Source organism: Shewanella oncorhynchi, assembly GCF_030848765.1.
In the GTDB taxonomy this organism is placed as follows: domain Bacteria; phylum Pseudomonadota; class Gammaproteobacteria; order Enterobacterales; family Shewanellaceae; genus Shewanella; species Shewanella oncorhynchi.
Genome location: NZ_CP132914.1, coordinates 1,038,085 through 1,095,755, shown reverse-complemented (window position 1 = coordinate 1,095,755; position 57,671 = coordinate 1,038,085). Strand labels below are relative to the sequence as shown.

52 protein-coding genes and 1 riboswitch (1 of these 53 running past the window's edge) are annotated in these 57,671 nt (G+C 46.0%); of the genes, 14 read left to right on the top strand and 38 right to left on the bottom strand.

The genetic code is table 11. The annotated features are described in order from the left end of the window. From RA178_RS04930 to RA178_RS04910, 5 genes are all read right to left on the bottom strand, one after another. Positions 1 to 341, bottom strand: partial view of a glutamate-5-semialdehyde dehydrogenase gene (locus RA178_RS04930; protein WP_306684797.1) — the 5' end (the start) only. 937 nt of this gene lie to the left of the window's left edge; the window shows 341 of its 1,278 coding nt (coding positions 1-341); the start codon lies at positions 339 to 341; its stop codon lies beyond the left edge, outside the window. 12 nt (positions 342 to 353) lie between these two features. Continuing rightward, entirely contained in the window at positions 354 to 1,472 is a 1,119-nt protein-coding gene (gene proB, locus RA178_RS04925) for a glutamate 5-kinase (protein ID WP_105251651.1), read from the bottom strand. A 202-nt stretch (positions 1,473 to 1,674) separates the two neighbouring features. Next, on the bottom strand, positions 1,675 to 2,964 hold the full coding sequence (locus RA178_RS04920; RefSeq protein ID WP_131523194.1) for an NCS2 family permease: 1,290 nt from the start codon (positions 2,962 to 2,964) through the stop codon (positions 1,675 to 1,677). Positions 2,965 to 3,223: 259 nt separating this feature from the next. Next, the gene (locus RA178_RS04915) at positions 3,224 to 3,544 is read right to left on the bottom strand and encodes a carbon starvation protein CstA (RefSeq protein WP_168822716.1); all 321 of its coding nucleotides are present in this window, start codon (positions 3,542 to 3,544) and stop codon (positions 3,224 to 3,226) included. Between the two features lie 25 nt (positions 3,545 to 3,569). Further along, a complete protein-coding gene (locus tag RA178_RS04910) occupies positions 3,570 to 3,896 on the bottom strand; it encodes a winged helix-turn-helix domain-containing protein (RefSeq protein WP_028761704.1) in 327 nt (108 codons plus the stop codon). Between the two features lie 207 nt (positions 3,897 to 4,103). On the opposite strand from RA178_RS04910, the gene RA178_RS04905 reads away from it, so the two are divergent. Together RA178_RS04905 and RA178_RS04900 are read left to right on the top strand one after the other, a co-directional pair. Next, entirely contained in the window at positions 4,104 to 4,655 is a 552-nt protein-coding gene (locus RA178_RS04905; protein ID WP_306684793.1) for a DUF924 family protein, read from the top strand. A 151-nt stretch (positions 4,656 to 4,806) separates the two neighbouring features. Continuing rightward, complete coding sequence (locus tag RA178_RS04900; protein WP_173243155.1) at positions 4,807 to 5,664, top strand: substrate-binding periplasmic protein; 858 nt, start codon at positions 4,807 to 4,809, stop codon at positions 5,662 to 5,664. Positions 5,665 to 5,679: 15 nt separating this feature from the next. On the opposite strand, the gene RA178_RS04895 is transcribed toward RA178_RS04900, so the two are convergent. The 3 genes from RA178_RS04895 to RA178_RS04885 form a co-directional block, all read right to left on the bottom strand. After that, a complete protein-coding gene (locus tag RA178_RS04895) occupies positions 5,680 to 6,117 on the bottom strand; it encodes a universal stress protein (RefSeq protein ID WP_105251647.1) in 438 nt (145 codons plus the stop codon). Between the two features lie 171 nt (positions 6,118 to 6,288). After that, on the bottom strand, positions 6,289 to 6,720 hold the full coding sequence (locus RA178_RS04890) for a universal stress protein (protein ID WP_306684791.1): 432 nt from the start codon (positions 6,718 to 6,720) through the stop codon (positions 6,289 to 6,291). Between the two features lie 108 nt (positions 6,721 to 6,828). Further along, a complete protein-coding gene (locus RA178_RS04885) occupies positions 6,829 to 7,212 on the bottom strand; it encodes a SpoIIAA family protein (protein ID WP_028761699.1) in 384 nt (127 codons plus the stop codon). A gap of 226 nt (positions 7,213 to 7,438) precedes the next feature. Here RA178_RS04885 and RA178_RS04880 point away from each other — a divergent pair, with 226 nt between their 5' ends. Continuing rightward, on the top strand, positions 7,439 to 8,863 hold the full coding sequence (locus RA178_RS04880) for a coniferyl aldehyde dehydrogenase (protein WP_306684790.1): 1,425 nt from the start codon (positions 7,439 to 7,441) through the stop codon (positions 8,861 to 8,863). A gap of 17 nt (positions 8,864 to 8,880) precedes the next feature. Beyond that, positions 8,881 to 9,486: a TetR/AcrR family transcriptional regulator gene (locus RA178_RS04875; RefSeq protein WP_168822708.1), complete on the top strand. Its 606-nt coding sequence runs from the start codon at positions 8,881 to 8,883 to the stop codon at positions 9,484 to 9,486. A 147-nt stretch (positions 9,487 to 9,633) separates the two neighbouring features. Here the strand turns inward: RA178_RS04875 and RA178_RS04870 are convergent, their stop codons facing one another. The 10 genes from RA178_RS04870 to RA178_RS04825 form a co-directional block, all read right to left on the bottom strand. Then, complete coding sequence (locus tag RA178_RS04870; protein WP_105251644.1) at positions 9,634 to 10,440, bottom strand: CsgG/HfaB family protein; 807 nt, start codon at positions 10,438 to 10,440, stop codon at positions 9,634 to 9,636. Continuing rightward, a complete protein-coding gene (locus RA178_RS04865; RefSeq protein WP_105251643.1) occupies positions 10,440 to 10,835 on the bottom strand; it encodes a curli assembly protein CsgF in 396 nt (131 codons plus the stop codon). Before RA178_RS04865 ends, RA178_RS04870 begins: the two co-directional genes overlap by 1 nt. A 10-nt stretch (positions 10,836 to 10,845) precedes the next feature. Beyond that, positions 10,846 to 11,256: a curli production assembly/transport protein CsgE gene (locus RA178_RS04860; protein ID WP_306684787.1), complete on the bottom strand. Its 411-nt coding sequence runs from the start codon at positions 11,254 to 11,256 to the stop codon at positions 10,846 to 10,848. 298 nt (positions 11,257 to 11,554) lie between these two features. After that, positions 11,555 to 13,243 carry a sensor histidine kinase gene (locus tag RA178_RS04855; RefSeq protein WP_306684786.1) on the bottom strand — a complete coding sequence of 563 codons (1,689 nt, stop codon included), beginning with the start codon at positions 13,241 to 13,243 and terminating at the stop codon, positions 11,555 to 11,557. A 46-nt stretch (positions 13,244 to 13,289) separates the two neighbouring features. Further along, positions 13,290 to 14,768 (bottom strand): sigma-54-dependent transcriptional regulator, encoded by a 1,479-nt coding sequence (locus RA178_RS04850; RefSeq protein WP_306684785.1) that lies wholly within the window; start codon positions 14,766 to 14,768, stop codon positions 13,290 to 13,292. A gap of 123 nt (positions 14,769 to 14,891) precedes the next feature. Continuing rightward, positions 14,892 to 16,091 (bottom strand): FtsX-like permease family protein, encoded by a 1,200-nt coding sequence (locus tag RA178_RS04845; protein ID WP_306684783.1) that lies wholly within the window; start codon positions 16,089 to 16,091, stop codon positions 14,892 to 14,894. Between the two features lie 10 nt (positions 16,092 to 16,101). Next, on the bottom strand, positions 16,102 to 17,412 hold the full coding sequence (locus RA178_RS04840; protein WP_306684782.1) for an ABC transporter permease: 1,311 nt from the start codon (positions 17,410 to 17,412) through the stop codon (positions 16,102 to 16,104). An 11-nt stretch (positions 17,413 to 17,423) separates the two neighbouring features. Next, positions 17,424 to 18,173 (bottom strand): ABC transporter ATP-binding protein, encoded by a 750-nt coding sequence (locus tag RA178_RS04835; protein ID WP_028761691.1) that lies wholly within the window; start codon positions 18,171 to 18,173, stop codon positions 17,424 to 17,426. Positions 18,174 to 18,272: 99 nt separating this feature from the next. Continuing rightward, positions 18,273 to 18,536: a hypothetical protein gene (locus RA178_RS04830; RefSeq protein WP_028761690.1), complete on the bottom strand. Its 264-nt coding sequence runs from the start codon at positions 18,534 to 18,536 to the stop codon at positions 18,273 to 18,275. 109 nt (positions 18,537 to 18,645) lie between these two features. Beyond that, the gene (locus RA178_RS04825; protein ID WP_263191158.1) at positions 18,646 to 19,908 is read right to left on the bottom strand and encodes an efflux RND transporter periplasmic adaptor subunit; all 1,263 of its coding nucleotides are present in this window, start codon (positions 19,906 to 19,908) and stop codon (positions 18,646 to 18,648) included. 354 nt (positions 19,909 to 20,262) lie between these two features. Here RA178_RS04825 and pyrC point away from each other — a divergent pair, with 354 nt between their 5' ends. The 5 genes from pyrC to RA178_RS04800 all read left to right on the top strand — a co-directional run bounded on the left by pyrC (position 20,263) and on the right by RA178_RS04800 (position 27,327). After that, positions 20,263 to 21,294, top strand: a complete 1,032-nt coding sequence (pyrC, locus tag RA178_RS04820) for a dihydroorotase (RefSeq protein ID WP_306684780.1) — start codon at positions 20,263 to 20,265, stop codon at positions 21,292 to 21,294. Positions 21,295 to 21,425: 131 nt separating this feature from the next. After that, a complete protein-coding gene (locus RA178_RS04815) occupies positions 21,426 to 22,472 on the top strand; it encodes a hypothetical protein (RefSeq protein ID WP_306684779.1) in 1,047 nt (348 codons plus the stop codon). 301 nt (positions 22,473 to 22,773) lie between these two features. Beyond that, positions 22,774 to 23,307, top strand: a complete 534-nt coding sequence (locus RA178_RS04810) for a toxin-antitoxin system YwqK family antitoxin (protein ID WP_306684778.1) — start codon at positions 22,774 to 22,776, stop codon at positions 23,305 to 23,307. 911 nt (positions 23,308 to 24,218) lie between these two features. Beyond that, positions 24,219 to 25,031: a glutamate racemase gene (gene murI, locus RA178_RS04805; protein WP_306684776.1), complete on the top strand. Its 813-nt coding sequence runs from the start codon at positions 24,219 to 24,221 to the stop codon at positions 25,029 to 25,031. A 241-nt stretch (positions 25,032 to 25,272) separates the two neighbouring features. Next, positions 25,273 to 27,327, top strand: a complete 2,055-nt coding sequence (locus RA178_RS04800) for a toxin-antitoxin system YwqK family antitoxin (protein WP_306684775.1) — start codon at positions 25,273 to 25,275, stop codon at positions 27,325 to 27,327. Positions 27,328 to 27,530: 203 nt separating this feature from the next. Here RA178_RS04800 and RA178_RS04795 read toward each other — a convergent pair whose 3' ends face one another. Both RA178_RS04795 and RA178_RS04790 read right to left on the bottom strand, forming a co-directional pair. Beyond that, positions 27,531 to 28,673, bottom strand: a complete 1,143-nt coding sequence (locus RA178_RS04795; protein ID WP_306684773.1) for a glucosaminidase domain-containing protein — start codon at positions 28,671 to 28,673, stop codon at positions 27,531 to 27,533. Positions 28,674 to 28,937: 264 nt separating this feature from the next. Beyond that, positions 28,938 to 29,852 (bottom strand): LysR family transcriptional regulator, encoded by a 915-nt coding sequence (locus RA178_RS04790; protein ID WP_306684771.1) that lies wholly within the window; start codon positions 29,850 to 29,852, stop codon positions 28,938 to 28,940. A 96-nt stretch (positions 29,853 to 29,948) separates the two neighbouring features. Here RA178_RS04790 and RA178_RS04785 point away from each other — a divergent pair, with 96 nt between their 5' ends. After that, the gene (locus RA178_RS04785) at positions 29,949 to 31,016 is read left to right on the top strand and encodes a tartrate dehydrogenase (RefSeq protein ID WP_306684770.1); all 1,068 of its coding nucleotides are present in this window, start codon (positions 29,949 to 29,951) and stop codon (positions 31,014 to 31,016) included. Between the two features lie 125 nt (positions 31,017 to 31,141). On the opposite strand, the gene RA178_RS04780 is transcribed toward RA178_RS04785, so the two are convergent. Continuing rightward, on the bottom strand, positions 31,142 to 31,600 hold the full coding sequence (locus RA178_RS04780) for a GNAT family N-acetyltransferase (RefSeq protein ID WP_306684768.1): 459 nt from the start codon (positions 31,598 to 31,600) through the stop codon (positions 31,142 to 31,144). A 117-nt stretch (positions 31,601 to 31,717) separates the two neighbouring features. Between RA178_RS04780 and pdxR the strand changes: the two genes are divergently transcribed. After that, complete coding sequence (gene pdxR / locus RA178_RS04775; RefSeq protein WP_306684766.1) at positions 31,718 to 33,181, top strand: MocR-like pyridoxine biosynthesis transcription factor PdxR; 1,464 nt, start codon at positions 31,718 to 31,720, stop codon at positions 33,179 to 33,181. Between the two features lie 9 nt (positions 33,182 to 33,190). Here the strand turns inward: pdxR and RA178_RS04770 are convergent, their stop codons facing one another. The 3 genes from RA178_RS04770 to RA178_RS04760 form a co-directional block, all read right to left on the bottom strand. Continuing rightward, positions 33,191 to 33,574, bottom strand: coding sequence for an MAPEG family protein (locus tag RA178_RS04770; protein ID WP_113941155.1), 384 nt, complete (start codon positions 33,572 to 33,574; stop codon positions 33,191 to 33,193). A gap of 92 nt (positions 33,575 to 33,666) precedes the next feature. Further along, on the bottom strand, positions 33,667 to 34,062 hold the full coding sequence (locus RA178_RS04765; RefSeq protein WP_306684763.1) for a GNAT family N-acetyltransferase: 396 nt from the start codon (positions 34,060 to 34,062) through the stop codon (positions 33,667 to 33,669). Positions 34,063 to 34,091: 29 nt separating this feature from the next. After that, on the bottom strand, positions 34,092 to 34,607 hold the full coding sequence (locus tag RA178_RS04760; RefSeq protein ID WP_263266184.1) for a P-loop nucleotide/nucleoside kinase family protein: 516 nt from the start codon (positions 34,605 to 34,607) through the stop codon (positions 34,092 to 34,094). Positions 34,608 to 35,078: 471 nt separating this feature from the next. On the opposite strand from RA178_RS04760, the gene RA178_RS04755 reads away from it, so the two are divergent. Then, entirely contained in the window at positions 35,079 to 36,197 is a 1,119-nt protein-coding gene (locus tag RA178_RS04755) for a glycerol dehydrogenase (RefSeq protein WP_168822682.1), read from the top strand. Between the two features lie 225 nt (positions 36,198 to 36,422). Next, entirely contained in the window at positions 36,423 to 37,814 is a 1,392-nt protein-coding gene (locus tag RA178_RS04750; RefSeq protein ID WP_011788372.1) for an NAD-dependent succinate-semialdehyde dehydrogenase, read from the top strand. Positions 37,815 to 37,876: 62 nt separating this feature from the next. On the opposite strand, the gene RA178_RS04745 is transcribed toward RA178_RS04750, so the two are convergent. From RA178_RS04745 to RA178_RS04700, 10 genes are all read right to left on the bottom strand, one after another. Further along, positions 37,877 to 38,704 carry a cobalamin-binding protein gene (locus RA178_RS04745; RefSeq protein ID WP_113941151.1) on the bottom strand — a complete coding sequence of 276 codons (828 nt, stop codon included), beginning with the start codon at positions 38,702 to 38,704 and terminating at the stop codon, positions 37,877 to 37,879. 76 nt (positions 38,705 to 38,780) lie between these two features. After that, entirely contained in the window at positions 38,781 to 39,815 is a 1,035-nt protein-coding gene (locus RA178_RS04740) for a T6SS phospholipase effector Tle1-like catalytic domain-containing protein (RefSeq protein WP_306684760.1), read from the bottom strand. A 214-nt stretch (positions 39,816 to 40,029) separates the two neighbouring features. Beyond that, positions 40,030 to 40,653, bottom strand: a complete 624-nt coding sequence (gene cobO / locus RA178_RS04735; RefSeq protein WP_263180021.1) for a cob(I)yrinic acid a,c-diamide adenosyltransferase — start codon at positions 40,651 to 40,653, stop codon at positions 40,030 to 40,032. A 59-nt stretch (positions 40,654 to 40,712) separates the two neighbouring features. Then, positions 40,713 to 42,347: a cobyric acid synthase gene (locus tag RA178_RS04730; RefSeq protein WP_306684759.1), complete on the bottom strand. Its 1,635-nt coding sequence runs from the start codon at positions 42,345 to 42,347 to the stop codon at positions 40,713 to 40,715. A 73-nt stretch (positions 42,348 to 42,420) separates the two neighbouring features. Further along, entirely contained in the window at positions 42,421 to 43,062 is a 642-nt protein-coding gene (gene cobU / locus RA178_RS04725; protein WP_306684758.1) for a bifunctional adenosylcobinamide kinase/adenosylcobinamide-phosphate guanylyltransferase, read from the bottom strand. Next, on the bottom strand, positions 43,059 to 43,847 hold the full coding sequence (locus tag RA178_RS04720; protein ID WP_028759425.1) for an adenosylcobinamide-GDP ribazoletransferase: 789 nt from the start codon (positions 43,845 to 43,847) through the stop codon (positions 43,059 to 43,061). The genes cobU and RA178_RS04720 overlap by 4 nt, the downstream gene beginning before the upstream one ends. 105 nt (positions 43,848 to 43,952) lie before the next feature. Then, entirely contained in the window at positions 43,953 to 45,035 is a 1,083-nt protein-coding gene (gene cobT, locus RA178_RS04715; protein ID WP_219233788.1) for a nicotinate-nucleotide--dimethylbenzimidazole phosphoribosyltransferase, read from the bottom strand. Positions 45,036 to 45,243: 208 nt separating this feature from the next. Further along, positions 45,244 to 46,374 (bottom strand): FecCD family ABC transporter permease, encoded by a 1,131-nt coding sequence (locus tag RA178_RS04710; protein ID WP_306684755.1) that lies wholly within the window; start codon positions 46,372 to 46,374, stop codon positions 45,244 to 45,246. Beyond that, the gene (locus RA178_RS04705; RefSeq protein WP_198571820.1) at positions 46,371 to 47,252 is read right to left on the bottom strand and encodes an ABC transporter ATP-binding protein; all 882 of its coding nucleotides are present in this window, start codon (positions 47,250 to 47,252) and stop codon (positions 46,371 to 46,373) included. The genes RA178_RS04710 and RA178_RS04705 overlap by 4 nt, the downstream gene beginning before the upstream one ends. Before the next feature lie 100 nt (positions 47,253 to 47,352). Continuing rightward, positions 47,353 to 47,527: riboswitch (cobalamin riboswitch) on the bottom strand. Positions 47,528 to 47,748: 221 nt separating this feature from the next. Further along, positions 47,749 to 48,474: a histidine phosphatase family protein gene (locus tag RA178_RS04700; protein WP_306684753.1), complete on the bottom strand. Its 726-nt coding sequence runs from the start codon at positions 48,472 to 48,474 to the stop codon at positions 47,749 to 47,751. Positions 48,475 to 48,744: 270 nt separating this feature from the next. Between RA178_RS04700 and metH the strand changes: the two genes are divergently transcribed. Next, complete coding sequence (metH, locus tag RA178_RS04695; protein ID WP_306684751.1) at positions 48,745 to 52,479, top strand: methionine synthase; 3,735 nt, start codon at positions 48,745 to 48,747, stop codon at positions 52,477 to 52,479. A gap of 466 nt (positions 52,480 to 52,945) precedes the next feature. Here the strand turns inward: metH and RA178_RS04690 are convergent, their stop codons facing one another. The 4 genes from RA178_RS04690 to RA178_RS04675 all read right to left on the bottom strand — a co-directional run bounded on the left by RA178_RS04690 (position 52,946) and on the right by RA178_RS04675 (position 57,659). Beyond that, positions 52,946 to 53,356 carry a hypothetical protein gene (locus RA178_RS04690; RefSeq protein ID WP_306684750.1) on the bottom strand — a complete coding sequence of 137 codons (411 nt, stop codon included), beginning with the start codon at positions 53,354 to 53,356 and terminating at the stop codon, positions 52,946 to 52,948. Between the two features lie 67 nt (positions 53,357 to 53,423). Beyond that, positions 53,424 to 53,855: a hypothetical protein gene (locus RA178_RS04685; protein WP_306684748.1), complete on the bottom strand. Its 432-nt coding sequence runs from the start codon at positions 53,853 to 53,855 to the stop codon at positions 53,424 to 53,426. Positions 53,856 to 54,367: 512 nt separating this feature from the next. After that, entirely contained in the window at positions 54,368 to 55,345 is a 978-nt protein-coding gene (locus RA178_RS04680; RefSeq protein ID WP_306684747.1) for a transposase, read from the bottom strand. A gap of 478 nt (positions 55,346 to 55,823) precedes the next feature. Further along, positions 55,824 to 57,659 (bottom strand): hypothetical protein, encoded by a 1,836-nt coding sequence (locus tag RA178_RS04675; RefSeq protein ID WP_306684746.1) that lies wholly within the window; start codon positions 57,657 to 57,659, stop codon positions 55,824 to 55,826. Positions 57,660 to 57,671 lie beyond the last annotated feature (12 nt).

The window sequence follows — 57,671 nt, the reverse complement described above, 5'->3', positions numbered from 1 at the left end:
GTCAACCTTAAACCGTTATCTAATAACTTGCTGCCAAACTCTTCGCCCACGGGATCAGCAAGGCGGATCACATCGCTGATATCACCGATAATGCCCGCTAAACGCGCATCATCGAGCAACAGTCTGTCGATCATCGCCTCAGTTAATCCATCGTTCTTAGCGGCGGCAACGTCTTTAGCATTAGCCGCTAAAATGGCGGCGGAGTTTGCAGTCAGCGCATCGGCAATAGCTTCGAGTAAGTCAGCCTTTTGGCTCGCCGTTAAGTTGGCTAAAGCATAACTGGCCTGTTTGGCATTTTGGCCAAGTTGCTGTAAATACTGATCTTGATTCATTTGACTCAAAATAGACCTCGCTTATAAGACAACCATGTCGTTGCGGTGCACTATTGCGTCACCATAATCGTAACCGAGTACAGACTCGATCTCGTCGGAATGCTTACCTGCAATCAAACTCAGGGCTTGGCCACAGTATCGTGTCATCCCTTTAGCAATCACTTTACCTTGTTGATCAACTAATTGTAGCGTCGCACCACGTTCAAACTGACCTTTAACGCCTACGATACCTTTAGACAATAAACTGCGGCCCTTGTCAGTCACGGCTTTGACCGCGCCCGCATCAAGCACTAAAGAACCTTGAGTCGCAGGTCCCGCTAGAATCCACTGTTTGCGGCTTTCGAGCGGGTTTTCGATGGCACTAAAGTGAGTACCGACAGACTCTTTGGCGACCACTTTTTTGATCACATCAGGGTGATGGCCAGAGGCGATAACCACTTCGATACCAGCACGGCGAGCAATATCCGCCGCTTCCAATTTAGTCGACATACCACCTGTGCCTAAACCCGATACAGAACCGCCCGCCAGCATACGCAGACTATCGTCAATCTTCACCACTTGTGAAATTAACTTAGCGTTCGGGTTAGTGCGCGGATCGGCATCGAATAAGCCCTTTTGATCCGTCAATAAAATCAATAAGTCAGCATCGCATAAGAGTGCTGCGCGCGCCGATAAATTGTCGTTATCGCCCACTTTAATCTCATTGGTAGCAACAGCATCGTTTTCATTGATGATCGGCACAATATTATTGGCCAACAAGGCATTGAGCGTGTCGCGGGCGTTAAGGTAACGCTCCCTATCCTGCAAGTCGGCACGGGTCAGCAGCAATTGGCCCACATGCAGCCCATAAATACTAAAGAGTTGTGCCCAAGCGAGGATCAACTGACTTTGCCCGACAGCGGCTAACAATTGCTTATTGGCCATAGTGTCGGGCAGTGTCGGGTATTGGAGATGTTCACGCCCAGCGGCAATTGCTCCTGAGGTACATAATACGACTTCGACCCCTGACTTCATCAGTGCGGCCATTTGACGAGCAAGCTCAACCATGTGGGCTTTATCTAGCTGTTTACTGCCAGAGGTCAGCACACTCGTCCCTAACTTCACTACCACGCGGCGATACGCAATCTCACTTAAGTTCATTATTCATTTGTAACAAAATAACCGAACAATCCTTATACCTAATCCGCTGAGTAATTGGTAGCAAGGAGTTATTAACTCGAGATAAATTTTCGTTTTTGCTTAGAATCGCGCATTAAAAAGGGCCATCGATTAGATGGCCCTCAAAAAATGTAAACAATCTACGTTGCGAGTTTTTACTGTGCAGGTGAATTAATCGACAGCATCAACCATAGACAAACTTAGCTACAAACAATGCGGCTAATACTAAAATGCCCACATTAAGATCGCTAAAGCGACCTGTGAGTAATTTGATTGCTGCATATGAGATGATCCCAAAGGCAATGCCCGTCGCGATAGAAAACGTTAGCGGCATTAATATACACACCACCACCACAGGCGCGGCTTCAGTCAAATCTTCCCATTCGACATGCACCAGTCCCGACATCATCAAAATCGCTACATAAAACAGTGTGCCCGCAGTCGCATAAGCCGGGATCATCCCCGCCAATGGCGATAAAAATAACGCAGCAATAAAGAGTAATCCCACCACAACGGCCGTCAAACCAGTACGACCACCTGCGCTCACACCCGCGGTGCTTTCGATATAACTTGTCGTGGTGGAAGTGCCAAAAGCCGCCCCTGCAATCGTTGCTAAACTATCAGCGGTTAAGGCACGATTCAGACGTGGTAAACGGCCTTTATCATCGAGAAAACCACCACGCTGTGCAACCGCCACTAAGGTGCCAGAGGTATCGAAGAGATCCACAAATAAGAAGGCAAAAACGACTGATAGCATAGTTACTTCAAATACTTGGGATAAATCCATCTTCATAAATGTAGGTGCGATTGAAGGTGGCATTGATACAATGCCCTGGTACTGCACATCACCAAACACTAGTCCTAGGCCAGTGATAATCAGAATGCTAGCAATCACCGCCGACTTCATTCCCCGCTGCACCATAGCAATAATGAGGAAAAAGCCCAGCACAGCCATAACCGCCGGAAATGCCGTGATATCGCCCAGTGTCACTAGCGTAGCAGGACTTGCCACCACAATACCGGCGCTCTTAAGGCCAATCAGTGCAAGGAACAAACCAATACCTGCAGCAATACCGATACGTAACGACATGGGAATACTATTTACAATCCATTCTCGAATACGCACTAAGGACAAGATTAAAAAGCAAATTCCCGACAGGAATACCGCGCCTAACGCAGTCTCCCAGCTGTAACCCATTTCACCCACGACTGTGTAGGTAAAAAAGGCATTAAGTCCCATACCTGGAGCAAGCGCAATGGGATAATTCGCCATCAGCCCCATAACCAAACAGCCGACAGCCGCAGCCAAACAGGTCGCTACAAATACAGCTCCATGGTCCATGCCCGCATCGGCTAACATCATTGGGTTCACAAAAATGATGTAGGCCATCGTCATAAATGTTGTCAAACCTGCGACCGCTTCCTGCTTGAGGCTCGTTTGATTTTGTTTCAGTTTGAACAGTTTTTCTAACATGGAACAAGGTTCCTTTTTATTTTAAGTATGTAGAGTATTTAGATGTGAACACTATGTAACGTGATGACATTTGCAGCCGATTATAGGGAGTTTAGGCTGGTCAGGCCAGAAAATTGGCAAAGGAGTAACGAAGAGAAAATGCTCAAATATCTATGCAAACGAATGCAATATCCTCGGGTGAGACTCGCGTTGAAGGTTAAGCCTAAAAAATGAACATATTATGAACAAGATGATTCACTCGTTAGCGACCAATGCTGATTTATAGCCATAAATAGCCTACATAAAGAGTAACAAGAATATATACAGCAGAAATAACTAAATTCAATTTCCACAGACTCAACCAAAAACTCCCTTTAAAATAGGTACGTAGCCTTACTTCTGATTTGCATAATGTTAAAGAAGAAGGTACCAACATTAACGCAGAACAGCCAAAGGCTGGTAATACCATAAAAATCATGCCTAAACCCGCAGCCCCAGCAGAAGCTTCAGATGTTTGACCGTCAATAGATGCTAGCGTTATATATCCCAAAATGACGCCTGCGATGGCAAGAATAAAACCTAACAGTTGAAGAGTTCTCAAATTCGTCCTTGGTAACAAACAGCGTTTAAATTGACTTCTCGTAAAACCCTATCAGCTCAGCGATTTCGCTTAGATGGGTATCGACCCAAGCGCTGCTGATCGGCCCCCAGGTGACTATGCGGTAATAACCTGAATTGTTACGGCTGCCTTCCTGCACAAACTCGACTCGAATACCTATATCCTCAAAAGCTGCGATAGCATCCTGTAAAGTTCGGCGAGGCATTCCGGTTAACTTATTGAGTGATAATAGATTATGGCGGTCATCATCCATTAAATGCGCCAAATATAACTTACGCAGAAACGCCTTATTTTGCTTTGAAACCTGTTGGGATGCTGGCATTGAAAGTGACATAGGATGACCTGTCTGGAAACAAAAGTAATTATCATCAAAACTACTTTATATTCAGTCAATAAGGCAATAGCCAATACTAAATACTTACGGTTCGCGACAAGATCATCAGATAACAAATCTGCACTTAAATCAAACAAAACGACTTGTCATCCTCCCCCAACAACTGTTATTTCTAATATCACTCAACACCTATGAAGAAAGGCTAAAATGAGCCAGACAATCACAGCAGACCAAATACTGACATTTTGGTTTGAAGACATTGACCCAAAGCTTTGGTGGATTAAAGATGTTGAATTTGATACCCAGATCAAACAGCGCTTCGAAGGTGTACTACTTCAAGCCAAACAGGGGGAACTTTCACATTGGCGAATCACGCCTCAAGGTCGATTAGCTGAGATCATAGTGCTCGATCAATTCTCCCGTAATATTTACCGCGATACGCCTGCCGCATTCGAAGCCGATGCAATAGCCCTAATGCTCGCCCAAGAGGCCGTTGCCCAACGGGTCGATACAGCACTAAAATCCAAACAAGTCCCTTTTCTATTTATGCCCTATATGCACAGCGAATCGGCAGCCATTCACCAAGTAGCAGTAAAACTATTTAATCGCGAAGCTGCGATAACAAACCTAACGTTTGAACTGCGCCATAAAGCGATTATCGACAGGTTTGGCCGCTATCCACATAGAAATATTATCTTAGGCAGGGAGTCTACTGCGGAGGAAATTGCTTTTCTAACTGAGCCGGGCTCATCTTTTTGAGCCTGTAATAGGTTAAAACGTTAATGTGTATTTGATAAATAAAGCCGTGCTGAGTTCACAGACACACTACACTTACTCAAGAAAGTCATGGAATGACTTGGCGAGTATCAAACACAGTTACAAGTGTATACCGCGGAGGTGTTGGTAACTTATGGCGCATAAACTAAATAAGCCAAATAGCTCAGTGGCTCGTCGTAACCGCTATAAATTGATGGGGTTACTCATCCTATGCGGCGCTCAGCTCGGCCAAGCGGCTGAAATTAAGATAGGCGTCAGCCTGTCTATCCCACCCTATGTCATCCAAGCAACAAATAGCGGGATCGAACTCGAATTACTTAACCAAGCCCTCGCAGTTAAAGGCCATACTGCTTCTATCCACTACTTACCACTGGCGCGCACTTTCCATGAACTCAGGGAGGGTAAACTCGATGGCATCATCAACATCAAAGAAGGAATGATTAACAACGTTTTTTATTCAAACGTTGCGATAACCTACCAAAACTGCGCCATTAGCCTAGAAAGCAATCAATTTAACATCAATAGCATAAACGATTTAAACAACAAACAAGTCGTCGCCTTTCAACGTGCATCATCGTTACTGGGGGAAGAGTTTGCCAACATGGTTAAGACCAATAGTGGCTACCAAGAACAAGCGAGGCAAGTGCAGCAGGTTTATATGCTGATGAAGCGCAGGGCCGATGTCGTTGTGATGGATAAAAATATTTTCAAATACTACTTAAAGCAGGCCTATCTTGAGGGCAAACTGACTGAGAAAGACTTAAAACAACAGGCGATTTGCCACCAAATATTCCCACCTACAGAATACAAGTTCGCGTTTCTCAGTGAACAAATTCGGGATGATTTTAATGCGGGACTCAAACAAATTACCCAAGATGGTAGCTTAGTGGCTCTGCAGGAAAAGTATCGACGCCTGATGTCATTTGACAATGAAGCAGAGGCGTCGACTAAGTTAACAGAACCTAAAATGATCAAAAATGATTCCTACTAAACTTATCCCATAGTGTTATTTCACCACCAACACAGGGCACTTAGCATACTTAACAATATCCTGTGTAACGTGGGGTTTTAAAAAGTCAGCTAAACCGCTGCTACCATGACTAGCGATAACCACCATGCCCACATCAACGGCTTCCGCTAAAATCTCATCAATAGCATCACCATGGCGCACGACTAACTTAATATTGAGCCCTTCGGTAAGGTTCTGCTGCATTTCCTGCTGCAAACTGTGCATTTTTGCATCAACGAAAGCTTTGAGTTCATTTTCCAATGTAGCGGGAATATCGACCGCAATACCATAACAATGGGCGCCACGGGCAGGGCTAGTCACATGCAACAACCGAATATCGACTTGATAAACATTTGCCATTTCAACCGCATATTTCAACGCATGGGCCGCAGTGGATGAAAAATCCGTAGGGCATAACACTTCTTGAGTACGCATAAGCTTATCCATCATTTGAGTTTTTAATTAAGCTAATTATTAAGGCCAAAATACCACTATTTTATAGCAGTTTGCTATGCTTCTTGCGTACCCATTTCAATTAATTATTCTTTATCAATCAAAAAGAAAGGACGCTATAAGCGTCCTTTGAATTTATTGAGTTAAAGCCAGTTACTTAACCACAAGCACAGGACAAGATGCACCATTCGCCACCGCTTCTGAGACATTGGTGTGTAAAAAATGCGAAATCCCAGTTCGGCCATGGCTAGCAATTACTACCATGCCAATGTCTTTACTGTTGGCCTCTTCTAAAATTTGATAGACAGGATCGCCACGGCGGATCAAGGTCGTGATGGGAAGCTCAGTATTCAATCCATCCAATAGTGCTCGCATTTTAGTTGCCGCCGCTTCCTCCATGCTTTTAGCAAGCTCTTCAGGGGTAATAGATAGAATCATAAAGTTTTCATCACCGATCGGCTGTTCAACCACATGTAAGATTTTTAGCCCTACATGGTATAGATTAGCCATTTCAATGGCATAGCTCAGTGCATGGGCCGCAGTTTCCGAAAAATCTGTGGGCCAGAGTATTTGACCTGTACGCATAATTTGTACTCCTTCTATAGCGCGAATGGATTGCTGGGTGAATCTATACGGTGCTGCTATAACGCCCGATTTAGCGCATTGGCAGACCACAAACTTCATCTCACAACCTTAGTCTCTCAGCCAAGCAACAGCATCACCATTATCAACAAAAAACCTTACCTCAGCAGGCGTAAACCAGTTTGCCAATTTAGCCAACACTTCCTGCAAAGTCGTCTTACCGACGATGGCTATTTTCTCGAAATGACGAATATGCTTAACCCCAAGTTTGAGATCGTCCCAAGCGGCCTGTAGTTCCAAGCCTTCCAACTCGGTGACATCTACCAAGGCGAAGATATCAGGATCTTTTACCCCAGCTAATGCTGACTCCAACACAGGCACCATCATTTCGTAGTCTTGATGAGTTAAGGTACCGATAGCTTTAAAGGTAACGAAAAAATCATCATCACCATAACGCTCAATACCAATCGAAATTCCGTGCTTTAACAATGCCATACATACTCCTTATGTAACAACCCTTGATTTAGTGTAAAAGCTAACGCCACAACAAGCCGTGATCTTGCTCAAAAATACACCAGATACCTTGCACCATCTCACTAAGCAAGCTAGGATAAACCGACTAATCAGTCGGTACTGATTTAATAAAAGACTCAATCGAGACGATTACTTAAATAAAGTACCGAATAAGACTCAGCCTACCATTTCCCTTGGAGCAACCACTATGAATATGGCCACCGAACACCTTAATACTTCGCCACTGACTCAGTTGCTCCAACGCCAACGCAGCAGTTATTTAGCGGCGCCGAATCCTAATTACGCTACGCGAGTGGAGCAATTAACTCGACTTAAGGCGGCCATACTGCAATTTCAAACACCCTTAGTCGAAGCCCTAAGCCAAGACTACGGCCATAGATCGATTGATGACAGCCTGATCTCAGACATTATGCCTGTCATCAACAACATCAATTACAGCTTGAAAAACCTCAAAAAATGGCTCAAGCCCAGCGCTCGCCATGCGGGCATCTTACTCGCCCCCGCCAAAGTCACAGTACATTATCAACCTTTGGGGGTGATCGGCATTATCGTGCCGTGGAATTTCCCCGTCATGCTGTCAATTAGCCCGCTAGTGACTGCCATTGCCGCGGGTAATCATGCCATGCTCAAAATGTCTGAATTTACCCCAGCGACCAACCAAGTGATCAAACAGTTATTGGCACAAGTCTTCGATGAATTCCACGTGGCAGTTGTTGAAGGTGAGGCGGATATTGCTGCCCAATTTTCTGCCCTGCCCTTCGATCATTTACTCTTTACAGGCTCGACCACAGTCGGCCGCCATGTGATGCGCGCCGCAGCGAATAATCTCACCCCAGTAACACTCGAATTAGGCGGGAAATCGCCTGTGATTATCGCCCCCGATATGCCGCTTGAGATAGCAGTAGAACGAATGATTTACGGTAAGTGTTTGAATGCCGGACAAATCTGCGTCGCCCCTGATTATGTGCTTTGCCCTAAAGCCAAGGTGGATGACTTTATCGCCGCCTACCAAGCTAAGTTTAAGGCCATGTACGGCACCATTAACCACAATAAGGACTATGGCAGCATCATTAATACACGTCAGTTTGACCGCTTGATGACAGTGCTCGAAGACGCCAAAGTAAAAGGTGCCCGTGTTATTTCAGCAACTGACGAAGCCATAGATAGCCAACATCGTAAACTCGCAACTCAGTTGATAACTCACACCAGTGAAGACATGCTATTGATGCAAGAGGAAATCTTTGGTCCATTACTGCCGATCATTGGCTACGACTCCTTAGATGAAGCGATTCAGTACATCAACCACAGAGCCAGACCCTTAGCGATTTATGTGATGAGTTTCGATGAGCCAACTCAGCAAAAGATCCTCCAGCAGACCCATTCTGGCGGTGTTTGTATCAATGAAACCGTGTTTCATGTCGCCGCCGACGATGCGCCCTTCGGCGGAATAGGCCCGTCGGGCATGGGGCATTACCATGGCAAGGAAGGCTTTTTGACCTTCAGCCACGCTAAAACGGTACTCAGCCGTGGCCGATTCAACACAGGCAAATTTGTTCACCCGCCCTACGGCACTTTTATCCAGCGCATCTTAATGAAGCTATTTTTGCGCTAGTCATTGGGGGATAAATCTTGAATAAACCATCAACAGCACAACCCATTAAAACCATGACTGATAAACGCCAAGCTATTCTCGATACTGCTTTAGCGCTCTTTGTCAGCCAAGGATTTCATGGCACGTCTACCGCCTCGATTGCGAAACAAGCAGGTGTAGCAACGGGCACCTTGTTCCATCACTTCCCTTCTAAGGAAGCCTTGATGGAATCTTTGTTTCTTAACATAAAACAAGAATTTGCCGATGCCTTACTGTTAAACACCCATAAGGGCAGCGATCTTAAACACAATGCCCTACAACTATGGCAAAGTGCGATAGATTGGTCGCTGGATAACCCTGTCAAACAACTGTTTTTTCAGCAATATTCAATGTCGCCCATGATTGCTGCTAAGGTGCGCGATCAAGCGATGAATAGCATCTTAGGCTTTATTAGCGAACTCATTAAGCAGGGACAAATGATGGGGCTAATCGCCCATTATCCAGTGGAATTGATGCTAGAAAACTGCCACGGCCAATATCTAGCAGCGACGCGTTTCTTTATCGATAACCCGCACTTGGGGACAGATAGAACATACCGCGATGCCAGTTTTGAACTGTTTTGGAAGGCCATGCAAGCGGACTAAAATAGCCAAATATCAACTGACTGCTGCAATAACTGCAATAAAAAACCGAGTCAGCTTAACTGGCTCGGTTTTCTTTTACGCTATCGCGACTAAGTGCTCAAGCAGAAGCCTGCTTTGCTCTAGCATCTAATACCGACTTTCAAGCACCTATCCCTGACTCAACTCTTGGGCTTTTTCTGCTGGCTGCGCCACTTGAGTTGGGCTCCAGTAACCTTGTTTGATACCCTTATCAATCAGCTCAGCGACCGCCAATTCAATGGCTTGTAACACGCAAAATTGCACTGGCTCATTGGTAGTAAAACCGACTTCAGCCTCGGCTAATCGATTTAAACTCGTGTAACGGAACAAACCCGCACGCATTTCTTGGGACAAGACTCGTTTGCTGGTTGAGACCGACATCATGACTTTACCTGTGTGTACATCCACGGCGCGTAGATAAATGGTCACCAGATCTTCACGGTACATTTCAGAGGCGCCAATACCATAATATTCGACCCCGCTACCGCCTGTGCTAGTGTTGGTCTCATAACTAATCACTCCACCTTCGAGTAACAATCTGGCGGTGGATAATACGGGCACTTCATCGCCCTTAGTACCGCTCTGTTTGTTGCTGATCTTACGCTCGGTAAGCAAATTTTGTAGCCCTTCACGCTCAACGGGTGTAAACCATTTGGAGTCGAGCAAAGTCTGCATCAACATCGATGTTGCGCCCTGAGTAACCGCGGTCGAAAACGAACTCACGTTAGCCTGCGGCTTATATTGGCCAGTTTGATCGCGAAAGGAATACACGGCCACTGGGATAGGAAACTTAGGTCCAGGCTGAGTTTGCAACCCACGCATCACCTCACTCAAGGGGTTAACCTCGGCAGCCGTGATATTTAAATCGGGTTTGGAGATCAGGCTACAGGCCGACACACTTAACAGTAATAAACTCACTAACACTAGACGGGCCATTAGTTGCCACCTCCAAATGCTGACATTTCAATTATTGTCACTTCATTCGTAGCAATATTAGTGATAGTCAGTATAACTTTATCCCCTATAGAGTTAATTTCTATACGAAAATCGCCAGTATTATAGTCACCGTCGGTGATTTCACCATCAGCAATCCCTCGGGTAATAGAATTGATAAGATTACGCTCTAGGGATTCTTTAAAGCGAGTAATAAAGTCCTTCTCGGACGAGTTGGATTTATTGTCATTCTGCGCTTGGGCTTTATTTAATAGAAAAGCCCCATTTTGTGGATTGCCGCCAAAGCTGGGATTCACTGGCGTATAAATCAATTCAGTGGCTTGGCCACTGCTTGCCACACATAGCGTGACAAGAGCAAGTAACGTCCTGTATGTCATTATTATTATCCTAAAAGTCGTCCGATGTTCCTGAAAAATCACCTGTTATTGCATTGGCTCTGACTTGCGCTAAATAATCAATCGTAAGCAAAATCGCCAGCTCTGCGCTCTCTTTAATCGGATTTGCACGACGACCAAAATGGGTGGTGTAAATCCGAGTCCCGTTTACCTCTAAGGTTAAAACGGTTCCAGCCTGTGGAAACACTGTCTCATATAGAGTGACGTTAAAGCCTTGGGTAAAGGGCAGTTCGCGCCAATAGCTTGAGTAGTAAAAGCCAAAGTCCTTACCAAACCGAGTCAAGGTTCTATCTATTACTAAGCCACTAATTTCAATGTCGTTATCGGCAAGAGTAATAGGGGAAGCCAGCAGCAGGAATGGACATAAAACGTAAGTAAGCAGACGCTGTTTTAACTGTTTCACTTATCCCTCCTTAACCTTTTTAATCGAACCTTAAAAACCGCGCTAACCTCTGTTAGAACAAGGTGAGTTTTAACGCAAATTTTCGATAAAACAGGTTAACAGGGTTAAAGATCTCCCGTCATTACGCTGGGGGGCAAATTAGCCCGAAGAGCTAAGGTAAAAATGCAAAAATAGCCCATTTGGCTAATACGCCAAGAGGCAGTTGAGGATAGGAGTTATGCTTTAAACAAGCGGATAAGATAAGCAATAAAAATACGACTTAAGAGTCGCATTACGGTGTTGATTCAAAACGCGAGCATTATTGTGGTAACCATAGTCGAACCAACAGGCCACCGTCACTGCGATTATGCATGCTAATACTGCCATCGTGGGCTTCGATAATTTCACGGCACAAAGGTAAACCTAAGCCTGTACCCGATTGTTTTGTTGAGTAAAACGGCAGTAGCGCCTGCTCTAATACTTCACCAGACATACCTGCGCCGCGATCCTCAATCACAATACTAAAACCTGCACCATCCACTAAGGTTTGATACCGAATCGACAGGGTGACCTCCTCGGGGTTTGAGCCAGATTCATGGGCGTTTTTAAGTAAATTAAGGAGCACTTGCTCCATCTGTCCTTGATCGAAAAAACCATCAACCTCAGGTAACTCATGAGTGAGTTTAAAGGGATAATGCTGAGTTAACTGGGCAGTAAATTGCGTCCAATTCACCTGACGCCGTTGCGGGAGCGGCAACTTAGCAAAACGGGCATAGTTAAAGATAAACTGGCTTAGATGACTGGTGCGATTCTCGATAGTATCGAAAATCAGCTTAAGTTTTGGATTATCCAGATCTTTAGTCAGTAACCGCCCCGAGTTCACCATAGAGGCGATGGGCGCCACTGAGTTATTGAGTTCATGGCTAATAATGCGGATCACTTTCTTCCACACTGCCACCTCTTGACGATTGAGCTCGCGGGTCATCTGCTTGAGCAAAATCAAGTTATGCTGTTGGTTATTCAATAAAAAATGACCACGACTTAAATACCAAGTTTCCACATCATCTTCACCCATGGCGAAGAGTCCGTTCTTTTCATGTTTAAGCGCTAAGGCCAATACTTCGGGCAAATCCACCAGCAATTCATCTAAGCTCAAGCCTTCCATTCTGCCCTTTTTATGGAATAGGTGACGCGCCGCATCATTGGCGTAAATGAGCCGCTGATGATCGTCCAGTAACAACATCACATTGGGAGAACTTTGAATAACCTTATCCAGTAATAACTCCCGCTGGTAAATGTACTGCCTTTCTTGGCGTAATTTAGCAGCGCTATGGTTAAATAACTGCGCTAAGGTTTTGAGCTGACCTTCGCCATGTTCAGGAATACTCACACTAAAGTCATTATCACTAAAATTTAGCAAGCCGACTTCAAGGGAATCTAAACTGCGGCCGAGATGTCGAGTCAACCAAGCAATACCTAAACCACAGACAGCACAAGCGAGAAGCAACACGATCAAACCTTCACCTAAGGTCAAACTCGAGACACGCTCTCCCTTAGCTATCTCAGCGGATATCGCAGGAGATACAGGTGCTTTGGGCGGTAAAATGGATAGCGGTTCTACACGTAAAGGCTCAACCACATGAGGAATAGAATTAAACAGCCCTTCTTTAAGTTGTTCTAACTTGAAGAGTTTTATTTGTAACTGCTCTTGTTTAAGTTGTTCAAGCTTTTGCAGCTCAGCCTTAATCTGCTCGGCCCTCTGGTGCGCTTGCATCGCCGCAGCCTCCTGCAATTGCTCACTATTGTTAAGGGCGAGTTCGATGGAGGCGACCGTTTTCTCAAGCTCCGCAAAATCGAGTTGCACATTCACATCAGGGATTTCAATCGTGTTAGACGTGGCAACAGACGAAGCATAGGGTGAGATATACTTCACCAAGGCAAAACTCAGCAAGACGCCAAAGGCGCAGCAAGCCATTGAAAAAATGATAAGTTTAGTTCGAATTAACACTCAGATTCCTTAATCGATAGCCTTTACCCTAGCATCTGCACTTAGCCTATGACTTATCTAAACCAAACTTGTCCATCCGCCGATACAGCGCTTGGCGACTGAGTCCAAGCGCTTTTGCTACCCGAGCAATTACGCCATGATACTGTTTTAACGCCGCTTCGATATCTTCTCGACTCACGTCTATCGCCTCATTGGCATCCGACACTTGGGCACGAACAGACTCATGATAAAACGCGGTATTTACGGGGATGGAAGCGGGCGAATAAACAGGCAGAGGATCAGACTGTCTCAAGCCAGATAGCCGCAGCTCAGATACAGCCGAAACACTGGAAGCAGATTTTATAACACTCGCAACAGGTGCCAAACCAAAGTCAGCTTCAGTCAACACATGGCTTTGCGCCAACAATACGGCCCGCTTACAGGCGTTTTCAAGCTCGCGCACATTTCCTGGCCAGCGGTGCTGTAATAACGCCTGCAACGCAGGTTTACTCAAGCTAAAATCGCTGCCGATAAAATGCTGCACTAAAGGTAAAATATCATCGATGCGTTGATTCAGCGGTGGCAATGCCAGTTCAATCACGTTTAAGCGGTAAAACAAATCCTCACGGAATCGCCCTTCAGCGATATCTTGGGCCAGATCCGCATTGGTCGCACTGATCACCCGCACTTTTACTTTCTGGGTTTTATGGCTTCCTAAGCGTTCAAATTCGCCGGTTTGTAGCACCCGCAATAATTTCACTTGACCAGACAAAGGTAAATTGCCAATTTCATCTAAAAACAGCGTGCCGCCGTCGGCCGCTTCAAAACGGCCAATACGTGCTTTAGTTGCGCCCGTAAAAGCGCCCGCCTCGGCACCAAACAGCTCGGCCTCTAATAAGTCCATCGGCAAGGCGCCGACATTGACCTTAATAAAAGGTTTGATTTTTAAGGGTGAATTGGCGTGGAGAATATCGGCAAGCTTGTCTTTACCCGCGCCATTGGGGCCAGTGATCAAGACCGACACATCGGAGCGCGCCAGTTGCAAGGCTAAATCAATGCAACGCTGCATAGCACCGCTGCCAAAGACAATACCGCAGAGATCCGCATCGGCGATCGCCACTTGGCGTTGATGATTCACTCGCTCCAAGCGGTGGTTAGCACGGGAGAGTTTATAAAGCGCAATCAGATTAGTGATGCTATTGAGTAGCTTAGCGTCATCCCAAGGTTTGCCCATATAATCGGCAGCGCCCGCTTTGACTAATTCAACTGCCGTTTCGAGTTGCGTCCACGCCGTCATCAAAATAATCGGCAAATCCCCTTGGCGTTCGCGCAGGGCGTAAAACAGCTGCCGACCTTCCTCACCCGAGGTGGTATCTCGGGTAAAGTTCATATCTTGGATCACTAAATCCACATCTTGCGTCGTCAATAACCCAAGGGCGTCCTCTGGGCTATGGCAAATCAGCACCCGATAATCATTGAGTTCTAGCATCAAACCTAGGGCTTGGCAGATGGCATGATTGTCATCGACGATAAGGATAGTATCCATAAGTGTGAGTGTTGTCCTAAGTAAAACTGTTAACCGTAAAGTAACAAAAAGTGCAATAACATCCTATTGTTATCGCACTTTTGTCGAGCTTTTATCGTACCTTGAGTAACATCAAATATTCCGCTATACGCTGCGAGTTGCGGTTGCTGGCGAAATATTTGCCGCCTTACGCGCCGGTAAGTAAACCGCTAACGTGGTGACAATAAATAAACCTGCCACAGTAATTAGTGGGTAGCTTAAGTCCAACATAGGCAAGCTATAGATTTTCATTAACTGTTGGCCTAACTGTATCGCTAACAAGCCGCCCAACACGCCTCCCGCTAAGCAAATCAAATAGTTTTCCACCAGGAAGTAACTGATAATATCGCGTTTTTTAGCCCCCAATGCACGGCGGGTACCTATCTGCTTAGTGCGGCGCTGGATATTAAACATCACCATGCCCGTTAAACCGAGCGAGGTGATAAGCAATAACAACACCACCATCATAGTTAACACAGTAATCATCAATTTATGATCTCGGTATGAGCTATCTTTTAAGGCCTCGATTGACTTAAATCCATCGAGTACTCGGTTTGGATTCTCTGCCAGCAGCGCTTTTTTTATCGCGTCTTTAAGCTCGGCGTGAAACTCAGGTTTGGCCCGTACCATGTAAGAACTGCTGCCATAATCCACATTTTGAATCACGCTATTTTCAAGGCTAGAACTGTCAATCCACGCGCCTTGCAGTTTTTCGACTACGCCAATCACAGTGATCTGTGCATCCTTGCCCTCGTACAACACTTTACCAAGTGCGGATTCATCAGGCCAAATGGCTTTGGCTAACACACTGGAGATGATCGCTAATCGGCTAGGGCTATCGAGGTTATCCTTAAGTTCATGGGGGTAAAAGTTACGTCCCTCAATCAGCTTAAGGCCTAAGGTCTCAATGGTGTGATCTGTCCCTAAATACATGGCAAATTGCGGTGTCGATTTAGCGCTATCTGGGTCGGGGCCCAGATTTAACGTGCTCGACCAGCCGCCACCGCTTAACGGCAACATATTGGTTGAGGTCGCATCAATCACATTGGGTAGCCCCCGCAAAATTTGCTGATCAATTTTGTTTTGCGCGGTTTTATCAATCAATGGATCAAAGTTGAACAAGCTAAAGGTCAAGACTTCTGACTCTTTAATCCCCGAATCACGCTGCATCAGGGCTAAACGCTCTTGAATAATAAAGCTCGCATTCGCCACAATCGCCACAGACAAGATAATCTGAATAAGCAGTAAGACTGGACCGCTTTTACTGCGCAATAAACTGCTGAGAATAGGTTTAATATGCAACATAATGAGTCCCTTACTGGCTTTTCAGATAAACACTAGGTTTAGTGCGACACACCACCCATGCGGGATACAAGCCAGCCAACAAGGCTGTGCCTACAGCAATACTTGGGGTGATAATCCACATACTCGCCGATAAATGGGTTAAACCCTTCGCGACCTCAAACTGGGCCGATAACCCATAAAGCGAAACGTAGGCCCAAGCGAGTCCCAGCAAACCACCGAATAAGCCAATCATGCCCACTTCCACCATGTATTGAGCGAAGATTTGACCACGGCTAGCACCAATAGCGCGGCGCACTCCCACCTCGGGAGCTCGCTTGAGGAACTTTGTCAGCATTAAACCTAATATATTGACTAAACAAACACTTAAAAACAGCGCACTCAAGCCAACCAAGATTTTATTGTCTTCGGGCACCACATGATTGTATTCAAGCCAAGTTACCACATCGGATACTTTGACTGAGTCAGCGGCAGATTTATTATCCGTAAAACGGCCTAGAGCTTTTTGCTCCGCCACATAATTGCTGAGCCAAGAACGGTAACTGGCGACTGCGTCTTTATTTGGTAACTCAACCCAATACAGCAGCCACACTTTTTCAGAGTTAAGGCGATCACTGTAACTATTCATCGTCTCAAACTTCCAACCCGACGTGTTACCCCATACATCAAACTCTTCGATAGGTGTCAGCGAAAACGGTACAAAAATTTGTTCCGTGTCGTTAAAGGCACCGTTAGTGGGATCATAATATTTAGGCTTAGGATCCCAAGCATCAATCACCCCAACCACTTGATAAGGTTTACGATTAAGATAGATAACTTTGCCAACACTGTTTTGACCCGCAAACAACTTTTGATTGAGTTTATCGTTAATCACCACTTGATAAGCAGGTTCAGTGTCGACGGATTTATCCCACGCATTACCGTACAAAAATGGCACGTCAAACAGCTTAAAAAAGTCACTGTCCGTCACTCGAATGCTTTCTAAAATAGGCGCAAAATTGGCATCCTCCGTTTGCACTGCCATCCCAGTGCGAAACATCGCAGCTTGGCGTTTAGGTAAGGTATTGTTGCGCAGATTCATCGCGTCTTGGTAAGTCACTAACGAGTTTAACTCATCCCAAGAATCAGGACCTTGGCTCCAAAGCTGTACCGCATTTAACTCATCAGAGCGTTCACCCGCAGGATTAAATGACATCATCTTGTACACGTTTAACGTAGTAATCGTGATACCAATGCCAATCGAAATCGCCAACACCATCAACAGCGACAGCACTGGGGTTTTCTTAATGCTACGCCAAGCTAAATCAACATAATAAAAGAACATAATGCATATCCTTAACGGTCGGCGTTGGCGACAAGTTTGTCGATATCAGTCGCAGCAGTGATATCACTGACATGGCGATGACCTTGATGATACATAGTAAAGTCACACACTTGACCATCGACAATTTGAATGTTGCGTTGGGCGCGGCGAGCGAGTTCAGGATCGTGCGTCACCATGATAATGGTCGTGCCCGCTTGATTGATATTTTCGAGTAATTCCATCACTTGACGTGCCATTAGGCTGTCGAGGTTTCCCGTAGGTTCGTCGGCGAGTAGGAAACGTGGCTCACCCGCTAAAGCACGAGCAATCGCCACCCTTTGTTGTTGTCCACCCGACAACTGAGTAGGTAAATGTTTAAGTCGTGAAGCTAAGCCCACTTGCTCTAATGCCTCTTGTACACGACGTTGACGCTCCTTGGCATTAAAACCACGATAGCGCAGCGGCACTTCAATATTCTCAGCTAAGTTAAGATCGGGAATTAAGTTAAAACCTTGGAAAATAAAGCCAATTTTTTCATTCCGGATAGTGGCGCTCTTGTTATCGCTCAAGTTAGACACGTTAATCCCATCGAGAAAATAGTCACCGTGGGTAAAACCTTCGAGCAAACCCGCGATATTTAAAAAAGTCGTTTTACCTGAGCCAGAAGGACCTGTGACAGCGACAAACTCGCCTTCATTCACTTCGAGGTTAAAATCGCGCAGGGCGTGGGTTTCTACTAAATCCGTTTTAAAAACCTTGCTCACATTCTTCATTGATAACATGTTAATTTCCTTTAAAAAATCAAATCTATTTTTGCGCCTAGACTCTGCGTCAACACCTTAGGCATCGACTCATGTACGACCGTAATCAGCACACCTTTATCAGCCAAAGAATGGCTCAACGACACACTCTAAAAACCACATAAAAGCGCCCAGCATAAGGTTGGCAGTTTCGGTTGAAACCTCACCCACTTGGCGAAACTCATCCAAAGGATTGCTCCATTCCAACAAATTGAGTCCGAGGAAAAACCAGCTATTGGCCTCACCGATACTTAGTTCCACCGCAACCACCAGTAATAATAAGGCTAGTACTCCAAACATTTTGGATGACATCAACACGCTGATATCAAATTGTTTATCACGCATATCCGGCTCCTATTCTCATCCATGTCGCAGCAGGTTTCGTCATTCACCTTGATTACTGCGCTGTTAAATTCATCAGATTGGTTGTTTAATAATTTACGAATATCGGTCATCAATGAATTCTGACCTGTTCGGCGTGATTAAAGGGATCGACACTTGAAATAACCCACTCATCTCCGGCTTTGCCACCATCAAGCACTTCGACTTGGCTCAGGCTAGTACTGCCGAGCTTAACCTCACGACGACTGGCTAAATCGCCCTCGATTTGATAAGCCACATTACCCCCACCGCTGGTCATAAAGGCGCCGCGTTTTACCATAAGAACATTGGGTCTGTGCTCTAATAACACTCGGGCCGAGATGCGTTGATTCTGGCGCAGTGTTAGGCTGTCGCTTTGGTCAAATTGCACCCTAGCGGTCACTTCACGGTTACGCACTTCAGGGGAAATCGACGATAACTTGCCCATTAACTTAATACTGCCAAAACTCAACTCGACTTCCATGCCTAAACCCAGATCGTCCGCATAGGATTCAGGCACGGCTAACTCAGCCTCATAGGCGCTTAAATCCACAACAGTTAAAATCGGTTGGTTAGCGCTAAGACGGGTTTTCTGCTCGGTAATCCAGTTACCGATAATGCCGTTAACAGGTGCAATAATATTCAAGGCATCGACTTGGCGTTCTAATTCACGCACCGCGAGAGTTTGACGCTCAACTTCTAGGGCTTTGTTTTTAATTTCAAAGGTTAACGTATCTTTCGTTAACGCCACTTCTTGCTCTGCATGCTTAAACTTCAGCTTGGCTTTGTGTAAATCATCTTTGCCCTTTTCATAATCAATCTGGCCAATAAGCTGACTTTGAATCAGCTCCTCTCCGCGTCGGCTTTCCCTATCCGCCGCTTCAAGATCGACCGTTGCAATATCTAAGGTTTGATAAGCTTGTAATTGATCGCGTCTTGCATCCAACTTAGCGCGCTCTAATGCACTCTCCATGCCCGCTAATACGGACTTGGCTTGCGCTAGCTGATTAGTGAGTCTTGGACTATCGAGTTTGGCGACCACATCGCCCTTATTAACAGTATCGCCAGGATTACTCAGCAGAGTGACTGTACCTTCCTCAGTGCTATACAAAATAGGCGCATTGGCCGCCACGATTTTACCTGTGGTCGCCACATCGCGGGTTAACGTTCCAACAAAGAGTTTTGCGGTAGTGATGTCGCTGCGGCTAAGGGATTTGCTCACGCTATCAGTGCCCAAGCTCGCCCAAACTAAGGCGCTGACTAATAAGGCGCAACCGCCAATGATCAGCGGTAACTTAAGACGTTTAGAGGTCGATGGCACAAGTACTGTATCTTGGCCGCTAGTATCTTTAATCATGGCTTTACTCGCTTCCCTGTTGTAATCATCAGTGCCGGAACGCATCAACGGACACTATTGGAAATCTCTACCCTAGAGTTAGCAAAGCCTATGCCAAACAAGTAAAATCATTTACTTTCATAACTTTAATAAAAAATCGCAGATAAAAGTGTCCGCGGACACTGGGGCTTTTATTTAAAAGTGTCCGCAGCAGTGAAATGAAAAGTGTCCGATTGAAAAAAAGCAGTTCCTAGATTCTAGGGTCTAGAATCAAGATTTATTAACCAAAACAGCCGAGTTTCCCTTTACAGTAAAATCCTTGCCACATAAGATCCCGCCACCCTCGCAGCAAAAACGATCAAAAGACCAAACCCTATGACTACAATAACAATCACTCGCCCAGACGACTGGCATATTCATTTAAGAGACGGCGCCCAGCTTAAAGATACAGTGCGCGATATCAGCCGCTATATGGGCCGCGCCATAGTCATGCCAAACTTAGTGCCCCCCGCTATCGATACTGAAACCGCACTGGCCTATTACGATCGCATTAAAGCGCAGGTGCCCGCGGGCTCACAATTCGAACCTTTGATGGTGTTGTATTTAACCGACAAAACCAGCCCAGATGAAATCCGCAAGGCCAAAGCCTCTGGTAAAATTGTGGCCGCTAAACTCTACCCAGCGGGTGCGACGACTAACTCTGATTCCGGCGTGACCGATGTTAAAAACATCTATCCCGTACTCCAAGCCATGCAAGAAGTCGGTATGCTGTTTTTAGTCCACGGTGAAGTCACAGATTCAGCTATTGATATTTTCGACCGCGAGCGTGTCTTTATTGAAAATATCCTTAGTAAAATTGTCGCCGATTTCCCTGCGCTTAAAATCGTGCTTGAGCATATCACCACCAAAGATGCAGTCGATTTTGTCACTCAAGCCTCAGACAATGTAGCCGCGACTATCACAGCCCACCATTTACTGTATAACCGCAACCACATGCTGGCAGGCGGTATTCGTCCGCATTTTTACTGCCTGCCGATTTTAAAACGCAATACCCACCAACAGGCGTTGTTAGGTGCCGCGGCAAGCGGCAGCAAGAAGTTTTTCCTCGGTACAGATTCGGCGCCACACGCCAAGGATAAGAAAGAAGCGGCCTGTGGCTGCGCGGGCTCCTACACGGCTCATGCTGCCATAGAGCTGTATGCCGAAGCCTTCGAGTCGGTCAATGCGCTGGATAAACTCGAAGCGTTCGCAAGCTTTAACGGCCCAGACTTTTACCATCTGCCACATAATACCGATACCATTACGCTGGTCAAAAAGTCATGGGATGTCCCTGCCACTTATCCGCTTGGCGATACTAACGTAGTGCCAATCCGTGCTGGAGAAGCCATTGATTGGCAAGTTAAATAAGCCTTAAGTCTTTAACATCAAGTCGCCTACGGGCGACTTTTTTATCAGATTTTGATTTTTAATCCACAATCGGTCAGTATCCTGCGCTTAGAATACGGCCCTTACTTATCACCTTTTAAGAGAAAATCAGTATGCCCACAAGGATGTTATTCTCCGTTTTATCTTCAAGCCTGTTGCTGACCGCCGCGATCTCTTTGCCGACCTTTGCGGCCAATGAACTCACAGGGATCTGGCAGGGACAGTTAGGTAAAAGCAAGGTCAGAATTTGTTTTAATCAATATGGAACAGGCAGTTATTACTATCAACGCTACTTAACGCCGATAAGACTCGAGCAGCAAGATGAACTGTGGAAAGAAGAAGGCAATACCGGAAATTGGCAGTTTGATAGTGTCACGCCACAAAAACTGAGCGGCCATTGGTTTAAAGATACCGCGAGTAAATCATTACCAGTGCAACTTGAGCGAGAAATCAGCCCAGATAAGGTCGAGGATTGCGGTGCCGATGCTTACAATCTACCGCTAGAAACCACGCCAAAACTCAGCCGAGGTAAATGGCAAAGCTACGAAAATATTGAGTATCGCCCGCTGACGTTTGGCACAGATGTAGGTATCGAATTTAAAGGCCCACAAACGGGTATCTTGGTAATTAATCAATGGCTTGAACATAAGCTCACCGATGAAGCCCAACTAGCACAAACCTTTGACACTCGCCGCAGAATGCTGGCACAAATGGGCAGTTTTGTAACTGACGAAACCTTTGCCGAACCGATTTTTATTAATCAACATTGGCTCAGTGTGCGCCTATACCGCTGGGCGGCAGGTTATGGCGCCAATGGTATCAGCCAAGAATTTGTGAGTTTCTCCCTTACCGACGGCAAACCTTTCCACCCGTGGCAGTGGTTTCTCGCCGATACGCAACCACAAAGTATGCTCGTGGGTATGAGTCATCCTTTACCCCCAGCATTAAGAGACAAATTGTTTACTGGCAAAGCACCGGACGCAGAATGCCCCACATCAGACGGCTCGGGATATTACCAGCTCACCCTTGAGCCAAAGGGGATCAAATTCTGGGAAACGCCCCGCGGCGATGGCTGTGAAAATGAGTTTATCCTCAGCCCGCAAGAAGCCATGCCCTATGCCACGCAATGGGGACAGACACAGCTTAAGCTATTGGAATAGTGTACTTAACTGAGAAAATATTAGAGGGAAAGAAAGCAGTCATGGCGATGATAATGAGCGCGATGAGAGTAGCGCGACGACAAGCGCTCTTTCCCTCCCTACACAGCAATCCATTTCGAGCTAATTCATTTCAGTAAGGAATCATCTTTGAGCAATTTAACCGCAAAAATAGCGACACCCGAGGCCTTAGTGCAAGCTCAGCTTGAAGCATAATATTTGAGCAAGGAGTGCCTACTACCTTGAAAAACACCGATGGTAGGTGTGAGAGCATTGAGAATTATAGATAAAAAAGGAGTTATCGATGAAGGAAATAGATTTTAATCAATTGCAAAATATAAATGGGATCTATTATGAAATAGATACACAAATACCTTTTACTGGGAAAAGTAAAAGGTATTATGAAAGTGATGATTGTGACGGATATAGGGAAATAACTTATAGAAATGGTCTAGAAGACGGTCCTTTTAAAACATATGATGAAGATGGTTTGCTATTGTTCGAAGGATCTTATAAAAATGGGTTGGAAAAAGGCCCTTACAAAAAATATTATGAAAATGGCGGAGTGGAGAAGGAAGGAAGTTATAGAAATGGATTAGAAGAAGGCCCTTACAAGATATTTTATAAAAATGGCGCTGTAAGGCTTGTAGGGAATTATAATAATGGATTAGAAGATGGTCCTTATAATAGATATTATGAAAGTGGTCAATTGATGGAGGAAGGGACTTATAAAAATGACTTATTAGAAGGAGTCCTTAAAAGCTATTGTGACGATGGGCAATTAGCATCTGAAGAGATTTATAAAGATGGTCAATTAATCATGGTAAAAAATAAATAAAATTTAAATCTGCAATTCACTGAACCAGACTTATCTCGTCTGGTTCCCAGGGTAATCACGTGAATGTTCATATTTTGTCCGCCTTGGCAAGCCCAGCCATTAATATCTTTTCAAGAAATGCGGTTTTCATCCAAGCTCGATTTCTTTTGGTCACTAGACTCGACTTGCTCGGCTAGGCATTGAGCATATAAGCGAAAGTCAGGACTCCCATAACTCTTTTTCTGCTTTATTATCAATATTATCAAGACATCCATTGTTCATAGCCTGTACCTTAAGCATCTAAATGTGCCCATATCACCTCTAAGCTATTGTCGTGCTTTGTTTTTGACTGCTTGCTGCGGGTAATAAATTCTATTGCCCAACTCAGATCGGCCTTGAACTACGTATTACCACGCATGGCAGTAAAAAAAAGCGGACAGCCATGAATTTTTTAAGAATCAACCATCTGACATACACAGGGATTAACCCAAATTAAGCACCATCATGGAAGTGACCATCCGTGGCATGGGCGCTTATTCACATCCATGTGATCGCGACATTATTATGTCCTAATACAGCAGATTCCATGCTCGAGCATCAAGGGACGGACTTGCTGCGTGTCACTGGAATGATAGTGCTTAATGGATATGCGGAATTAAAGCTCCAGCAATATTTACAAACACACGAAGGATTAAGTTGGCATCCCAACTAAACTGCTGACAAAACTGAGTATTCATGATCTCACCCTGCGGTAAATTGCATTAACTCACCAAAAGATTTTTTGTTTACGAAAAAGTCTTAACCAAACATATCTCATTGATCAAAATAGGCTGAAAGAGCAAAATGCGCCTCTTGAAGCCGTATGCCAATTCGACTAACGCTCCTGTGTCTATGGCAAAATTAAATGTGTTGATTATGTAAAGGTAGGCGCAATGGATAGCTCAATATTAGTTTTTGATTCAGGTTCAGGTGGACTGACTGTCGCGGCCGAAATAAAAAAGAGAATCCCCAACATACGGCTGAGTTACGTCTCTGACGCTGGCTTTTTCCCGTACGGAAAAAAACCACACGATATACTTAAAAAGCGAATTTTAGACGTTATATCCAAAGCAAGCTCACTGACTCAACCCGATATCATCGTTATCGCCTGCAATACAGCGAGTACCATTGCGCTAGACTTACTTCGTGCTGAACTCAATATACCTATTGTCGGCGTTGTCCCTGCGATAAAACCTGCCGCTTCGTTATCAAAATCAAAGGTAGTGATGGTACTTGGCACTCACACCACGGTAAACTCAGCTTATGTTAAGATGCTGATCACGAATTTCGCCATAGAATGTAAGGTTTTAGTAGAAGACTCTGAAGTGCTGGTTCTCGCCTCAGAGCAAAAACTTCTCGGCAATGGGTTTGATCCCGACATTGTAACCCAGGAAATTCAGCGTATTTTTAATAAACACGATGCGTTTGATACCGATGTATTAGTGCTAGCTTGTACTCACTTTCCACTTATCCATGCAGAAATCAAAAATGCCCTTCCCCACCACGTTACCGTCATTGATTCTGGATTAGCCATTGCTAATCGAACGCACTCATTGTTAAAAATCGAGCACCAAACGTGTAGCCCGATACTCGATCCAGAAATAACGTTTTACACCACTGGGAATGTAGATTCAGAACAAGCGAAACAAAGCAAAATTGAAGTACTGCTTCAGTGCTCCATTAAATTTAAGCAGCTGTTATTGTAATATTTTTAGCTCATTTTCTTTTAAAACCCGTTTTCAAAGAAATCTAAATGATTACCCTAAAAGACACCCGCGAAATAAATGCTATATCGCATCGCTTATTGTTAAATGTTGGAGCTTAACAGGCCGCTATTGCGGCCTTTTTTGTATCAGCCACTTCCTGAAGTGCTTGTCTTCGCATAAAATTCGGCCCGTTTACTGGTGCGCATGAGGCGCAAGTTATCGGTGTTAAAGGTGTAGTTAAATGGAACTTTCGATTCGCAGTTTATTCACTGCAGCGGGCATGGTGTTGTTATCCTCTTTAATGGTTATTCCTGCGGCAAGCGCTGCGGTCAAAACAGTCCATCCCACTGTCGATTTACCGAATGGCCAATGGCTTAATTTTCACCAAAAAGACAATCAAGTGTGGAGCGAAATGTCCGACGGCGATGCGCCCGGCGTACATCTTGATGATTATGGTGCGGCTGAAATTGTGGCCGTTTTTTACTATGACTTTGATAAGGGTGGCGACAAAGAAGTCGTGGTCATGCTTAAAGATGCTGATGGTCAGCATTTACGGGGTTATGGTTTTGAGGATTCAAAGCTCACTAAGCTACCACGCCTTCAAGTTGTGCTGGATGAAGTCGCCCCGACGTTATCATCATTTACCGTCAGCGACACCCGCAAAGTGTTAAACCAAATTCCGCCGCAGCAATATCGCATGACCTATGATGTTGAGGCGATTGAAGATCCTGCCATTAAATCGATTATCGATGGATCAAGCAAACTCAAACCAACCTTAATCGACTATCGCAATGCTAAAGGTTTACCCGCCGATGTGAAAACCGCGGACGAATATAAATTACGTTACCCCCTCACCCGCAAAGATAAAGATGCCCAAGGCCGCGAGCATCAATACAGTTTAGTGACCCACTTTTATCGCAATGATTATCGCGAACAACAGGGCAGTTTTGTGTTGGTGAGCGTTGTCTTTGAAGCCGATGATGTGGACTGGCTAAACAGCGGTGAGGGTGAGATCCCAAAAACGGGCCCAGCTTATGATTATATGAATCTCGGTGGTTCTTGGGCTGGACTTGCGCTTGAAAGTCATTATGCCCAAGGTGTGCTCGATGGCCCCTATATCGCCTACGATAACCGTAATGCCAATATCATGTTGAATGGTCAGTACAAACAAGGCAAAAAAGTCGGTAAATGGATGGAGGCTGACGGCCAAGCAAGCTATTGGGAAGGTGAGTATCTTGACGGTAAAAAGCAAGGTAAATGGATTGCACAGTCCATGTTCGATGAGGCAGATAACTACGGTTTTGCCCATTACAATCAAGGAGTGCTCGATGGCCCCTATGAAATCTATGAGCCCGAATATGGCGGAGACACAGGTGATAAGCGATTGTCTGAAAAAGGCATTTATCACAACGGCGTCAAAGACGGTGAATGGCTTGAGAGCAATGGCAATAAAGGCCACTATCAAAACGGCATTAAACAAGGCCCTTGGGTAGATAAAGTCTCGCTTGGCGAATACCGCAACTATGTAGGTAATGGGGCTTACCTTGATGGCAAGCGCACTGGCCCTTGGGTATTTAAAACTGACAAGAAATCACGGTTCGAAGTGACTTATCTCAATGGATTACGCGAAGGTGAAGAAAAACTAATCAGCGATGAAAATGTGCTCTTTGCCAATAAGCATTATAAGCAGGGCCTGCTCGATGGTCAGAGTATTTGGTACTCAGCACAGGATGTTGCCAACGGCATTAGGCACTATCGCAAAGGTGAATACCATGGAATGCAGGCGATATTTGATCCTAACCATAATCACCGGCTTATGGAGTTAAGTCATTATGAATATGACGAAACCCTGCCATTCAAGCCCTCTCAGGACGAGTGCATAATGCGAGAAAATCCCTATAGCAATGACTGTAAGGACATACTGAATCCCCCCTTTAGAAATACACAGTCAATTAAGCATGGGCAACAATATTATTATGATAGTAAAGGAAAATTATACAAATTTTCTGACTACCATCATGGCAACCTCATCAAAGAATATGAATTCGATGAAGAGGGGCATGTCCAAAAGCTGCAAAATAATGAACAGGGGCAAGACAGTCAAATCAGCATCCGCTACAAGAAGGATGGCGGTTATTCACTGTCCAATTACAGCGACAATGAGCAACGTGGCTGGACATATGAAATCGATAATAAGGATCGTTTACTGTCCCTGAAGTATTACCACGATGGTGAGAAAAAGGGGTTTACCATCCGCTATAACACAGATGGCAGTTATGCGATTACAGAAAGGTAAACATTAATATCGAACATCAGGCACTGCTTATCCTTTTATCCTAATGGTTAACTCAAGACCTTGAAGACAATTACCATCAAAAAGGCAAAGTTTAAAGTTGGGATATAGGGTAATGCAGATGCCCTTGATTAAATTGACCTATATGAGCCTAATTAAAGTGCGCTTTATTCAGGCTAAGTAAAAATGGTTATTTTACCAATCACTTAGTTTGTTCTTGTTAATAGATGTAATGGCGCGTCATCACTTAAATAAATATCATCCACCAGATATAGCTTATTAGTACGGATCATCTGACGAATCGCCTCAACATAGGCGTGACCACGCTCCGAATATCGGTCTAACGTCCCTGCGAGTGCAGAGCCTGTCACAGCTTGATTAGCTTGTCTTGATTGGGCACGAAAATCTCGCATCTTCTGATAAGCATTATGGGTATTCAAATTCAACAAATACCCTTCCACCGAAGCAAATGGTGTATCGAATCGTGCTAAACCATAATTGCCTAAACCTTGGCGCTTCTGCCTAGGTTCCATACCATTACCCTTGAAATCCCACTGCCCAAATAATGCATTACCTTCACGGGCAAATCGCGATGTGCCCCAACCGCTTTCTTTTGCCGCTTGAGCTAACACTAACGATGGTGGCAGGATATCCACCCTTTCAAGTAGCATTTGTCTTTGGGCTTCTAACAGCGGTTTATCTTCACTGCTTATTACTTTGTACTTTACCCCTAAGGCTAATAACGCAATATCATCGAGGGAGGCAGACATAATGACCTGTCTTTCTTGTAAAATTTTCTCATTCGCCAATAAGACTAAAGGGGCAATCATCCTAAGAAACACCATTTTCTTTTGCTTCACCGGGAGTTGGCTTGACACTGAACTCCAGCCCTCTCCCACGGCATCAAAGGTCAATCTAGGGACCGATTTATTACCATCACGAAAACTTTCTGGCGTGTAATCAAGCGAGTCAAACAAGCCCATGAGTTCATCGAGAGAACTGATATTCAGGCTCAGTTGTTTAGACTCTGGATTGTCGAAGGATGACTGCTCAAGTATTTTGGGGGATGAGAAATGTTCAGCAACCGTTGGATTGGCAACAGCACCTTGATTCGCTTGCACCAGGGAAGTCGTCATCAGTTTTGGCAAACTCTGCATATGATGCTGAGCACTCTGACTGGCAACTAAAGGATTGGAAGCCGTCTGTGACTGAAAACCAAGAGTATCAACTGGCAGCCTATTCGAAATCAGCTTAGTCGCTAGCGTTTCTTGCACATACACCGAAGAGCATAAAACAGACAAAGCAATGAGTGCGAGCATAGCAACGGGAAGCTTAAACTTTATAAACATGGTATCTCTTTAACTGAGGTAAAACGGTAGCAATGGGATTAGCCAATACATCGGGGGCGTAAGGTAACAGTAAAAACCTGACAGTTTGCTTAATAGATATACAAAATGACCTATTACGATCATTTTATTAAGGAGAATAGGACGAACGCCTTCTTGGCCGCCTCTTGACCCAATGTCAGAAATTAAATCCAACACCTTGATTTATTTAAACTCAATATGAAAATAGCGAGCGTTCACTCGCCAATAGAGCTTGGCGAAATAAAATCAACTTATTCCAGTGCCAGCAAAACGAGGTAATGTCTCTTCAAGATAGGCAACGCAGGTGCGAAGTTTGGCAGACGTTTCTAATCGTGAAGCATAAATTACATGAATTTCAGCGGATTGATGATACTCGGGGAGTACTCTGACTAATCTGCCACTTAAGAAATCTTGCTGTAAATCCCAGATGGAGCGCAACATAATACCGTGGCCTTTAAGGCACCACTGCTTAGCGACTGTGCCATTATTGGTCATCAAGGAAGCCGCTAAATCAACCGAGGCTATGCCAGCCGTACTTTCCAGTCGCCACACTCTATGGTTTTGATCGCGCTCGCGGATCCCTATGCACTTATGCTCGGCTAATGCCGCGAGATTGTTTGGCATGCCATGCGTGTCGATATAGGTCGGCGATGCCGCCAATACCCGATAATTACTCGCAAGACGCTTAGCTATCATTTGCGGTGGCAATTCGCCACCGACACGGATCTCAAGATCAAAACCTTCAGAGACCAGATCAACTGGGCGGTCGAGCAACTCTAAATCAACTTCTAATTCGGGATAGTGGAACACGAGGTCTGAAATAATCGGCGCAATACAGTAGCTGCCAAATCCTGTGCTAGTTGCGATACGTAATCGCCCCCGTGGCACTTGCTGCTCTAAGCTAATTTCAAGGCTCATTTGCTCCATGGTATCGAGCAAACGTTCGGACCATTCCAAGGCAATCTTGCCCTCTAAGGTGAGGCTGACACTTCTGGCAGAACGCAGAAACAAGCGCACTCCGAGCGCTTTTTCTAATAGGCCAATGCGTTTACTCACATACGCTGGAGAAAAAGATAATTGCTCCGCAGCGGCTGTAAATCCCCCGCTTGTAGCGGCGATAACAAAGACCCGTAAATCTTCAAGTGGCGGCAGTTGGCTCACGATTCGTAATCCTTAACAAAACATTTAGCCTATTCATACACGATACGAATATGGAATAACATACTAAAAACGCAGAATCCCCTATTGGAGTCGAAGATGTCTAAGGTAAAAATCGCCGTAATTGCCGGAGATGGCATAGGTACAGAAGTGATCCCCGAAGGGATACGCACACTCGAAGCCACAGGAAAAATCTTAGGTGTGACGTTTGAGTGGACCTACTTCGACTGGTCCTGTGAAACCTACCATAAAACCGGTCGCATGATGCCAGAGGATGGACTTGAGCAACTAAAATCCTTTGATGCCATCTACTTAGGCGCTGTTGGATTTCCAGGAGTTCCCGACCATATTTCACTCTGGGGATTGCTACTACCGATCCGCAGAGCCTTTGAGCAATACGTGAACCTTAGGCCTATTCGGTTATTTGAAGGCGTGCCCTGCCCACTCGCGGGTAAAAAGCCCGGCGATATCGATTTTTATGTAGTACGTGAAAACGTGGAAGGCGAATATTCCGCCGTCGGCGGCATTCAATATGAAGGCACTGAACATGAGATTGTCTCCCAGCAGAGCATTTTTACCCGTCGTGGCACAGATCGCATCTTAAAATATGCCTTCGATTTAGCCCAAAGCCGCAAAGCAAAGCACTTAACCTCAGCGACCAAATCCAATGGCATATTTCACTCTATGCCCTATTGGGATAGTCGTGTCATGGAAATGGCAAAACAGTATCCAAATGTTAAAGTCGACCAATATCATATCGATATTCTGACGGCCAATTTCGTGCTGAAACCAGAGCATTTTGACGTGGTTGTTGGCTCAAATTTGTTTGGCGATATCCTGTCTGATCTTGGCCCTGCGTGCACCGGCACTATCGCCATTGCCCCTTCGGCGAACATCAATCCAAGCAAGGAATTTCCGTCGATGTTTGAGCCGGTTCATGGGTCGGCGCCGGATATTGCAGGCCAAGGTATTGCCAATCCTCTAGGCACAATTTGGGCAGGCGCTATGATGATGCAACATTTAGGTTATGGTGCAATACACGACCTGATACTCAGCGCGATAGAAAACGTATTGAAAGATAAGCAGTCTTTAACCCGCGATATGGGCGGAACGGCAAATACTTGGGAGCTGACCGATGCGGTGATCGCTGCGATTAGTCGCAATTAAAACGTGCATCAAAACCTAATGCTAAAAGCCCTTTAGCATTAGGGTTGAAAGGATTTTAGACTATCAAACCGCTGATAATAAATGCATTAATAAGCTAGCCAGTTAATGCATTTATTAAAGGCCCCTTACAACGGCATTCTGTACTCAATGACTCCCGGTTTTTCACCAATCCAGTTATAGAGTTTTTGCGCGGTTAAATTAGTTTCCTGTGTATGCCAGTACAGGCGCGCACACTTGTGTTCAATGGCCGCTTGCTTTACATACTCAATCAATTGTTTTCCAACATGTTGACCCCTTGCCGTTGGGGCAACAAACAAGTCTTCAAGATAACAATAATCCGTTTCGGCCCAAGTAGAACGATGAAAAACATAGTGCACAAAACCGAGTAAGTTTTGGCCCTCTCTTGCGACGGCGCAATAAATGGGTTCTTGGTCATCGAAAAATCGGCGCCACGTGGCTTGGCTGATCGCTTCCGATAACGCCACTTTGTAAAAAGTCTGGTAATCACGCCAGTGTGGTAACCAGAGTGAATAGTCCGTTTCTTTAACCATATCAATGGTCACTGTTAGTGATTGGCTGGACATTAGCGCACTCCTTGAAATTAAGTAAATGGTCTCAGTTTTACTGAAGCAAGATTCTAGATTCAATTGTGGTACCGCATAAGGTACACTTTTTGTATTTTTTACAGTACCAGTTAGCAAATGAAAAAACCTCAATCCAATTTCCCTCACTTGCAACTCAAAGATGGCATCCTCAAAGATCAGCTTTATCATGCGTTTAGAGAGGCCATTCTTGATGGACGTTTACACCCGCGAATGAAACTTCCATCCAGCAGAGCCTTGTCGGAAACCATGCAGATTTCACGTAACTCAGTACTGCAAGGGTTTGAGCGCCTGATTGATGAAGGCTATCTGCTGACTAAACCGGGATCGGGCACTTATGTGTCAGATACCATTCCCGATGAATTGATCGATATTCCAAACCGTGCAGGAGAAAGCGCTCAAGCCTTTGATTCCGATTTAGAAATTAATCCACAGTTAATAGAAATGGCGCGACTGAAAGCGAAGGGGAATACGGACAACAGCCATAGCATGTTTAATATTGGCGTCGGATGTGTCGATCTTTTCCCGCACCAACTTTGGGGGCGGCTGTTAGGCCGAGTTTGGCGGCAATCGCGTAAAACCTTAGGTAAATCAAACCATAGCGCAGGGTATTTGCCGTTGCGTGAGGCGATAAGTGACTATGCGCGTTCGACACGCGGCCTCAATTGCACACCTGAGCAGATCATCATAGTCAATGGAACTCAGCAGGCCATTAACCTCACAGCGCAGGTACTACTCCAACAGGGAGATGAAGTCTGGCTTGATGAACCTGGGTATGACGGGGCTTTAGGTGCTTTTCTCTCGCAAAATATGCGAGTTCGTCCTGTGAGTGTTGATGATGAGGGCACAAATATTGCCGATGCGATCCAGCGGTGGCCCTCAGTGAAACTGGCTTTTACCGCGCCCTCACACCAATTCCCCCTCGGCGGAACACTAAGTCTGCCACGACGATTGGCCTTACTCGATTGGGCCGCTGAGCAGAGTAAATGGATTTTAGAGGATGACTATAACAGTGAGTTTCGTTATAGCGCCCGTCCGATACAGGCATTACAGGGGCTCGATAAACATCAAAGGGTGATCTACGCTGGCACCTTTTCCAAGATGCTGCTGCCCGAATTGCGACTCGGCTTTTTAGTGGTGCCCCCTAAACTGGTACAGGCTTTCCAGTTGGCAAAATATTATGCAGATACGCACACGGCTCACCTAGAGCAAGCAACATTAGCGTTGTTTATCGCCGAAGGACATTATGCGCGGCATGTTCGCCGAGTGCGAAAAGCCTGCTTAGCACGCCAAACGGCGCTAATCACGGCAATTGAGCAGTATCTGCCCGACAAATGGTCAGTTCAAACCTCAGACTCAGGCATTCACCTCGTGTGTTGGTTGAAGGGTGACTTGACCGAAGAGGAAGTGATCAACAAATGCCGCCAACTCAGTTTAGGTGCACAGCCTTTGTCTCGATATTGCCAAGCCCCCTATCCAAGGCAAGCTATCTTACTGGGCTATGCCGCTCATACGCCTGATGAGCTGCGGGAAAGTATCAAAAAACTGGCGCAGATCCTTTAATATCCAAGCTTAAAAAGCCTGAAAGAAAATCCCGAAAGCACTGAAGATGGCAACAAACCATGTGAGGGATCTTAAGGTGCCTTTGTTGGCAAGATAGAGGATGTGATACACAAAGCGGGCGCCGACATGGACGATGGCGAGCCACTCAGTGGTGGGATTCACTTTGCCCGTGGCGATAACCACTAATACGGCTAGGCCAAACACCAGCAATGATTCAAAGGCATTTTGATGTCCCGCTAAAGCGCGAGCGCCAAAACCGGTTAGCTGTGCTTGCTGAGCACGGGGATGATTATTATCGTAACCACCCGCCTTTGCCATCGCCCAAGCCACTGGACCTTTCGCAAGATATGGCAATAACATGGCGACAAATAAGCAAATAAGTAAGGTATTCATGGGGTAATCTTCCTTTGATTGTTGTTTTGAGCTCTACTGTTTGAGTTCTACAGCTATAAGTGCCTAAGTTACAAGTGTATTGGTTAGCGGCGTTATTTCACCATATACATGCCTTCACTTGCGGGACGACTAAATTTAAAGCCAAACTTTTCATAGAGTTCAGGCACATCCGCCATCAGGGTAATATACGCGCCCTCAAAAGCCTCACGATCTAAATAAGCCATGATGTGTTGCATAATAAGCCGCCCTAATCCCTTACCTTGATGCTCAGGATCCACTGCAATATCAACAATTTCGAAGTTGAGCGCGCCGTCACCAACCACACGCCCCATACCCACAGTCTGCTCAGCGAGCTTTATTTGCACGCCATATAAACTCCTTGGCAAGGCCTTAATGGCGCCCTCCAATGGTCTAAGGCTTAAGCCTGAAATCTGTCGTAAGCGAACAAAATCATTGGCAGACACAACGCCTTCAAGTACTTGGTACATGATATTTCCTATTGTTTTTATTCACGAACTTATCTTTCTATCACCTCAAGCTCAAAGCCTTCATCCAGAGTCGGCGGCTGAAAATAACCGCTCACATGCCAGAACATCGCCTCAGTATCGAACATAGCGCGCTCAGGGTGGCTTTGTCTGCGTTTATCGAGTTGGCTCAAACAAAGCGCATCGCTGTGATTAAGATAAATAAGTTTATGGGCGGCGCAATCAGTAAAAATGCTTCGAAACCACAGGCGCTGATTGATAGTATTCGCGGGAAAGTCCATGACCACAGAAACACCCGAACAGAGCAGTTCCTGCACATGCTTTTTAAGCAAAGGCTTAAGGCGAGCGGAATAGCTCAAGTAAGTATCAAAATCTTTAATTTCATCGGGATATAGCGCCGCCAGCCATGCGTCTTCCGAGATTAAAATACAGTTTTCGGCCTCAGCAAGTTGTCGCGATAAGGTTGATTTACCTGCGCCCATTTTGCCACAAAAGAATATTAACGTACCTTTACTGACCAATTGTCCTAACGCATTCTGCTGTGTCATCTTCACTCCTTGATTACTGGTCTTTTATCTCAGCCGACGATTTCACTCGCTATGACACCAATGAACGACAGTACAGAGCATCACATAAAGCATGAACACCGAGCAAGACTTGGGACGAGTTTAAGGTAATAAAATCCCATTACATTAATGACTATCCTGTGTTTAGACAGCAGACGTTTACCGCTATTCACGCATTCCACCGTTAGCTTTTTTTGAGATCTGACATCTCTTCGCCCGCTTAGATCGCCTCGCTCTCTGAGCCCTATCCTTGCCTTAAATCAGGGAGAAACTAAAGCATTTAACTCGAACAATAAAACAATAAACCACATTATTAATCTAACAATTAAGCACTAAAGTAGTAATTTACGCTTAGTAACAAAAACATTACCACCATTCATGCTATGACATTAATTTAGGCGTATGCTAGGGTAAGAATGAAAGGATAACCGTCATAAGTGCAAAGGAGGCTCTATGAGCACTGTCGTTCCACGTACCGTCACTTCCCCTAAAAAATTCATTATCGGCAAGGGCCTATTAGCTCAAATGCATGATTATGTTAAGGACTTTGGTGACAATGCTTTTATCATCTGCGATGAATTTATCCTCAGCCGCGTGAAGAATGAAGCGGTCGCTGGGCTAGATCAAAATGGGATCAGCAGCCACCTCGAAAAATTCAACTATGAGTGCAGCGAAGCCGAGATAAAGCGCTTAGGCGCGCTGGCAGAACAGCATCATACCAACGTTATTGTTGGAGTTGGCGGTGGAAAAACCTTAGATGCCGCAAAAGCCGTCGCCTTCTATCAAAAACGGCCTGTCATCTTGTACCCCACAATTGCCTCAACCGATGCGCCTTGTACTGCACTTGCAGTGATCTACTCCGAAACAGGTGAGTTTGAACGCTATCTGTTTCTGCCACAGAACCCAGATGCTGTCGTTGCCGACACTGCCATTATTGCCGCGGCTCCGGCCCGATTTTTTGCGGCAGGCATAGGCGATGCACTGGCAACCTATTTTGAAGCTCGTGCCTGCTATCAATCGGATGGCGTCAACCTAGTCCTGAAAAAGCCTTCCCGCACAGGGCTGGGATTGGCCCAACTTTGCTATCAGTTACTGACTGAAAATGTTGAAGCTGCTATGGACGCCGTTAAAAACAAAATAGTCACACCTGCGCTAGAGCAAACCATTGAAGCCACCATCTATCTCAGTGGTGTTGGTGCAGAAGCAGGCGGGTTAGCCGCCGCCCATGCCGTAAACAATGGTATGTCAGCGGTGGCAGACTTACATAAAGCTCAGCACGGCGAGAAAGTCGTCTTTGGGCTGCTAACTCAGCTCGTGCTCGAAAATGCCCCCAAAGCCGAAATCGATAACGTTATCCGCATCATCAAAACAGCGGGACTACCGCTCACTCTCGCAGATTTAGGGCTGAAAACCTTTATCGAGACCGAATGGCGCAAAGTGGCTGAGATAGCCTGTGCTGAGGGCGATACTATGGGCAATATGCCGATGAAATTAACCGCAGATGATGTCTATCAAGCCATGATAGCCGCCAATGCCATGGCTGAACGCTATAAAACAGCTGAAGCTTGTTAACCGTAACAACATGACGTGTATACCGTAGGCATGGATCAACTATAAATTTGATTTAATTGATTAATTACTCCTAGATAGTTCCTACTGCCACGCGAGTTTACCGTTCATCCTAGGGTTCCTTGCCACATAATCAATGGCAAGGAAGTCCACAACAAACAAGACATTTCCACCCTCGATGCCAAAGCTGGCATTTACGCTCTATTTGTTAAACGCTTGGAGGCACATATGGCTTATGCAACAACCAATCCCTTTACGGGAAAGCTCATTAAAGAATTTCCAAATGCAACAGATACCGAAGTCACACAAGCGATAGAATCCGCCCATCAGGCATTTTTAAGCTGGCGAACCACTCCCTTTGCCGACAAGGCCGCAATACTGTCTAAGGCGGCGAAGATCCTCAGAGACAACAAGTCCAAATACGCCAATCTACTGACCTTAGAAATGGGCAAGGTCACAGCAGAAGCCGAAGCTGAAGTCGAACTGTCGGCGCAAATTTTCGAATACTACGCCGAACATGCCGAGCGACTGCTGGCACCGCAAAAACTGCCGGTTGCCGATCCCGCCGAAGGTGAAGCAATACTGGTTAACGAACCGCTGGGCGTATTATTGGCTATCGAACCTTGGAACTTTCCCTACTACCAAATTGCGCGCATCTTAGCGCCGCAGCTTGCAGCCGGAAATACCTTACTACTCAAACATGCATCCAACGTGCCCCAGTGCGCAGCGGCCTTTGAAGGCTTAATGCGCGATGCCGGGCTGCCCTCAGGTGCATTCCAAAATCTGTATGCCACCCGAGAGCAGATAGAACAGATCATCAATTCGCCCAAAGTGCATGGTGTTGCGCTCACGGGATCAGAAGATGCGGGATCGATCATTGCCGCTCTGGCGGGTAAGGCACTGAAAAAGTCCACCCTAGAACTGGGTGGTGCAGATGCCTTTATCGTACTTGAAGATGCCGATCTGCCTAAAACTATCGACTGGGCTGTGTTTGGCCGTCACTGGAACGCGGGACAGGTCTGTACATCATCTAAGCGGATGATCTTAGTTGAAGCCATTTACGATGAATTTATGAAGGGTTATATCAAGGGGATCGAAGCGCTAAAAGCGGGCGATCCTATGGACTCGGCCACTACGCTGGCACCGCTGTCTTCCCAAGGCGCGGCCGATGAGTTGAAGCAGAAGATCCGTGATGCCGTAAAACACGGCGCAACCGCGACCGAAGTGGGGCCTAAAGTGCCGCAGCAAGGCGCCTTTGTGCAGCCAACAATACTAACAAACTTGACGCCAGATAACCCAGCCTACTATTGGGAATTCTTCGGTCCAGTGTCCAGTATCCACAGGGTGAAAGATGAGCAAGCGGCGATTGCCATCGCCAATGACTCGCCCTTTGGATTGGGTGGCTCAGTGTTTACCGCCGATACCCAGCGCGGGCTGGCGGTCGCTAAGCAGGTTTCCACAGGCATGATGTTTGTTAATCATCCAACTATGGTCAAGGCCGACTTACCCTTTGGTGGCGTGCGTCGCTCAGGTTATGGCCGCGAGTTGATTGATTTAGGATTGAAAGAGTTTGTAAACCACAAGCTGATTAATGTGGTCGACATCAACGCGCCTTTCTAAACGCTTAGAAAATAGCAACATCTGACTAAACGCCTGACGGAATAATCTGTCAGGCGTTTTATTTAACGTGCTTTATCCAAGGCATCACATAAGGCTTGAACGCCAAGCAAAGCTCTGGGCGTCGCGCGGTGTAATAAATCGGCATTGAGTTGATAAATATGCTGTTTCTTCACGGCAGGAATTTCTGGCCATTGGCGCCAATCAACCCCTTTCACATTACCTTCTTCTTCACTCTGCAAAATCACCTCAGGCAAGGTCAGCAAGACGTTTTCTAAACTGACTTGCGGATAATCACTGGCGGCATCGTAAAACACATTTTGTCCATGGCACACACTGATGATCTGTTGGATCCAACTGTTTTTAGAGACTGTCATCAAGGGGGTCGACCAGAGTTGATAAAATACCTTAGGTTCTGATTTTTTAGCATTTTCAACCCGCAATCGGATAAGCTCAGCGCGATAAGCGGCCGCAGCCTTGCTTGCTTCTTCAACATGCCCCGTAAGTTGGCCTAACTCTTCAAGCTCCTTGGCGACGCCTTCTAAGGTTTTAGGATCGCTGCCATAAAGGTTAAATCCTAACGTCCTAAGCTGGTTGATATCTTCGGCTTTATTACCCGAATCCCACACCACAATCAGATCGGGATTAAGCTCCATCACCCGCTCCATTTGAATGCCGTAGTAACCCCCAATACGCGGGATATTTTTTGCCGCCTCGGGATAATCCGCATAATCGGTTGCGGCCACAATCGTATCGCCCGCACCTATGGCGTAAAGCATTTCCACCGCATGGGGCGAGAGCGCAATAATGCGTTTAGCGGGCTCGGCCAATACGCTATGAGGGAGAAACAGACTGAGCCCAAAAACGAGTCCAGCTAAGTGTCGCTTAATCATGATATGCCTTAGTATTTATCCCCAAACCGCCTGAAGATGCAGGCGTAGTCTCTTCAGGTCACTTGGGGTTATAGAGTTAAACTAGCTGCTCTGGCCAGCCATAGTGTTCGATATAAGTTTGTAGATTCTTCGGGCGATACTGAGGATCTTGATCCCAGCGGGCCTTCACCGAATGATGCAAAAGTACTGGGACTTGCTCAGGGTCGAGTGGTCGCAAATATTCCTGTTTTATCCGATAAAAACTGCGTCTCGAGTCATGTAAAGTCGCGAGCGGATTTGGATGCACACTCGCGGCTAAGTGTGGCTCTAGGCTTAAATTAAATTTCTGCGCCTCAGATATCATCCACAGCAGCGCATTGTCCGACAACAATGAACCGTCTTTATCGGGTTTATAACTGCCGCCAATATTGCTATGGGCACCGGCAAACCACACTTGCTGCATGTCCATATTGTCACGCAGTTGCCAAATGGTCGGCTCAAAATCACTGCGATGTTCATCTATGGCTAACGCATGGCGGGCAACGCGCACATTGCGGCCAATTTTAGTATCGTAAAACTCGTCTTTATCTTCGAACAAGCCTAAAAATGAAATAGGGATCCCCATAGCACCAACGGTATCCCACACGCCAACAAACTTGATTTCCCGAGATTCATGACTGTATCTCGCTCTAAATTCGAGGGATTTTTCACCATCAGGCGCAAAGGGCGCACTGCTTTTTTTATAGTGGTCGAAAGCTTGTTGAATCAACGCCGCATCGGGGCGTTTAAGTATGCCGCAGTTATTAATCAAACCACACAAGCAACGCACAGTGTAAGCACCGCGGCTAAAACCAAAGAGATAAATCTCATCGCCAGGGGAATAGTTTTGCACTATATAGCGATACCCATCCATGATGTTTTTATGTAAACCGCGCCCTGTCGCACCACCGATGGTTTGATCGTAATAGGAACCCACGCCCCAATCATAAAATACCTGCTGGGGTTTACCATCGGCCGCTATCGGGCTAATCGCCCGCGCGAGGCGCAGCACATTGGTGGGGAAATCGACCTTAAGATCTTTCTCAGGCCGATTCCAAGTCCCATCGGCACAAATCACGATACGCTTATTCATAGGATCATCCTTGAGAACGCTTTGAACACTGAACGGCTAGAGGCTAACCCATAGTCGCTAACAACAAATTGTCGCTAGTTGCTAGTCACTAATAGGCAGTTACTAGTCCTCAAACTTAGCGCATTTTATGCCTGTGCTAAAGCCATTCGCGCGTCTTACTTAACATTGCAACCAACAATGCTGCGTCACTTATGCGCCGACATTTAAGGTTCGATTAGTAATCAAAACCTTGCTGTGCCTTGATACCCGCTTCGAAGGCATGTTTAATCGGCTGCACTTCGCTGACCGTATCGGCAAGTTCAATAATGGCGCGATGACAAGCCCGGCCAGTGATAATCACATGCTGCATAGGTGGGCGATTTTTAAGTGCGCTAAGCACACGTTCCACATCTAAATAGTGATAGCTCACCATGTAGGTCAGCTCATCCAGCATCAAGCAGTCAATCGACTCATCTTGCAGCAGCTTTTCGGCGGCTTCCCAAGCGAGTACAGCGGCGGCGGTATCTTTTTCTTTATCTTGGGTTTCCCAGGTAAAACCTGTGCCCATCACATGAAACTCAACCCCTGCACCTTCGAGTAAATTGCGCTCACCGCACTCCCAAGTGCCTTTGATAAATTGCACTACCGCGGCTTTTTTACCGTGACCGACGGCGCGGGCAACAGTGCCAAAACCTGAGGTCGATTTGCCTTTACCGTTACCGGTTAATACCAGCAAAATGCCCTTCTCTTCTTGGGCGGCGGCAATTTTAGCATCCACACCGGCTTTCACTTTCTGTTGGCGAGCCTTGTGGCGTTCGGCCTTGATTTGCGCTTGTTCGTTGTCGTTCTGTGCTGTCATGGTCTTCTCTTCACTCTGCTGCTAAAAATGTCTGCTTTTAAAACTTATGTTTCTAAAACTTATGCTTCTAAAATTGGCTGTAATTTTTGCATGTCTAAATGCTCGGCTAACACATCGGCTAAACGATCGAGTTGCTGCTCACGTATTTGATTGATATCTATCGCCTTAGCATCGTTTAATCCTGCCCAGCGCAAAATCAACTGACACGCATCTGGGCTATCAAACAGCCCATGTAAATAAGTACCTAAGATTTGCCCGTCATCGCTTTGCAGGCCATCGGCAAAGCTCACAGATGTGGATTCAGGGATTAACTGCAAGGGCGCATTCGTTTGTTCAAGCCTAGGGATAAGATAGCTTGATTCACCGCAGTGGATTTCATAGCCCTTCACTGCAACCTTTTGCCCAAGTAACGTTAGCTCACCGCTCACTCGCCGTAACTGTTTTTCGGCTTTGAGTTCTGTGCTCAGCGGCAGGTAGCCAAGTCCTGCGGTATCACCCGCACTGTCTTCAATACCTAAGGGATCGGCAATGCTTTGACCTAACATTTGGTAACCGCCGCAAATACCAAGCACTTTGCCTCCGTAACGCAAGTGAGTGGCAATATCTTTATCCCAGCCTTGCTGGCGTAAAAAGGCCAAATCGGCGCGCACATTCTTACTGCCGGGCAAGATCAATACATCGGCGGCGGGCAAATGAGTGGCGTGACTCGCAGCTTGGGTTTGCAATGACACATAGTCAAAATCGATATCGGGATGCAGCCGCAGCGGATCAAAATCCGTATGATTACTGGTTCGCGGATATACGAGTACCCGCACCTTAAAACGACTCTTCGCCTGCTTAGTGGGCGAATCAATCAGCGCATCTTCGGCATCAAGATGTAAATCATGCAGATAAGGCAACACACCTAAAACAGGCTTTTGAGTATAAGTTTCAAGCCAATCGAGCCCTGATTGCAACAGGCTAATATCGCCGCGAAAACGGTTGATCACAAAGCCCTTTACCCGCGCCTGTTCAGACTCGGATAACAAGGCCAAGGTCCCGACCAAATGGGCAAATACGCCACCTTTATCGATATCGGCAATGATAATCACAGGACAATCTACGGCTTCGGCAAATCCCATGTTGGCAATATCGCCCTCGCGCAAATTGATCTCCGCCGGACTACCCGCGCCTTCAACCACTATGGTTTGATACTGGCCCGTCAATCGCTCAAAGGATTCCAGCACAGCACCGAGCGCCATTGCCTTGTAATCCTTAGATTTAGGTCCAAAAAAGGCCGAGGCTTCGAGTGTTGTCAGGGCTTTGCCATGAACAATAATTTGCGCGCCCGTGTCCGAGCTAGGTTTAAGCAGTATGGGATTAAAATCGGTATGGGGCTCAAGATAACAGGCTACGGCTTGCAAGGCCTGTGCGCGGCCGATCTCGCCGCCATCAATAGTGACAGCGCTATTGAGCGCCATATTTTGCGGCTTAAAGGGCGCAACCTTAATCCCCTGACGAGCGAGCAAACGACAAATACCTGCGACTAAGGTGCTCTTGCCCGCATCCGATGTTGTGCCCTGCACCATCAAGACTGCCGCGCGCCGAGGTGAATTAACCGCAAGCGTATTAATTGTGGGCGTATTAACTGCAAGAGTGTCAGCGGTATCGAGTGCATTAGCACAGGCTGTGTTGTCTGTGTTTGGAGAGGGCATAGGGCTAAAAAACTTATTCTAGTTTGCAGGGATAAAGATAAAGCTCAGTCTCAACATCACTTAACTTAGTAGATTAAAGTGGTTTGAGTGCTAAGGGTAAACCAGCTACCACTAAGGTGACATTGTCAGCCAATGCGGCCACGGCTTGGTTTAACCAGCCCGCTTCATCGACAAATTGTCGGCTCAACTCACCTAAGGGCACTATGCCAGAACCGACTTCGTTACTGATCAACACCACCACTCCCTCAAGCTCGACGAGGGAATCCACAAAAGCGGTTTTCTCGGCCTGCCAACTCGCATGAGCTTTATCGTCAGAGATTGAATTGCCAAAGGTGGAAGTGGCAGAGGTTGAAACGGCAAAGTCAGTCGCATTCCACTCAGTCGGCGCGGGTTCATCATCGATGTTAACGTTCGATGCAAGTAATTGATTCGTTAACCAAAGGGTTAAACAGTCTACTAAAATCACTCGCCCAGGTTTTGCTAACCGTTTTAGCAGTGCAGTGAGGGCGAGCGACTCTTCAAACAATTGCCATTCGATACCATCGTCCGATCGTCCCGCTTGATGCTTGGCGATACGTGTCGCCATTTCATCATCTAGCGCCTGCGCCGTCGCCACATAGCAAGCATCGAAGCCAAGCGCAGTGTACTGACGCACTAAGGCTTCGCCGTAACGACTCTTACCGCTACGGGCGCCGCCTAGGACGAGGTGGATCACAGTATGTTACCCACAACGAGCAATACAAAATAACACACGATTTCAGATATTTGTTGCGCCGCGCCTAAGGTATCACCCGTGTAACCGCCAATCTGGCGTCTAAAGATCACTATGATCAAACGGCGCAATCCTATCATCACCAATAGCAATGACAATGCCGCTAATCCCTTGAGGAATAACAGCACTAATACGCCGCTGGCGATCAGGATAAGCAGCTCATTAATACCTTGATGTTGCGATAGCGGCTTAGACTTACTGGTCTCGTCATCGCGGACATATTTTTCACTAAAGATGATACTGGCTGATACCACACGACTCACAGTGTGCGCGACGATAAGTGCTGAACCCGCCACGACAGGATCGTACAGAGCCAACTCGACTAACAACTGCCATTTCAGCAGCAGGGCCAACATCAGTGCCAGTGCGCCATAACTGCCAAGGCGCGAGTCTTTCATGATCCGCAGCTTGTCTTCAGCCGTCCAACCCCCGCCAAAACCGTCGAAGGTATCGGCGAGGCCATCCTCATGGAATCCGCCCGTGAGCAAGACGCCAACCAACATAGCTAAAAGAACAGAAACGCCAGCGGGGAGCCAGTTCTGCGTCAGCCAAAACACTATGGCGCTTAACAAACCGACCAGAAGACCGACGAGACCGAAATAACGGCTGGCCTTATTCAACTTATCGCTATCGACTTCGACCCACTTAGGCATAGGAATGCGGGTAAAATAGCCCATGGCAACTAAAAATAAATCTATCTCTTTGTGCCAGCTTTCGCGTTCTGACATAAAGCATCCTTAGTGAATTCACACTTGCTGCAAGGTTTAAAATTAAAACGGTTGGCTAAAGGCTATTATTTTAAATAAGTAAAATAAGCGACTTAGCAGAGCACATCATACAACAGCCTCAATCCCCGCATCACTAAAACTCGCCATTTGATTGTAAAAATTTACTGAGGCTTGAATAAGCGGCAATGCCAAGGCCGCCCCCGTACCTTCGCCTAATCTCAGCCCTAGGGATAATAAAGGTTTAGCCTGCAAAAATTCTAACATTCGCAGATGACCTTGCTCATCGGATTGATGGGCAAAAATCAAATAATCACGCACATTGGGGGCGATTTGCACTGCGACTAATGCTGCCGCTGTCGCGATAAAACCGTCCACGACCACCAGCATTTTACGTTCAGCGGCAGCTAACATAGCCCCCGTCATCTGCACAATTTCAAAGCCTCCTAGGCAAGCTAACACTGACTTAGGTCCAGTTAAGGCGCTTTGATGCAGCAATAACGCGAGCTCAATCAGCATCAGTTTACGTTCTAAGGTTTCGCTATTAATGCCCGTACCACGGCCGACACAATCAATCACATCCAGCTGCATGATCGCCGCCATAATGGCCGCAGCAGAGGAGGTATTGCCTATGCCCATTTCACCAAAGGCGACTAAGTTACAACCCGCTTGATGGTGACGTTCAATCAAATCGCGCGCCATAGCAAAGCCTTTATCGACGGTTTCAAGCGCCATTGCGGGCTCTAAATGGATTGCACCCGTTCCAGCGCCAAGACGTTGATCGATAATACCTTCAACCCCTTCAACTGGCGTTAACATACCGCAATCGATCACTTCGAGCTTAAAGCCCACCTGCCGACAAAAAACGTTAATCGCCGCGCCGCCATGGGCAAAGTTTTGCACCATTTGGTGAGTCACTTCGCTAGGGGCAATCGACACGCCTTCTGCGGCAATGCCATGATCCCCCGCAAACACTAACATGGTTGGATGGACTATTTTGAGCACATCCGTTTGCGGCTGCTCCGTTTGTTGCAAATCAGTCGCTTGCACGCGGGCAATCTGCAAGGCTAAGGATTCGAGCTGACCTAAGGCGCCGGGCGGCTTAGTCTTAAGATCAATTTTCTGCAGAATCACCAGATCCTGCGCTTTACTCACAGGGCTTATTTGAAAAGACACGGCTGACTGAGACATCCACACTCCACTTTGTAATCTACATTAAATAACCACAACGCATCCCGCGTCTATGACGAACATGTCCAATTGTGCATTTCCAATCGCGGGTGGGATATCAACAGAAATACTGATTATCCCGTCAGTCTGCACTTACGGCATGACTCAAAGATGACGACTTAACTCTGGGTTTACGTCCTGACTAGGTGACTACGGCATGACCTTGTATTTACGGCATGACTCTACGCTTACGTAAAATCAGCAAAAAGAACATGCTACCTATGGCGGCCGTGATAATGCCCACGGGCAACTCTTGATTACCCAATAAACAGCGCGCTAATACATCAATCCACACCATAAATAATCCGCCCACCAGCGCCGTTAATAATATCGGCTGACGACCGGGAAACAGCATGCGTACTGTGTGGGGGATCATTAACCCGACAAAACCGATACCGCCACAGGTAGCCACCAAAATAGCGGTAATCAAGGAGCAGAGCAGCAACATATTGAGCCGCAGCTTAGGCACATTCACTCCTAAGGTATGCGCCGTTTCATCCCCCGCCTGCAACGCCATGATCTGCCGTTTCATGCCTAAAATAATGAATAAACTCGCGCCAATCACCAGTGTCGGCAGTACTAACAAGGACCAACTGGCCTTAGCGAAACTGCCTAAACTCCAAAACAGCACAGAGGCTGTCGCCTGTGGACTGGCGAAATACAGCAGCAGACTCGTTAATGCGCCGAACATAAAGGAGGTCGCCACACCAGAGAGCAACATGCGCTCCACTTGGCTATTGAGCCCAAGCCCAGACAAAGCAAGCACTATCAACACCGACAAACTCGCGCCAATAAAAGCGCCCAAGGGCAAGCTAAACCAAAGTAATCCAGACAAGGCACCCGAACCGCTAAAAAGCCCAGAATGTGCCGCCATGCCCGCATTATCAAAAAATCCAGAGCCAGTGAATAAGGTCAACATCACCACAGCGCCAAAGGACGCGCCAGAGCTAATGCCAAACAAATAGGGATCGGCGAGCGGATTGCGAGTCACGGTTTGCAACACACTGCCCGCCAGTGACAAACCCGCTCCCGCCACAAAAGCCAGTAAAATGCGCGGCAACCTGAGCTCCATCACAATGCGCTCAGTAATGCCATTGGCTTGAGTGAGGTTCGTCGCTTTATTGATAAATACTTGAATAACATCCGTAAAACTGATGTTCGCCGCACCAAAACTCGTCGCGGCAATAGGCGTTATCAAAGTGATGATACCTAATACGAGCAGCATCAGTTGTTGTCTCGTCAACGGTGTCACGATACGCCCCAAATATGAGATGAAATATTGTTTACTCCCCTGAGTCATCCACCCTCGCCTCGCTCGTTCAGGCCATGATCTACATGGTGGTAACCATAAAAATAGCTGATTAAGGGCTTTTTATGTTGTGGATGGGGCGATACCTGAGCACACACGCCAAACACATCGCCAATTCGCGCCTCGGTTAATACTTCGGTTGGCGTCCCCATAGCGCTGATTTCCCCGTTATGGATCAACAACAAACTGTCGCACAGGGCACTGGCTAAATTAAGATCATGAATAGAGGCAATCACGCTAATCCCAAGACTACGCACCAATTCGAGGATTTGAATTTGATAGCGCACATCGAGGTGATTCGTTGGCTCATCAAGGATTAAAAGCTGTGGCTGCTGCACTATGGCGCGGGCAATCAAGGCGCGTTGCTTTTCACCGCCGGATAAGTGCTCATATTGTTGGTGCATCTTATGGCTCAAGCCAACTTTCTCTAAAGCCTTAGCAATACGCTCAGTATCACAGCTCGAATTGGTATCGAACATGCCCTTGTGGGGCGTTAAGCCCATGCTGACCAATTGCTCTGTGGTGAGGTCAAAATAGTGCGGTGTATCCTGCTGCACTACGGCAACGCGACAGGCAAACGCCTTGGGCGACAAGCGCTCAATATCTTGATCAAAAAGAGTAATGTTGCCCTGAGTTGGGCGAACAAACCGATACAAACAGCGCAGTAAACTGGACTTGCCCGCACCGTTAGGGCCAATCAGCCCCAGCATCTGCCCCGTTGGCAGCGTGAAGTTAATATTGGAAAGAATGGTTTTGCCATCGATACACCAGCTCAACTGGCTCACATTGAGCGCGACTGACGGGCTCAATGACGGGTTAGTGTCACTGTCATTCACGGGGCTGTTAGTTTGGATTGCGGAAAGTTTCACCTAAGCGGCGCTCCTATCGAGTCCAAACCTGTATAAAAAAAGGTTGTGCATATTGTCATCTGCTCCCTCGAGTCACCCGCTCGAGAACTAAGGCTGCACGCAGCGATAACAGAAATAGGCAGGTCTCCTGACTCGTAGGGAAGAAGATTCGAGATCTTTTTCACTACTCACAGTTGCGGGCACAGTTCGGGCTGACTGACGAGCAGCTCCCCGATTCCCTATTATGTTTGGGTTGATATGCTCTTTGTTAACAACGCCACTTGAATTAAAACAACGGAGCGATTCGAACAAAGAGAGTCTATTCCCAACACCTATTTCTGCGACGTTATCACTCATTGCGCATGTAATACGCTATCTCGTTCAAACGTCAGGGAAAAGCATTATCCTACATCTATCCCATTAGGCAATGCTGTTTAAATCAGAATATTTTCATGTCAGCTTATTCTCGCCAAACGATCACGCCTACATCATAACTCCTAGGTCGTGAAATAAGGCCTCAACACCTGCGCCCACTCGGCCAATCTAAACGCCAATAGCAGGCACCCTGTTCATCTTGCAGCACATTAATGCTCACCACGGCCGCCACGGTTAAATCGAGTTGACTATAAAACCCCACCGCCCGTTCAACCCCTAAGGCACGCGCCATTAAGTGACGGATCACCCCGCCGTGGGTCACGACCCACACTTGAGTGGCTGGCATATTGTCAGTGGTTTCATTAATGGCACTGTTTTCATTACCCATTTTATGTGAGTCAAGGGTCAATCGTTCAAACTCGGCGGCGAGTATCTGGTCAATCGTCCCATTCACCCGCGACTCAAAACTTGCCATAGTTTCACCATTAGGCGGCGGAGTTTGCCAAGGGTTTTGCCAATACGCCGCTAAGTGTTCGCCCTCTTGTTGATACAGTTCATCGAGCCGACAACCGTCCCAATCACCAAAATCAATTTCCTGTAAACCCGACAAACACTGCGCCTGCAATGGCCTTGACTCAGATATCAGTGCCGCCGTCGAATGCAGCTCGGCGGCAAAAGCGTGGGAAAAATCGGCGCAGCGGCGTGAAGTCGAGCTATAAATCGCGCTACACACGCTGGCCTGTGACTCAACTGCTGCCGACATTTGTTGCCAACCCTTTTTGCTTAAAGGCACATCCACACGACCCCGCAAGATCGCGCCGCCTTCACACTCACCGTGGCGTAACAATAACAATCGAACTTGTTTCATATATGCCTTTTTAGTTAGGGACTAGATGCTAGAAACTCAAGCCGAGGGCCTAAATTCTAGATTCTCGATTCTCGCTCCTAATGCCTTTGACTTTCATCTTGCCCTGACAATCATAAGTCGCGTATTATGGACGTCTATACGTTTAAATGTCCAAAACAAATTTTTAAGAGCAAGTATTCAAAAAAATGTCGGCTGACGACAATAAAATGCACTTAGCATAACAATGGCCGATTTTTGGACTTAACTTAGCTGTATTTAAGGTAATTATTTATGACGATACCCTCAACCAAAGCCAGCCAAATATTAGCAGACATTCGCAAACAGCTTGCAGAGCGCATTCTGATCTTAGACGGTGCCATGGGCACTATGATCCAAGGCTACAAGCTGGAAGAAGAGGACTATCGCGGCGAACGCTTTAAAGATTGGCATACGGATGTCAAAGGTAACAACGACCTCTTGGTCTTATCGCAACCCCACATCATCAAACAAATTCACACCGACTACTTAAACGCCGGTGCCGACATCATTGAAACCAACACCTTTAACGCCACCACCATCGCCATGGCCGACTACGACATGCAGTCGCTGTCCGCCGAAATTAACTTAGCCGGCGCGCGACTCGCCCGTGAAGCCTGTGATGAAGCCTTTGCTGCCACAGGCATTCCACGCTATGTCGCCGGTGTGTTAGGCCCCACTAACCGTACGTGTTCGATTAGCCCTGATGTGAACGACCCAGGCTATCGCAACGTCAGCTTCGATGAGTTAGTGACTGCTTACAAAGAATCCACTAAGGCGCTGATTGAGGGTGGCGCGGATATCATTATGGTCGAGACCATATTCGATACCTTAAACGCCAAAGCCGCGCTGTTTGCGATTGAATCCGTATTCGATGACTTATTCGGTCAGCATTCTAAAGACAGATTGCCGATCATGATTTCGGGCACCATTACCGATGCCTCTGGCCGCACACTGACAGGCCAAACGACCGAAGCCTTTTACAATTCCCTTCGCCATATCAAGCCCTTATCTATCGGTCTTAACTGTGCACTTGGGCCAAAAGAATTGCGCCCCTATGTGGAAGAATTATCCCGCATCAGTGAGTGTTATGTGTCGGCGCATCCGAATGCAGGCCTGCCGAACGAGTTTGGCGGTTACGATGAAACCCCAGAAGACATGGCGAACGTGATCGAAGATTGGGCGCGCGAAGGCATGCTTAATATTATCGGGGGTTGTTGTGGTAGTACGCCTGAACATATCCGCGTGATCCGCGAAGCGGTGAGCCGTCACGATCCACGTATTTTGCCGGACATTCCGGTCGCTTGCCGCTTGGCAGGTTTGGAACCACTGACTATCGACGCCCAATCCCTGTTCGTTAACGTGGGTGAGCGCACCAACGTTACAGGTTCGGCCAAGTTTTTAAAGCTGATCAAAGAAGGCAAGTTTGAGCAGGCGCTCGATGTCGCCCGCGAGCAGGTCGAAAGCGGCGCGCAGATCATCGACATCAACATGGACGAAGGCATGCTCGATGGCGCCGAGATCATGCACAAGTTTTTAAACTTGATAGCCTCTGAGCCCGACATCAGCCGCGTACCTATTATGATCGACTCATCCAAATGGGAAGTGATCGAAGCTGGCCTCAAATGTATTCAAGGCAAGGGCATAGTTAACTCTATTTCCCTCAAAGAAGGCGAAGCCAAGTTTATCGAGCAAGCCACCTTAGTGAAACGCTACGGCGCGGCGGCCATTATCATGGCGTTCGACGAGCAAGGTCAGGCCGACACTAAGGCGCGTAAAATCGAAATCTGTACCCGCGCCTATCGGGTGCTGGTCGACAAGGTCGGCTTTCCGCCAGAAGACATCATCTTCGACCCGAATATTTTCGCCATCGCCACCGGTATTGATGAACACGACAACTATGCCGTCGATTTTATTGATGCCATTAAAGCGATTAAAACCACCCTGCCCCACGCGATGATTTCGGGCGGCGTGTCGAACGTGTCGTTCTCGTTCCGCGGTAACAACCCAGTGCGCGAAGCGATTCACGCCGTTTTCCTGTACCACGCCATCAAAGTCGGCATGGACATGGGGATTGTCAACGCGGGCCAGTTAGCCATTTACGACGATATCGATCCTGAGCTTAAAGTGCGGGTCGAAAACGTAGTGCTTAACTTGCCCTGCCCAATTGAAGGCTCAAGCAATACCGAGCAGTTACTTGAAATCGCGGAGAAATTCCGCGGTGATGGCGCGCAGGTCGGTAAGAAAGAAGATTTAGAATGGCGCAGCTGGCCGGTGAGCCAACGCTTATCCCATGCGCTCGTCAAAGGCATTACCGAATTTATCGATGAAGATACCGAAGCCGCTCGCCAAGAAGCGAAACGTCCGCTGGATGTGATTGAAGGCGCCTTGATGGACGGCATGAACGTGGTCGGCGACTTGTTCGGCTCGGGCAAAATGTTCCTGCCGCAGGTGGTAAAATCGGCGCGGGTGATGAAAAAAGCCGTGGCTTACTTAAACCCCTATATCGAGCTAGAAAAGGTCGAAGGCCAATCTAATGGCAAGATTTTGATGGTGACAGTAAAAGGTGACGTGCACGATATCGGCAAGAATATCGTCGGCGTAGTGCTCGCCTGTAACGGTTTTGAGGTATTCGATTTAGGTGTGATGGTGTCGGTGGAGCGAATTCTCGACGCGGTGAAAGAACACAATATCGATATCATCGGCATGTCGGGCCTCATCACTCCGAGTCTGGACGAGATGGTGCATAACGTGAAAACCTTCCACCGCGAAGGCTTAACGATTCCAGCAATTATCGGCGGCGCGACTTGCTCTAAAATCCACACAGCGGTGAAGATTGCACCCCATTATCCCCATGGCGCCATTTATATCGCCGATGCGTCCCGCGCCGTGCCTATGGTGAGTAAGCTCATCAACAACGAGACCCGCCAAGCGACCATAGACGAAACCTATGCTGAATACGACGACATGCGCACTAAGCGTTTATCCCAAGCCAAGCGCAAAGAGATAGTGTCACTCGAAGCGGCCCGTGAAAACCGCTGCCAACACGATTGGGCCAACTACACCCCGTTTACGCCAAACGTGCTCGGTCGCCAAGTATTTGATCATTATCCGTTAGAAGACTTAGTCGAGCGTATCGACTGGACACCGTTTTTCCGCTCGTGGGAACTGCACGGCCACTACCCTGAAATCCTCACCGATAAAGTGGTCGGTGAAGAAGCGCAAAAACTGTTCGCCGATGGTCAGGCCATGCTCAAACAAATCATCGAAGAAAAGTGGCTCACGGCAAAAGCGGTTATCGGCTTATTCCCAGCCAATACCGTCAATTACGACGACATTGAGCTCTACACAGATGAGTCGCGTACCACAGTTGAAATGACCACGCATCACCTGCGGATGCAGCTTGAGCGTGTCGGTAATGACAACTTCTGCCTATCCGATTTTGTTGCACCAAAAGACTCAGGCGTCGCCGATTACATGGGCGGCTTTGCTGTGACCACAGGCCACGGCATAGACGAACATGTGGCGCGTTTTGAAGCCAACCATGACGACTACAACGCCATCATGCTCAAATGCTTAGCCGACCGTTTGGCCGAAGCCTTTGCCGAGCGGATGCACGAACGGGTACGTAAAGAGTTTTGGGGTTATGCGGCCGACGAGCAGTTAAGCAACGAAGCCTTAATCCGCGAGAAATACAAAGGCATACGCCCCGCACCGGGCTACCCAGCTTGCCCAGACCACACAGAAAAAGGCTTGTTATGGGACTTGCTCAAGCCCGATGAGACTATCGACTTGAACATCACCGAAAGCTACGCCATGTTCCCCACAGCGGCAGTATCGGGCTGGTATTTCGCCCACCCGAAATCCCGCTACTTTGGCGTGAGTAACATAGGCCGCGATCAAGTGGAAGATTATGCCAAGCGTAAAGGGATGAGCATTGCGGAAACGGAGAAGTGGCTGGCGCCAGTGTTGGATTATGATCCAGAGTAGGGAGTGATCCCAGAGTAGTCATTGGTACTCGTTAATGCCCAAGTTTCACTTGGGGAATTAGGCAAAACGTAAAATTAAGGGGCTGAATCATCGCCCCTTAATTTTGGTTTTAATGTCTAACTTTAAAATCAAAATAAAAATCAAAGTCGTGGAATTCCATTCCACACCAGGGCAAGAAGGGGATCAACAGCAATCCCCCTCTTGCATCTCCCCTTGCCGCCCCTAGCGAAGTTACATGCATTAGTTACCTGTCTCATACTCCAATAAAAATCGCCTAACGGCTCAGATGGCACATCCATGTGCCCCCGAGCCTGCGCCATCATCCATGATGTCGCCACGGCATTTTTATCTGCGTATTTCGACAACTTCGCAGGGGATCGGTGAACTTCTGTAAGATTAGAGTTAACTTTTCGCATTGAAAGAATTATGCCAACGCCACAAGACTTATTATCCTCAACTTACCAATTTATATAGTAGACTCAAGCTTATTATTGATACTTCTATAAACTAAATATAAGTGAGTCAACTCAACCAAAGCAAAGTTAACTATTACGACGGTGAAATATTGCAGATCACCCATAGACCATAGGTTAAATAAAAAGAAAACTTCTAGATATCGAAATTTAGACCACCTAAAGTAATTTGACGGATAATCTTTGCCTATAAGCATAGGTAACAGTTTCAAATTAAAAGTGAATGCAATAGCAATCTGCACACAGAGCATGCTAAGTAAAGAAAACAATAATTTAAAGCTAAATAAACTCATCTGCATAAAAATCGATTCAGACTTAAATTCAACCATCAAATCAACTGCAAGGCCGATAACAAGTGTCAAAGCAAGCACTATGCTCATACCCAAAAAACTAATTTTTTTCATAAAACTCTTAAATCACCCCTAAAACAAATCAATAAACACAGTCAGCGAAACATCTTGAAAGTAAAAATTAACCAAATAAATTCAACCTATTATACTTTTTCATAAGTATATTAAAAACAAAGAACAAGGTCAGAAACATGAGTGTTTTTACAAAGATATCGATAAAACGTAATGGACTCATCCCGCCAGCTAATAACACATCGAAAACAGGCAGTGATGGCAGTACAATAAATGTAAAAAATGAAGTACCTAACACAGAGTAAATAAAATACCTTGGATACCTAACTCGATTAATAATCAAAGCACATGCTAAAGAAAATATGATCATAAGTGGAAGATGTATCCAAAAACAAAATACAGCTATCCCCAAGTTCTCACTTAACGCTTTCACATTGAAAAATAGCAGTAAATCCCACCACCATTTATTATCGACAGACAACCCACTTCCATGCATAAATATCGACACAGCTATGCCGAAGATAATCACTAAAAACTTCAATTTACCTCCAATGGAATGCACTCTATTCAGAGTTACACTGGCCTCAATTTCAAATTAAAAATCTACATCAAGGTCGTGGGGCTTCACCCCCTGATTTTTTTATCAAGAGTCGACCAAGGAGGACTGCTCGTCCCATCCTCCTTGCTATTGTTTTCACCAGTAGCCAAGACGCCCCTAGCGAAGTCACATGCATTGATTAGTGGCTTCGTGCTTATTCGAAAATAGCTAACGCTTCCGATGGGGCGTCCCTTCCCCCCGAAAGCTACGCAGACGTCCTGTCTAAAATAAATCGGGCCACCCAAGATAAAACAAGAACATAATGCACTTTCTGTTAGCATTCAAGTGACGAAAAGTCACTTAGCCGTTAAAAGGCTAGCGAGGTAGGGTTCCAAAGGATGATGACTAACTAAATTGACCTATTTGGCTGAAAAAACGATATTTTTAGTAAAAAAAGCCCAACCCATTGCCTCGTTGGAGGTCTTGAAGGAACGAGCAATGAAACAGGCTTGAAATCAGCCAGCGTTAAGGTACCGACAGCATTTAGCAAAGTGCCGTCGTCGCTTCTCTAAATGCTCGCAGTAATCGGTCAGTTCTTGCAGCGTCCCCACTGGACCACGAAAGAGCTTGCCAAACTCAGTGGTCAGTTTTAACCAATTTTCATGGGATATATTTAATCTTGTCAGTAAGTTGGCGCTATTTTCACTTATTGCACCACGCTTGTCGTTGCGGATGATCCGCCCTGTATCCTCAACTAACTCAAGATAATCCTTGAGTGTAAACGCGATTCCATTAGGTTGGTTATCGCGTTCATTACCAATGAAAGGCAGTAGATTGTTAGGCTGTTCACCTTTCAATGCTGCCCGAATGCGTAGCTGAATGCTGGTATGATCTGATTGTTCTGGCGTGTCAGCCATTTTGGCTCTGATGGGATTCAAATCAACATAGGTCATACAGGCTAAAACAGCAGCTTCATCAAGTAGAGCCTGTGACTTAAAGCGACCTTCCCAGAAACGACCACTACAGTTATCTTCTTGATTTGCTTGTCTTGCTATCGGTTCGTTTAAGCAACGCATGAACCAACTGATATCACATAAACGGCTACGGTAAATTGCTATGGCATGCTTTAGCCTGAGGACTTGGTGAGGTTCAACCAACTCACCTTTAGCGAATTTTTGCGTTAATTCATCACCTTTAAATAGCTTATGCCACTGCTCAAGCACTTCGCGATCAGTCCAACGATTAGCACAGTCGATATCCACCCGTAACACCACATGCAAATGATTCGACATCACCGCAAAGGCCGCTACATCAATAGCAAAAACCGCCTCAAGTTCAAACAGTAGCGATTCTACCCAAGCGCGGCGATGGTCATAGTTTTTACCCGAGTAACTATCATCACCGCATAAAAATGCACGCCGAACAACGCGACTACAACAATGATAGAAGGGTGTGTCTTCAACACTAATCTGAGTTCTTCTAGGCCTCGGCATAGCAACTCCTCCACATAAACACTTTTACTGAGTCTAGTAGAGGAGCCTAAATAACGCGATTTGTAATGGGTGGCTTGATTTTGCTAGCTTGATTTTGCTAGCTTGATTTTGCTAGCTTGATTTTGCTAGCTTGATTTTGCTAGCTTGATTTTGCTAGCTTGATTTTGCTAGCTTGATTTTGCTAGCTTGATTTTGCTAGCTTGATTTTGCTAGCTTGATTTTGCTAGCTAGATTTTGCTAGGGTGAGTGCTGCGTAGCAGCGTTTCGAACGAGAGCCAAAGATGGCGAACTGGCAGTTAGACATGGACGTTGTTCGGCAAGGGATTTCCAAAAGGAGGATAGAACGAGCCATCCTCCTTGATCGACTTTTGATTAAAAATCAGGGGAAGTCCCACATCCTTGCCCCAGCTAGGTCGCCAGGCCGTAATCAACCCATAATTCATCAAGTCAAAAAGCATCAACTTCAATTGTTAAGTATTTAATTATGCTTTAAACGCCTAAAAAACAACGTAATCAATAGCATCAACAATGTGAAATCCATAGTCCCACCACCGCCTTTGGATGATTTCTCAGGTTCACCAGTATCATTAACGATAAATGTCACATCAAATGTCAATTGTGCGCCCAACGGATCAGTTGCGTTGACAGTCATTAGATATTGGCCTTTAGTCTTAACAGCACCTTGGAATATTCCATCCTCTCTTGCCATTAATCCACTCGGTACATTCTTATATGTATAAGTCACAGGCTCTCTATCAGGATCAATGACAATTCCAGGAAGTCCACCGTAATATTCTTGATCTTTCTCAAGATACTGAATACCAATCTCCGCAGTTAAAATAGGAGCATCGTTAACATTAGTCGGTGTAATATAAAAGAGCTCTATAGATAATGGAGGAATATTTACTCTCACTTGAATAGGACTGGCTGGTGTTGGATCATTTAAATTTCTAGAGGCGAACATATCTTCGTTAGTAAAAGTCCCACGAATGTATTCACCATCCCAAATCAATCTTTCATCTATATTTTCAGTATGAAAACCGGTAACCACAAGGTTGTTTCCATTTAGAAAATTCTTCTTAATATTTATCGCCAAAGGAACATCTTGAACAGCAGGAACAGAGTCTTTAGGTAAACCACCTTTATATATAAGAGGGTTAGGGTTAGACAGAGTAAATGTTGTAATATTAGGTGACATTAAGTTAACGAAAAAACCTTTCTTGTCATCAGTGAGCTGAAACCAACCATTTGCAATAGCATACACCTGGGAAGACTTATAAAAATACTTCTCTTCATCATCAAACACATAAGAATTTCTTCCAGAGCGTTCAATAAAATAATTTTCACTCTTTAAATAAATAGCTTCTTTTGGATAACTAACACTATTCTTCATTTTTGATAGAAAAAACTTATTCTCTTCTGATGAGTATTGATAATACAACAACATATCACTACCCACTATAAGCTCTTTCCCATCATTAATTGTATATATAGCTTCAACACCACTAAATCTAGATGAATCGACTCTTTCAGGGATAACAATTTCTTGAAAAACTACAAAGTCATTAATATCAGATTGCCATTTCAAAACATATAACTTAGGCTCTACCTTTGTTTCATTAATCCCTACCCTTTCTGGAGAGAAAATTACTTCATCACGGCCCTCTAATCGATATAGCTTGTAGGTACTATTTGATATGAGCGATTTATCAGCTAAGATTTTTTTTCGTTCGCAAGAATCTATCTCACCATTTACACTTAACTTACAAACACTGTAATCGTAACTGGTTTTTCCTGTATGAGTATCATCATAATTAGGGTGCAAAGCAACAATGGTATCATTATTTACAAATTGAATCTGTTCAATAAATGAACCATAACGTCCTGAACTAGGTAGAAACTCAACCTCTTGAGACAATGACAACTCATTACCTGCAAGAGTAAATCTAACTAATTTTGTAGTTCCATCATAATTTGACTGAGATAAGGCATAATAGTTTTGATTATATTCACCTAATGGTTCAACATTAATATAACCAACAAGATCTGATGCTATACCAAAACTTGTTGAGTTAATATAATTCATCCCATTATCTACAGCATTATACTTCCATAAGTAAATTCTTGTATCGGAAGAAAAATCATCACTAACAGTACCAGATATTAAAATTTCGCCTTTAGCCTTAGAGAAAGCTACCTGCAGGAATGATTTAGGCAAGTTGCTATCATACGTTTTATCAATTATATAAGGATTTTCAACCGCCATTAGCGATGATGAAACTATGGATAAAATCACTAATAAACATCTATACATACAGATACTTCT

Excerpts from the sequence above, each read along its gene's own strand:
- RA178_RS04920 (WP_131523194.1), bottom strand. The coding sequence starts at position 2,964 with ATGTTAGAAAAACTGTTCAAACTGAAACAAAATCAAACGAGCCTCAAG.
- RA178_RS04730 (WP_306684759.1), bottom strand. The coding sequence starts at position 42,347 with ATGCCCTCTCCAAACACAGACAACACAGCCTGTGCTAATGCACTCGAT.
- RA178_RS04785 (WP_306684770.1), top strand. The coding sequence starts at position 29,949 with ATGTCTAAGGTAAAAATCGCCGTAATTGCCGGAGATGGCATAGGTACA.
- RA178_RS04870 (WP_105251644.1), bottom strand. The coding sequence starts at position 10,440 with ATGGCCCGTCTAGTGTTAGTGAGTTTATTACTGTTAAGTGTGTCGGCC.
- RA178_RS04765 (WP_306684763.1), bottom strand. The coding sequence starts at position 34,062 with ATGTACCAAGTACTTGAAGGCGTTGTGTCTGCCAATGATTTTGTTCGC.
- cobO (WP_263180021.1), bottom strand. The coding sequence starts at position 40,653 with ATGACAGCACAGAACGACAACGAACAAGCGCAAATCAAGGCCGAACGC.
- RA178_RS04815 (WP_306684779.1), top strand. The coding sequence starts at position 21,426 with ATGCCCACAAGGATGTTATTCTCCGTTTTATCTTCAAGCCTGTTGCTG.
- cobT (WP_219233788.1), bottom strand. The coding sequence starts at position 45,035 with ATGTCTCAGTCAGCCGTGTCTTTTCAAATAAGCCCTGTGAGTAAAGCG.
- RA178_RS04770 (WP_113941155.1), bottom strand. The coding sequence starts at position 33,574 with ATGAATACCTTACTTATTTGCTTATTTGTCGCCATGTTATTGCCATAT.
- RA178_RS04690 (WP_306684750.1), bottom strand. The coding sequence starts at position 53,356 with ATGAAAAAAATTAGTTTTTTGGGTATGAGCATAGTGCTTGCTTTGACA.
- RA178_RS04710 (WP_306684755.1), bottom strand. The coding sequence starts at position 46,374 with ATGACTCAGGGGAGTAAACAATATTTCATCTCATATTTGGGGCGTATC.
- RA178_RS04910 (WP_028761704.1), bottom strand. The coding sequence starts at position 3,896 with ATGTCACTTTCAATGCCAGCATCCCAACAGGTTTCAAAGCAAAATAAG.
- RA178_RS04845 (WP_306684783.1), bottom strand. The coding sequence starts at position 16,091 with ATGTTGCATATTAAACCTATTCTCAGCAGTTTATTGCGCAGTAAAAGC.
- RA178_RS04680 (WP_306684747.1), bottom strand. The coding sequence starts at position 55,345 with ATGCCGAGGCCTAGAAGAACTCAGATTAGTGTTGAAGACACACCCTTC.
- RA178_RS04720 (WP_028759425.1), bottom strand. The coding sequence starts at position 43,847 with ATGTCAGAACGCGAAAGCTGGCACAAAGAGATAGATTTATTTTTAGTT.
- RA178_RS04895 (WP_105251647.1), bottom strand. The coding sequence starts at position 6,117 with ATGCGTACTCAAGAAGTGTTATGCCCTACGGATTTTTCATCCACTGCG.
- RA178_RS04885 (WP_028761699.1), bottom strand. The coding sequence starts at position 7,212 with ATGGCATTGTTAAAGCACGGAATTTCGATTGGTATTGAGCGTTATGGT.
- RA178_RS04740 (WP_306684760.1), bottom strand. The coding sequence starts at position 39,815 with ATGAATAAGCGTATCGTGATTTGTGCCGATGGGACTTGGAATCGGCCT.
- RA178_RS04700 (WP_306684753.1), bottom strand. The coding sequence starts at position 48,474 with ATGAAACAAGTTCGATTGTTATTGTTACGCCACGGTGAGTGTGAAGGC.
- RA178_RS04800 (WP_306684775.1), top strand. The coding sequence starts at position 25,273 with ATGGAACTTTCGATTCGCAGTTTATTCACTGCAGCGGGCATGGTGTTG.
- RA178_RS04900 (WP_173243155.1), top strand. The coding sequence starts at position 4,807 with ATGGCGCATAAACTAAATAAGCCAAATAGCTCAGTGGCTCGTCGTAAC.
- pdxR (WP_306684766.1), top strand. The coding sequence starts at position 31,718 with ATGAAAAAACCTCAATCCAATTTCCCTCACTTGCAACTCAAAGATGGC.
- metH (WP_306684751.1), top strand. The coding sequence starts at position 48,745 with ATGACGATACCCTCAACCAAAGCCAGCCAAATATTAGCAGACATTCGC.
- RA178_RS04825 (WP_263191158.1), bottom strand. The coding sequence starts at position 19,908 with ATGATTAAAGATACTAGCGGCCAAGATACAGTACTTGTGCCATCGACC.
- RA178_RS04840 (WP_306684782.1), bottom strand. The coding sequence starts at position 17,412 with ATGTTCTTTTATTATGTTGATTTAGCTTGGCGTAGCATTAAGAAAACC.
- RA178_RS04835 (WP_028761691.1), bottom strand. The coding sequence starts at position 18,173 with ATGTTATCAATGAAGAATGTGAGCAAGGTTTTTAAAACGGATTTAGTA.
- RA178_RS04880 (WP_306684790.1), top strand. The coding sequence starts at position 7,439 with ATGAATATGGCCACCGAACACCTTAATACTTCGCCACTGACTCAGTTG.
- RA178_RS04675 (WP_306684746.1), bottom strand. The coding sequence starts at position 57,659 with ATGTATAGATGTTTATTAGTGATTTTATCCATAGTTTCATCATCGCTA.
- RA178_RS04890 (WP_306684791.1), bottom strand. The coding sequence starts at position 6,720 with ATGCGTACAGGTCAAATACTCTGGCCCACAGATTTTTCGGAAACTGCG.
- RA178_RS04745 (WP_113941151.1), bottom strand. The coding sequence starts at position 38,704 with ATGATTAAGCGACACTTAGCTGGACTCGTTTTTGGGCTCAGTCTGTTT.
- pyrC (WP_306684780.1), top strand. The coding sequence starts at position 20,263 with ATGACTACAATAACAATCACTCGCCCAGACGACTGGCATATTCATTTA.
- RA178_RS04780 (WP_306684768.1), bottom strand. The coding sequence starts at position 31,600 with ATGTCCAGCCAATCACTAACAGTGACCATTGATATGGTTAAAGAAACG.
- RA178_RS04865 (WP_105251643.1), bottom strand. The coding sequence starts at position 10,835 with ATGACATACAGGACGTTACTTGCTCTTGTCACGCTATGTGTGGCAAGC.
- murI (WP_306684776.1), top strand. The coding sequence starts at position 24,219 with ATGGATAGCTCAATATTAGTTTTTGATTCAGGTTCAGGTGGACTGACT.
- RA178_RS04750 (WP_011788372.1), top strand. The coding sequence starts at position 36,423 with ATGGCTTATGCAACAACCAATCCCTTTACGGGAAAGCTCATTAAAGAA.
- RA178_RS04810 (WP_306684778.1), top strand. The coding sequence starts at position 22,774 with ATGAAGGAAATAGATTTTAATCAATTGCAAAATATAAATGGGATCTAT.
- RA178_RS04760 (WP_263266184.1), bottom strand. The coding sequence starts at position 34,607 with ATGACACAGCAGAATGCGTTAGGACAATTGGTCAGTAAAGGTACGTTA.
- RA178_RS04830 (WP_028761690.1), bottom strand. The coding sequence starts at position 18,536 with ATGCGTGATAAACAATTTGATATCAGCGTGTTGATGTCATCCAAAATG.
- RA178_RS04755 (WP_168822682.1), top strand. The coding sequence starts at position 35,079 with ATGAGCACTGTCGTTCCACGTACCGTCACTTCCCCTAAAAAATTCATT.
- proB (WP_105251651.1), bottom strand. The coding sequence starts at position 1,472 with ATGAACTTAAGTGAGATTGCGTATCGCCGCGTGGTAGTGAAGTTAGGG.
- RA178_RS04795 (WP_306684773.1), bottom strand. The coding sequence starts at position 28,673 with ATGTTTATAAAGTTTAAGCTTCCCGTTGCTATGCTCGCACTCATTGCT.
- RA178_RS04905 (WP_306684793.1), top strand. The coding sequence starts at position 4,104 with ATGAGCCAGACAATCACAGCAGACCAAATACTGACATTTTGGTTTGAA.
- RA178_RS04850 (WP_306684785.1), bottom strand. The coding sequence starts at position 14,768 with ATGGATACTATCCTTATCGTCGATGACAATCATGCCATCTGCCAAGCC.